Raw genomic sequence first — 46,336 nt, 5'->3', positions numbered from 1 at the left:
CCGGGGCCGCGCCCGGGGCCGCGCCCGCGAGGGCCACCAGCCGTCACCAGCCCGGCCCGGCGCCGACGCGCAACCCTGGCGCCACTGTCCACGAGCCCGGCCCGGCGCCGACGCGCAACCCCGGCGTCAGTCCACCAGCGCGGCCCCGGCGCCGACGCGCAACGCCGCCCACCAGCGCGGCCCGGCTCCCGGGCCCCGGGAGCCGGGCCCGGCGTACCTCAGCGCTCCGACAGCGGCGCCGGAGCCTCCTGGAGCGCCCAGCCGTTGCCGTCCGGGTCCTTGAAGAAGCAGAACGTGCTCCACGGGGCCTCGCCGCGCCCCTCCGTCCAGCCCTCCGGGCCCAGGTGCCGCACGGGCGTGATGTCCACGCCCCGGCCGGACAGCTCCGCGTGCGCCGCCTCGATGTCGGTCACGCAGAGCTGGAGCCCCTGCAGCGAGCCGGGCTCCGCCCGCTCCTGGCCCGGCGCGGGCGGCATGCCCGCCGTCATCGCCAGCGAACAGCGCGACCCGGGCGGCGTGATCTGGATGACCCGCACGCCGGGCGCGACCTCGCCGTCCAGGTCCGCCTTGAAGCCACACTTGTTCTCGTAGAAGTCCTTGGCCCGGTCCAGGTCCGACACGGGCAACAGCACGACCTCGAGCGTCCACTCCATGGCTTGCTCCTCCTCGCTGCGCGGGTCCGGGCCCGAGCGGCCCCGACCGCTCACATCGTACGGACGTCTGTTCGAAAGGGGAGGGGGTTCGCGCCGCGTGCACGGGACATCCTTCTTCCGGACGCGTGCCGTCCCATGCTCCCGCCCCGGCGCGGGCCCCGCACGCGGGACGGCGGAACTCCCCGGACCGCGTGTCGGCGCCGCTCGGTAGGCTCTGGCCAGGAACAAGCGAGCGAAGGGCGCGGGCATGACGTTGCCGCAAGGGCGCAGGAGCAGCACGTTCACCCGGCTGCTGCGGCACGGTTTCACGGACCCCTCGGCCGCCGAGCGGCTGCTCGCCGCGCCCGGTCTCGACGCCGTCCGCACCGACCCGGTCCTCCTCGACGCGCTCGGCGCCACCGCCGACCCCGACCTGGCCCTGCTCGGCCTCGTCCGCCTCGTGGAGGCGCAGGCCCCCGACGACCAGGGCACCGACCGCCGCGAGCTGCTCGACACCCTCGTCAGCTCCAAGCCGCTGCGCGACCGGCTGCTCGGCGTCCTCGGCGCCTCCGAGGCGCTCGCCGACCACCTCGCCCGGCACCCGCACGACTGGCGCGCCCTGGTCACCTACGAGGCCGCCGACCTGCACCCGGGCGTCGAGGAGTTCGAGCGCGGCCTCGCCGGGGCCGCCGACCCCGACGCGCTGCGCGTGGCCTACCGCCGCTGCCTGCTGTCCATCGCCGCCCGCGACGTGTGCGGCACCACCGACGTCGCCCAGACCGCCGCCGAGCTGGCCGACCTCGCCACCGCGACGCTGCGCGCCGCGCTCGCCCTGGCCCGCGCCGCCGCGCCCGAGGACGCCGACCGGTGCCGCCTCGCGGTCATCGCGATGGGCAAGTGCGGCGGCCACGAGCTGAACTACGTCTCCGACGTGGACGTCATCTTCGTCGCGGAGCCCTCCGAGAGCGCGGCGGGCACCGACGAGGACAAGGCGCTGCGGGCCGCGACCCGGCTCGCCTCGCACCTGATGCGGATCTGCTCCGACACCACCGTCGAGGGCACCATCTGGCCCGTCGACGCCAACCTCCGCCCCGAGGGCCGCAACGGCCCGCTCGTGCGCACCCTGTCCTCGCACGTCGCCTACTACCAGCGCTGGGCCAAGACCTGGGAGTTCCAGGCGCTGCTCAAGGCCAGGCCCGTGGCCGGCGACGCCGAGCTCGGCGAGGAGTACTGCGCCGCCGTCGCCCCGCTGGTGTGGCAGGCCGCCGAGCGGGAGAACTTCGTCGCCGACGTGCAGCAGATGCGCCGCCGCGTGGTGGCCAACATCCCGGTGGGCGAGGTCGACCGCGAGCTCAAGCTCGGCCCCGGCGGCCTGCGCGACGTCGAATTCGCCGTCCAGCTCCTGCAGTTGGTGCACGGCCGCTCGGACCCCTCGCTCCGCAGCGGTACGACGCTGGACGCCCTGGCCGCGCTCGCCGCCGGCGGCTACGTCGGCCGCGTCGACGCCGCCCAGCTCGAGGACGCGTACCGCTTCCTGCGCTCCCTGGAGCACCGCATCCAGCTCCACCGGCTGCGCCGCACCCACCTGGTGCCGGAGCACGACGCCGACCTGCGCCGCATCGGCCGCTCCCTCGGTCTGCGCACCGATCCCATCACCGAGCTCGGCCGCGCCTGGAAGCGGCACACCTCCGTCGTCCGCCGCCTGCACGAGAAGCTCTTCTACCGCCCGCTGCTCGACGCCGTCGCCCAGTTGAGCCCGGGCGAGACCCGGCTGAGCACCGAGGCGGCCCGCGAACGGCTCGTCGCCCTCGGGTACGCCGACCCGGCCGCCGCCCTGCGCCACCTGGAGGCCCTCGCCTCCGGCGTCTCCCGCAAGGCCGCCATCCAGCGCACGCTGCTGCCGGTGCTGCTCGGCTGGTTCGCGGACTCCGCCGACCCCGACGCGGGCCTGCTCGGCTTCCGCAAGGTGTCCGACGCGCTCGGCAAGACCCCCTGGTACCTGCGCCTGCTGCGGGACGAGGGCGCGGCGGCGGAGAACCTCGCCCGCGTCCTTTCGGCCGGGCGCCTCGCCCCCGACCTGCTGCTCCGCGCCCCCGAGGCGGTCGCCCTGCTCGGCGACGAGCGCGGCCTCGAACCCCGTGGCCGCGCCGCCCTCGAACAGGAGGTGCTGGCCGCCGTGGGCCGCGCCGACGGGCCCGAACAGGCGGTGGCCGCGGCCCGCGGGGTGCGCCGCCGCGAGCTGTTCCGCACCGTCGCCGCCGACCTCATCGCCTCGTACGGCACCGAAGGCGGCACCACGGTCGGCACCGGAGGCGGCACCGCGACCGAGGCCGCCGACAGGGCCACGGCCGGCGCCGGGGTCGGCGCCGCGGGCGGGACCGCCGCCGGCGCCTTGGTGGACCGCGTCGGCACGGCCGTCTCCGACCTCACGGCCGCCACCCTCGCGGGTGCCCTGCGCGCCGTCGTCCGCGACGGCTGGGGCGACGAGCTGCCCACCCGGTTCGCCGTCATCGGCATGGGCCGCTTCGGCGGCCGCGAGCTCGGCTACGGCTCCGACGCCGACGTCCTGTTCGTGCACCAGCCGCGCGAGGGCGTCGACGAGCAGGAGGCGGCGAAGGCGGCCAACACCGTCGTCGCCGAGATGCGCCGCCTCCTCCAGCTCCCCACCGCCGACCCGCCGCTGCTCATCGACGCCGACCTGCGCCCCGAGGGCAAGAGCGGCCCCCTGGTGCGCACCCTCAAGTCGTACGCGGCCTACTACCGCCGCTGGTCCCTCGGCTGGGAGTCCCAGGCGCTGCTGCGCGCCGAGCCCGTCGCGGGCGACGCGGACCTGGGGGCCGCCTTCATCGAGCTGGCCGACCCGCTGCGCTACCCCGCCGAGGGCATCGGCGACGAGGCCGTGCGCGAGATCCGCCGCCTCAAGGCGCGCATGGAGACCGAGCGGCTGCCGCGCGGAGCCGACCCCACCCTGCACGCCAAGCTCGGCCGCGGCGGCCTCTCCGACGTCGAGTGGACCGTGCAGCTCCTCCAGCTCCGGCACGGCTGGGCCGAGCCCGGCCTGCGCACCACCCGCACCCGCGAGGCCCTCGCCGCGGCCTGCGCCGCCCGCCTCCTCCCGGCGGACGAGGCGCAGATCCTCGACGAGGCCTGGGTGCTCGCCACCCGGGTGCGCAACGCCGTGATGCTGGTGCGCGGGCGGGCCGGGGACACCTTCCCGTCCGACGGCCGGGAACTGGCGGCCGTCGGCCGTTACTTGGGGTACGAGTCCGGTCACGTCGGGGACATGCTGGAGGACTACCGCCGCACCACCCGCCGGGCCCGCGCGGTGGTGGAGGACCGCTTCTACGGCGCCTGACGCCCCAGGGCGGCGCCGAAGGGCCTACGGGCCCGGGGCAGCCGCAAGGGCGGTACCGCCCCGGGCCAGCCGCCCGACCGGGGCCAGGGCCCCTCAGCGCCTGGAGCGCGTCACCGCCACGGGTTCCACGTGCTGCGGCAGCGCGTACGGGAGCCGCCCGTACCAGAGCCGTACCACCGCGTAACCGAAGGCCAGGCAGATCATGCCGCCCACCGCGTCCAGCCAGAAGTGGTTCGCGGTGGCGACGATGACGACGAGCGTCGCCACCGGGTACAGCAGCCCGAGGACCTTCGCCCAGGGCACGGACGCCAGCGCGAAGATGGTCAGGCCGCACCACAGCGACCAGCCGATGTGCATCGACGGCATGGCGGCGTACTGGTTCGACATGTTCTTCAGGTCCCCCGAGGCCATCGAGCCCCAGGTGTTGTGCACGATCACCGTGTCGATGAAGTCCCCGCCGGGCACCAGCCGCGGCGGCGCCAGCGGATACAGGTAGTAACCGAGCAGAGCCACCGCCGTGGTCGCGAAGAGCACCAGGCGCGTGGCCGCGTACCGGCCGGGATGACGGCGGTACAGCCACACGAGGACACCCAGCGTGACGACGAAGTGCAGCGTCGCGTAGTAGTAGTTCATGCCCACGATCAGCCATGTCACCGAGTCCACGGCGTGGTTGACCGAGCGCTCCACGGCGATGCCGAGGGTCTGCTCCAGGTCCCAGAGCCAGTCCGCGTTGCGCAGCGCCGCCGTCTTCTGCTCCGGCACCGCGTTGCGGATCAGTGAGTACGTCCAGTAACTCACCGCGATCAACAGGATCTCGAACCACAGGCGCGGCCGCCGGGGCGTCCGCAGTCGGCGCAGGAGATTCCGCCCATTGCGGTCATCGGACTCGCCCGCGATGGGTGATGTGGTGGGCCGTCGGCGGCCTTCCAGTGTCGTCACAGTCATCTCACCCATGGGCAGAGAGTCTGCCAGATACCCGCCGCCCCTCAGATCATCCCCCCGACGGGTTCCGGGCGCACGCCCTACACCTCAGGGACGAGACGCTCCGGGCCGGTCCCCCAGGGGCCGCCCCGCGCCCGGCCCGCCGGGCGGGCACATGGCCGTTGAACCCCGTACGACCAGTTCCGGCAGGAAGACGAACTCGCTGTGCGGCGCGGGCGTCCCCGCGATCTCCTCCAGGAGGGTGCGCACGGCGGCCTGGCCCATCGCCGGGACGGGCTTGCGGATCGTGGTCAGGGGCGGGTCCGTGAAGGCGATGAGCACCGAGTCGTCGAAACCTACGACGGAGACGTCGTCCGGCACCTGCAGGCCCCGGTCCCGCACGGCCCGCACCGCGCCCAGCGCCATCATGTCGCTGGCGCAGACGACCGCCGTGCAGCCGCGGTCCAGGAGCGCGGACGCCGCGGCCTGACCGCCTTCGAGCGTGTACAGGGAGTGCTCGACGAGGTCCGCCTCGACGGCGTCCGGCGCCAGCGCGAAGCGCTCCCGCATGGTGCGCGTGAACCCCTCCATCTTGCGCTGCACCGGTACGAAGCGCCGCGGCCCGAGCGCCAGGCCGATGCGGGTGTGGCCGAGCGAGGAGAGATGGGTCACCGCGAGGCGCATGGCCGCGCGGTCGTCGGGCGAGATGAACGGGGCCCGCACGGCCGGGGAGAAGCCGTCCACGAGGACGAACGGCACGCCCTGGGCCCGCAGCCGCTCGTAGCGCGACGTGTCCGCCGTGGTGTCCGCGTGCAGCCCCGACACGAAGATGATGCCCGCGACGCCCCGGTCCACCAGCATCTCGGTGAGCTCGTCCTCGGTGGAGCCGCCGGGCGTCTGGGTGGCGAGGACCGGCGTATACCCCTGCCGGGTCAGGGCCTGCCCGATGACCTGGGCGAGCGCGGGGAATATCGGGTTCTCCAGCTCGGGCGTGATCAGGCCGACGAGGCCCGCGCTGCGCCGGCGCAGCCGTACGGGCCTCTCGTAGCCGAGGACGTCGAGCGCGGCGAGCACGGACTGGCGGGCGGCCGCAGCGACGCCCGGCTTGCCGTTCAGGACCCGGCTCACGGTCGCCTCGCTGACCCCCGCCTGGGCTGCGATGTCGGCCAGTCGCGCGGTCACAGCACGGGACTGTACCGGTCGGCCCTCACGCTGCCCACCAGACCGTCACGTCGGGCGGCAGCACGGCCGCGGACTCGCAGCCGCCCAACGGCGCACCGGGCGGGTGCGCGTGGGTGCTGCACAGGAGCAGCTCCCCGGGGACGGGCAGCGCCACCGGCCGGTCCGTGAGGTTCACGGTGACCACGAGGCAGCGGTCCGCCGCGCGCCTGCGGAAGGCGAGGACGCCCGGCGGGGTGTCCAGCCACTCCACGGACTCGCCCGCCCCCAGCGCCGGGTGCTCGCGGCGCAGCGCGAGCGCCGCCCGGTAGAGCTGGAGCGTGGAGTCCGGGTCGCGCTCCTGCGCCTCGACGGTGAGGTCCTTCCAGGCAGGCGGCTGCGGCAGCCAGCTCGGCCCGCCCTCGCGCGGGCCGAAGCCGAACGGCGGCTTCGTCCCCGACCAGGGCAGCGGCACCCGGCAGCCGTCGCGCCGGCCCTCCTGTCCGGGCCCGTCCTGCCCCGAGCCGCGGAAGAACGCCGGGTCCTGGCGCACCTCGTCGGGCAGGTCCGTGACCTCCGGCAGACCCAGCTCCTCGCCCTGGTACAGGTACGCGGAGCCGGGCAGCGCCAGCATCAGGAGCGTCGCCGCGCGGGCCCGGCGCAGCCCGCGCGCCGGGTCGCCGTCGGCGAAGCGGGTGGCGTGCCGCACCACGTCGTGGTTGGACAGGACCCAGGTCGCCGGGGCGCCGACGGCGTTCATGGCCGCCAGCGAGCGGTCGATGACGGCCCGCAGCGCGACGGCGTCCCAGCCGGTCGTCAGATAGGTGAAGTTGAAGGCCTGGTGCAGCTCGTCCGGGCGCAGGTACAGCGCGCTGCGCTCCACCGTCGGCGTCCACGCCTCGGCGACGGCGATGCGCTCGCCGTCGTAGGCGTCCAGGACGGCGCGCCAGTCGCGGTAGACCTCGTGCACGCCGTCCTGGTCGAAGTACGGAGTGGGGCGGACGCCGAGCAGCTTGACCTGCTCGCCGACGCCGACGTCCGGCAGGCCCGGCGCCTTGACCAGGCCGTGCGCCACGTCGACGCGGAAGCCGTCGACGCCGAGGTCGAGCCAGAACCGCAGGACGGAGCGGAACTCCTCGTGCACGGCGGGGTGGTCCCAGTTGAAGTCGGGCTGCTCGGGCGCGAAGAGGTGGAGGTACCACTCCCCGTCGGCCGTGCGCGTCCACGCCGGGCCGCCGAACACCGACTCCCAGTCGTTGGGCGGCAGTTCGCCGCGCGGACCCTTGCCGGGGCGGAAGTGGAACCGTTCCCGCAGCGGCGAGCCCGGTCCCTCCGCGAGGGCCCGGCGGAACCACGCGTGCCGGTCCGAGCAGTGGTTCGGCACGATGTCGACGATCACGCGCAGGCCGAGCCCGTGCGCGGTGCGCACCAGGTCGTCGGCGTCGGCGAGGGTGCCGAACACCGGGTCCACCGCGCGGTAGTCCGCGACGTCGTACCCGGCGTCGGCCTGCGGCGAGGCGTAGAACGGCGAGAGCCACACGGCGTCGACGCCGAGGCGTCTCAGATGGGGCAGGCGGGCGATGACGCCGCGCAGGTCGCCCATGCCGTCGCCGTTCGCGTCGGCGAAGCTGCGCGGATACACCTGGTAGATGACGGCGTCGCGCCACCAGCCGGTGCGCGCGGCGGCGTCGTGGTGCTCGGTCTCGTCGGCCGTGACGTCGGTGAGGTGCTGGGTCATGGAGTCCCTTGCCGGTACGGGTCGGCTGCGGTGCTCCCGGCGTCGTGCCCAGGGAGCCGGACACCCTGGAGAACGCCCGGCGGGAGGCGGAGGTCACGAGCGGGCCGGTGCGGCGGCGCACGGGGCGGGCGGACACGGAGCGTCTGCGCGGCGGACGGTACGGGAGCGCCGGATCCGACCCGTAGTGCCGGAACGCACCGGGAGACACGGGAAGACACCGAAAGGCACGGGAAGACACGGGAAGACACCGGGGAGGGGCGTGCGAAGGGCGGATTCTACCGAGAACCCGACCCGCGGCGGGCAGGGTTGCGCGAACGCCACCGGTGGGGGCGTACGGTTGCCGTGCGCTCCCCTCGACGGTGCCGGAACGCTAGCGTGGAGAGACGATCCGAGGGTGGGCCGGGTGGCCTGCTGCCGTCTGCCGCTCCTGGGGGATGTCCGCGTGGGCGTCATTCACACCGTCGAGGACCACGAGGAGGCCTGGGTGCGCACCACCACGGTCCTGGTGGTCGACGACGCGCCGGCCAGCCGGTACGCGCTGAGCGCCGTTCTCCGCCGCGTCGGCCACCACGTCATCCTCGCCGGCAGCGCGAGCGAGGCCCTGATCGCCCTCGACGTGGGCCTGCGCGCGGGGGAACTGCCGGACGTGGCGCTCATCGACGTCGGCCTGCCCGACATGAACGGCTTCGACCTGTGCCGCCGGATGAAGGACTCCCCGTCGACCGCGGCCGTGCCCGTCGTCCACTTCTCCGCCGTCGCCCACGGCTCGGTGCACCGCTGCCGCGGCCTCGACGCGGGCGGCGAGGCGTACTTGAGCGTGCCCGCCGAGCCGGAGGAGATCCAGGCGGTGGTGCGCGCCGCCGCCCGCGTCGCCCGCCGCCGCACCGCCGACCGGACCCGCGCCGGCCGGCTCACGCTCCTGGCCGAGGCCGTCCTCGACGTCCAGTCCGCGGGCTGCCCGCGCGAGCTGGCCGACACCGCGGCGGCACAGGCCGCCCGGGTCAGCGGGGCGCCCGCCGCGGCCTTCGTCCTCGGCGACGAGGGCGAGATGCACCGCGGCCTCTCCCGCCGCCGGGCCACCGCCGCCCTGCCGGACCAGGGCGCGCACGACGCCGTGGCCCGGCTGATGCGCAGCCTGATGTCGGGCAGGACCGGCGCCCACAGCACGGTGATCCCCGCCCCGGTGTGGCCCGAGGGCTTCTTCGGCCCGGGCACCCCGGGGCCGGGCCGCGACATCCCGGAGCAGGACCGCCGCCTGCCCGGGCCGGGCCGCGACGGCCTCGGCCCGGGCAACGGCTCCCGTACCGACGGCCACGACGCCGCCGAGGGCGCCCGGCGGGTGTGGGCCGTGCCCGAGCAGTCCCTGCGCGCGCCGTCCGGCGAGACGCTGCTCACGGCCTCGGGCGACGCGCTGCTCACACCCCCGCGCGAGGCCCTGCGCACACCCCCGGACACGTTGTCCGCCGGGCTGCGGCTCGCGCTGCCCGACGGCGCGCTGCTCGCCCTCGCCCGCACCCGCGACGACCACGCCCCGGTCTGCCTGGCGACCCCGGCCTACGCGCGCGAGCACGCCGACGACCTGGTGCGCCTGGCCCACGCGACCGCGCGCGTGGCCGAGCAACTGCTGATGTACGAGAAGGAGCGCCACGTCGCCCTCACGCTCCAGCGCAGCTTCCTGCCGAGCCGGCTGCCGCACCTGCCCGGCACGGAGGTCGTCGTGCGCTACGAACCCGCCTCCCGGCAGGCGGAGATCGGCGGCGACTTCTACGCGGCGCTGCCCACGCCCGCGGGCGCCCTCGTCGGCATCGGCGACGTCGCCGGGCACTCGCTCGACGCGGCCACGGTGATGGTGGAGCTGCGCCACGCGCTGCGCGCCTACTGCCTGGAGGACCCGGACCCCGGCGTGCTCACCGAGCGCCTCGACAGCATGCTCCAGCGCTACCACCCGGAGACCACGGCCACGATGTGCCTGACGCTCATCGACGCGGACTCGGGCCGCGCCCGGGTCGCCAACGCCGGTCACATCCCGCCGCTGCTCGTCCGCGACGGCGGCACGGCCGCGTACGTGGAGGCCGGCGGCCCGCTGCTCGGCCTCGGCCTGAAGCGGCCGGCGCCGGTGGAGGTCCCGCTCACGCCCGCGGACCGGCTTTTGATGGTCACCGACGGCCTGATCGAGACGCGCGGCACCGACCTCGCCGTGTCGATGGAGCACCTGCGCCTCGCCGCCGCCGAGGCGCCGCCCGGGGTGACGGACCTGTGCGACACGCTCTTCGCCTGCTTCGGCCGGGAGCGCGAGGACGACATCGCCCTGGTCGCCCTGCGCCTCACCGGCACGGGCCCGGACAGGCTCTGAGGCGGGCCGTGCGGAAGCCGGGCCCCTACGACGGCAGCGTCGCGGCCGGCGCGAGCGCGGCGAGCCGCGTCAGCAGGTCCGCGAACGGGCCGTCGGCCGGTTCGTTCGCCAGCAGGCCGGCGAGCAGGTCGGCCATCTCCGGGTCGTAGGCGGCGCTGACCGCGGCCAACGCCGCGAAGTCGTGCACGAGTTGGAGTTCAAGCTCGGCGCGCGGGACGCGGCGGCCGTCCAGCCAGATCAGCGCCGTGGACTCGGCGAGCGAGATCCACGAGCGGACCACCAGCTCCAGGCGCGGGGACGGGGCGCTGATGCCCAGGTGCGCGATGATCTGCTCGTACGCCGCCTGCCGCACCGAGTCGATGAGGGCGTTGGTCGTCGAGGAGCCGACGGCGGGCCCGCCGCGCATCAGCGCGGAGAAGCCGGGCCCGTGCTCGTCGACGAAGCCGAAGAACCGGCCCGTCACCCGCAGCAGGCGCGCCCCGAGCGGCCCCTCGTGCGGCTCCACGAACCGCTCGGCCAGCTCGTCGGCGGCCCGCCGCAGCGCCGCCTCGTACAGGCTGAGCTTGCCGGGGAAGTAGTGGTACACGAGCGGGCGCGAAATGCCGGCGGCCGTGGCTATCTCGTCGATGGAGACGTCCTCCGGCGAGCGGTGGCTGAACAGTTCGAGCGCGACCCCGATCAACTGCTGCCGCCGCTCCTCGACACCCATCCTGCGCCGCGTCCCGGTAGTCATGCGAACACAATACCGATCCGTTCCGGCCGTGAACGGACGCCCCGAACCGCCCGTTCACGCCCGCCCCGGTCACCGTCACAGGTCGAGGACGATCCGCTCCCCGCGCGCCCGCGACACGCACATCAGCATCGTGCCGCCGCGCTCCGCGTCGGTGAGCAGGTCGTCCCGGTGCTCGATCTCCCCCTCCAGGACGCGCTGTTGGCACGTGCCGCAGAAACCCTGCTCGCAGGAGTACGCCGTGCCCGGCAGCGCCGCGCGGACGGCGGCGAGCACCGTGGTGTCCGGGCCGACGGCCACCGTGCGTCCGCTACGCCGCAGTTCGACCTCGAAGGCGTGCCCGCCACCGGACGCGGCCCGGGGCGCGAACCGCTCCAGGTGCAGGGTGCAGGCGCCGGGCAGCGCCTCCGCGACGGCGTCCATGAGGCCCTCGGGCCCGCACACGTACACGGCCGTGCTCTCGCCCGCGGCGCCGGAGAGGAACCCGGCGACGTCCGGCCGTCCGGCCTCGTCCCCGGCGACCACGGCGACCCGCTCCGCGCCGAGCTCCTCCAGCTCGTCCAGGAACGGCATGGAGGCCCGGTCGCGCCCGCAGTACAGCAGCCGCCACGTGCCGCCGCGGGCCTCGACGGCCCGGACCATGGGCAGGATCGGGGTGATGCCGATGCCGCCCGCGACGAACACGTACGCCGGGGCGCCTGCGGTCAGCGGGAAGCGGTTGCGCGGCCCGCGGACCTCGACCTCGTGGCCCGGGCGCAGCACGTCGTGCACCTCGCGCGACCCGCCCCTGCCGCCCGCGTCGGCGCCGATGCGGCGGATGGCGACGGTGTACGAGGACGTGTCCGCGGGGTCGCCGCACAGGGAGTACTGCCGGACGAGCCCCGACGGCAGCACGAGGTCCAGGTGGGCGCCCGGCTCCCAGGCGGGCAGGTCCGGGCCCTCCAGGCGCAGTCGCACGACGCCCTCGGCGATCCGCTCGTGCCGGGCGACGCGCAGCCGCAGCGTCCGGCTGCGCGGCCGCCCCGAGACGGGTTCGTCCAGGGTGGGCAGCGGCCACAGCGTGGACGCCGCGACCCGGCGGCGGAGGGCGCGCCGGCTGCGCCCGGCGAGCAGGGCGGCCCCGGTGACCAGCAGGGCGGCCCGGGCGGTGTCCGACGGGAGGGCGCGCGGCGGGGCCATGGTCACACGGCTCCGTTCGCGCGGGCCTCGGCGGCGGTGGCGGCGGGGGACGAGGCGAGGTACGCGACGGCCTGCGCGGTGCTGCCCTCCCGCGAGGGGTGGTACGAGGGGCTCAGGTACCGGGGGATGGAACGGAGCATGGCCCCGGTGGTGGGCAGCGTGCCGGCGCGCCCGCTGCGGCGGAAGTCCCCGAAGGTGGCCCTGCGGGCCGTGCCGGTGAGCGTCGGGTCGTGTTCCAGGAAGAAGCGGGTGCCGCGCTGCCACAGGAACACCAGGGCGGTGAAGGCGGTGGCCCAGGTGCGGACGCGGCGCGGATAGCCGCCGTCCAGGTGCAGGAACAGGTCGAAGGCGACCGAGCGGTGCTCGACCTCCTCCGCGCCGTGCCAGCGCAGCAGGTCCAGCATGGTCGGGTCGGCGCCCCGCCGGTCCAGCTCCTGGGCGTTGAGCACCCAGTCGCCGAGGAAGGCCGTGTAGTGCTCGATCGCGGCGATGAGGGCGACGCGCTCAAGCAGCCACCACCGGCGCGCCCGCCCCGGCGGCAGCGTCCGGTCGCCGAGCAGCTTCTCGAAGAGCCAGTCGACCTGGGCGGTGTACGGGGTGGGGTCGAGGCCCTGCTCCCGCAGGTGCGGCAGGACCGCGTCGTGGGCCTGGGAGTGCATGGCCTCCTGGCCGATGAACCCGATGACGTCCGCGCGCAGCCGCTCGTCGCGGACCAGGGGCAGGGCCTGCTTGTACACGTGCACGAACCACCGCTCACCGGCGGGCAGGAGCAGGTGCAGGACGTTGATCGTGTGCGTGGTGAAGGGGTCGCCCGGCAGCCAGTGGAGGGGCGTGTCCGCCCAGGAGAAGGAGACGTCGCGGGCCTTGAGCGGTATGTGCTCGGAGGCGACGGGCCGGGGGAACCGGGCCTGCTTATGAGACATGGCGTCAATGTACGGCCGGGTAACCGCCGGGTACACCCCTCGGAACCCGCTTTTCCGCGCCCGCCCGCCCCCGGGGAGGGGCGGCCGGACGCGGTCCCGTGCGCGGCGGCCGAGCCGCTCAGTGCAGGGAGGTGAGCTGCGTGCCGTCGGCGAGCCTGCCGGTGAGGTGGAGGCGTTCGCCGCGCTCCGCGGGGAGCACGGCGGCGCTGCCGGGGACGGGGTCGCGGCCCGAGACCCGTACCGACGTCACGTCCTCGCTGCCCGCGGCCAGCACGTACCAGGCGCCGGTCCTGGCCTTCCACAGCACGCCCGCGAGCACCCGGGGCTCCCGCTCGCCGCAGGCGGGCACCCCCTCCGCCTTCGCGGCGACCGCGCCGGCCGCCGCGCCGGGGGTGACCACCTGGGCGAGCACCCGGCTCCCGGCGCCGCGCCAGGTCTCCGCCCGCGTGCACACCCAGCGCGCCTGCCCGCTGCCGTCGGGCAGGGGCTGGGCGGCGTACGGCCAGGCGTGCACGGCCCGTACGCCGTGCGAGCGCGCGGCGGCGAGCGAGCACGCGGTGCGCGTCCAGTCGGCGGCGGTGGCCGCGCGGGGCGCGTGCGGCCGGCCCGCGGTCAGCCGCGCGGGGACCAGCTCGCCGAGGTCGGTGGCGAGCCGTGTGGTGCCGTCCCGGTCGCGGAGCTGGAGCGCGTTCCAGGTACGGCAGTCGCGGGCCAGGGCGGGGCTCGCGAACGGCGCGGTGACGCCGTCGGCGCCGCGCTCCAGGCCGGTGGCCGCGGCGGACGGCGCCAGCAGGTCGCGGACGGCCGCCGCCCGCACCCAGGGCGCCGTCAGGTAGCGGACGTTGCCGTCGGAGCGGCCGAGGACGACGGCCCCGGCGTCGGCCGCGGTGGCGCCGTCGGTCCGGGCGAGGTCGAGCGCGGCGCCGCCGGTGCCCTCCTTCGGCTCGGCGTACCGCACGGCGCGCAGGCCGTCGTGGAGCAGCACCACCCGGGCCGCGTCCACCTCTCCGGCGAACAGGAGCTGCGCGGGGCCGGGCGGCGCCCCCGCGGGCGTGCCGGGCGTCGCCGAGACCCGCACGGACGGTCCTGGCCGTGCCCACACCGCGAGCGCGCGCCGCAACAGGGCGGTGTCGCCGGTGAGTTCGCCGCGCGCGGGCCAGGCGGTGAAGTCGGTGCGCGGGGACCGCTTCCAGGCGGTGGGCGCGACCCTCGTCAGCCTGGCGGGGTCGAGGGCGGCCTCGGCCGCGGGGTTCTTCGCGTACGGGGGCGCGGCGGCACCGTCCGGGCCCCAGCCGTCGCCGGGCATGGCGAGCAGCGCGCCGCACACCAGGGTGGCGACGGCGGCGACGGCCGCGGCCCGCAGGTGCTGCCTGCGCCGCACCAGGTCGGTGGGCCTGGCCTGGAGGGAGCACGGGTCGAACTCGGGTGACTCCAGGAGCGCGTACCGGGCCCCGACGCCGTCGGCCTCGGTCAGCGCGGCGTCCGGGTCCGCGGCCCCGGCGGCCGCGAGGACGCGGCGCACCTCGTCGTCCGGGAGGTGTTCGAGGCCGCGCAGGACGTACGCGGCCCGGGCGGGCCCGGTCAGCGCGGCGAGCCGCTGGTCCAGGGCGAGTTCGTCGGCTCCGCCCGAGCGCGGGAACAGCCTGAGGCCCCACACCTGGGGCAGCGCCGGCGGGAGCTGGGCTCGCTTGGGCCAGGCCCGGCGGCGCAGCGGCAGCCCGGCCTCCAGCGCGGCGCGCAGCACCTGGCCGCGCAGGTACGTGTAGCCGGGGCTCCCGGGCCTGCCCTGGGCCGTGCCGCGCTGGTCCGGTACGACCGCCGCCCGGGCGCGGCCGCGGGGCAGGGCCCGCTGCGCGAGGGCGTGCGCGGTCAGGACCCGGCGGCTGCGGCCGAGGCCGGGCGGCAGGACCAGGTAGGCGAGGCGGACCAGGCGCGGGTAGTGCTCGACGAGGGCGGCCTCGGCCTGCTCGACGTCGACGACGGCCGCGGCGGGGCCGGCCGGGCGCCCGGTCCGGTCGGCGCCCGGGGCGTCGCGCGGGGTCGGTGCGGAGGGCGGGGGTGGCGAGGTGGACTGGGATGACGGCACGTTCGGCAAAACGAGCGAATGCGCCGACGGTCACCCGGCGGGGCCCGGTGCCCTCGCAGGGGTGCCCCTCTTCCGGGACCAGGGGCTGCCGCCCCTGGGCGCCGCTCCATCGGCGCTTCGCGCCTTGTCCACAAACGCCGGACGGGCTGGATCCGTCCGTCCTCGTCGTCATCCGTCCGCTCTGAGGCGGCGGGCGTAGGCGGCCATCGAGCGCTGGTAGCGGGGCAGGTGCCGGGCGAGGGCGCCGACGGCGAGGCCGACGCCCTCGCGGGCGCGGCCGACGTCCGCCAGGCACAGGGCGAGGGTCGCCCGGACGGCGTCGTCCAACTCGTCGCTCGGTGCGTCCAGTTCGGGGGTGAGCAGGGCGATGCCCTCGTCGACGTGGCCGGTGTTGCGCAGGGAGCTGGCGAGCTGGATGACGGTACGGCGGCGCCGGTAGCCGCTGATGCCGCGCTCCAGGGCCTCCCGGTAGAGGGGGACGGCCTTGTCGGAGTGGCCGGTGGAGTCGTAGGCGCAGGCGCGTTCGAAGGGGGCGAGGGGGCTGTCGGGCGGGAGTTCGTCGGTCAGCTCGGCTATGCGGGCCCTGAACTCCTCGGCGCGGGCCTCGCCGTAGGCGTCGAATTCGGCCCAGGCGGTGGCGATGCGGTGTTCCCAGTCTTCGTTCATGGGGGCACTGTGGCACGGGGGGCCGCGCGGGGGCGCCCCAGGCCCGCCCCTTTCCCGAAACCAGCGGGCTTCGCCTCCTGGACCCCCGTTTTCCGGCGCTCCGCGCCTCGTCCTCAAGCGCCGGACGGGCTGGATCGTCCCCGTCTCGCCGTGGTCGTCCGCCCGCCCCGTACAGGGCGGGCGGGTAAGGGGGGCGCCTCAGGTGATGCGCCAGGCGCTGAACTCCGCTGTGCCGCGGGCCTCCGTGCCGCCGTTGGTGGCCGTCATGAACATCCCTGCGTCCTGGGTCGCGGTCACACCGGGGACGGGCACGGTGGCGACCGTGCGCCAGGTCGTCCCGTCGTCCGTGGACAGCTCGCCCGTGAAGGACGTGCCCGCCCGGGTGAGCCGCAGCAGCACCGGTGCCTTCACCCCGGTGAGGCGCCGGTAGGTGTCCAGGGTGCCGTCGCCGGTGGTGTCGTAGGAGAGGACCACCCCGTTCGCGGGGGTCACGGCCAGGTTGAGGAAGCCGGGGGAGCCGGGCGTGGACAGGGAGTTGCGGACGATGAGGCCCGCGCGGGCCCAGGGTCCCGTGGCCGCCTGGGAGTCGACGCGCACCGTGACGGAGACGCCGTCGCGCAGGGCCCCGAGCCGGTAGAGGGTGCCGAACTCGGCCGTGGCCCGCCACAGGTCCGCGCCGCCGCCGTGGATCGCGTACCGCCCGTCCAGCTCACCGAAGACGGCGTCGTTGGTGGTGTACGTGCGCCAGCCGGGGCCGATCGGCCCCGCCACGAAGAGGGTGCCCTCGTGCACGGCCCGGACGCGCTTCTCGCCCAGGGGGCCGTACCGCGCGGTGAGGGTGTAGGGCAGCGGGCGCAGGGGCCGGTCGAGCGGGGTGTCGGGGGCGGTGACGCGCCAGGCGACCGTGCCGGTGCCGCCCGGGGCCACGCCGGGCAGGGACGTCGGTCCTTCGGGCACGGCGTCGACGCCGGTCAGCGCGAAGTCGACGCGGCCGGTGGCGCGCAGCCCGTTGACGTTGCGGAAGCGGGCTTCGACGCGGGCGCTGCCGCCGGGCGGGAACGCGGGCGGCTCGGCGGTGACGTCCAGGGAGCCCTGGTAGGGCGCGCGGGCGAGGACGTCGCGGACGCGGTCGGCGGTGCGGTACGCGTCCGTGACCGGCCGCAGCGGATAGTCCTTGCGCTCGCGCGTCCACGGCTCCTCGAACGTGCCGAACCAGTCCACCGCCCGGGGCGGGCGCCCGGCCGCGAGCGCGTCGGCGAGCTCGTCCAGCCAGCGCTGCCAGCGGGGGGTGTAGAAGTCGCGCAGCAGGCCGTTCCACTCGCGGTTGCCGTAGTCGTGCAGCTTGCCGCCCTCCGAGGTGGGGCGGTCGCCCCACACCGTGATGAGGACCTTCGCGGTGCGCTCGAACTCGGCGCGCTCGGTGTCGTTCGTCGCGAGCCGCCGCGCGTCCTCGATCCAGGGGCCGAGCAGGAACGCCTCGTGGGCGCCCGTGACGTCGTCGGCGAGCCGCATCAGCCGCAGCCACAGCGTCGACAGGGCCCGGAAGGTGTCCTGGTCCTTGCGCTCGTACGCCGACCTGAGCTGGGGCAGGAGCTGGCGGCTGCGGTGGGCGAGGGCCTGGCGGGCCACGTCCACGAGGTCGTACCGGTACGCGGCGCTGCGGCGCAGCCCGGGCGCCACGCCGAGCAGCCCGGCGAGCGCGGCGTCGAAGCGGGCGGGGTCGTAGGTGAGGGCGCGCGGCGCGTACTCGGCGGCGCGGTTCGCGGACAGGTCGGGCCGGGCGGCGAACAGCGAGTCGTGCGGGTCGCTGCGCTCCAGCGCCGTGTGCCGGTACGCCGTGTCGCGCAGGGCGCGCCACGCGGCGCGGGCGGCCCGGTCGCGCCCGCCGTAGCGGAGGTCGGCGTAGGCGGGGAACCACGCCGCCCGGTCCAGGTCGTCGCGCCAGGCCAGTTCGGAGAACAGCTCGAAGGCGGCGGGGTCGCGGTCGGTGGCCTCCGGCAGGTACGCGGTGCCGGCGAGCGCGCTGCCGGGCTTGTCGCGCCAGGCGAAGAACTTCTCCTGCCACAGGTGCGTACGGGCGCCGATGGTGGTGCGCCCGCCGAAGTTGGGGATCGTGCCGAAGCAGTACGGCGTGGAGCCCCAGTCCTTCTCGCGGTCGGTGACGCTCGTGTACCGGTCGGAGACGCCGTCGACGATCAGCATCTTCGTCTTGTCGACGGCGTCGAGCAGCTCGGGCAGCGGGTTCTCCTGCCAGCCGAGGATCACCCAGATCCCGTCGGGGTGCGCGGCGCGCAGGGCCCGCTCCACACCGCGCGCGGCGTCCGGCACCGGCACGTCGCCCGCGGTGCCGCCCTCGTGCAGCAGGTCCATCTTGAAGTGCCCGGCCGCGCCGAACACCTCCCGCTGGTGGCGGTAGAAGGACGCGGCGACCCGGGCGAAGGCGTCCGTGCGCGGGTCGAGCCAGTCGGGGCGCTCGAAGCCGTGCCAGGTGCCCTGGGGTATGACCCGCGCGTCCCCGCCGTTGCGCTCGACGAAGCCGTCCGGGACGTGCCCGTAGTAGCCGGGCAGCACCGGCGCCATGCCCAGCTCGCGCAGCCGGTCCACGATCCGCCGCCCCAGCGCGGCGCGCCGGGCGATGAGCTCGGGCGAGAGCGGGCCGCCGTAGCCGGACAGGTTCTGCAGCAGCCACCACGGCTGGTGCGAGGGCGCGGGCAGCCAGGAGCGGGACTCGGCGTCGGTGTAGCGGAAGTCCTTCAGGAGGCGGTGGTAGACGTCCTCCATGCCCGCGATGACGAACACCTCGTTGCAGCCGTGCAGCGCCAGGATGTCGATCATGCGCTCCCAGTACGGCCAGTCCGCGTACGGCGCGGTGTAGCCGTCGTTGGTGTCGTTGAGCGCGAACCGGTGGGGGAGCGCGGTGGAGCGCGTCAGCGGGCGCGCGGGCGCGGGCAGCCGCCGGGGCAGGTCGAGCTGGTCGCCGTTCCAGGTGATGAGCGCGTCGCAGACGTACTTCAGGTACCAGTGCACACCCGTGAGCAGTACGGCCGGAGTGGTCCCGGTCACCTCGACGCGCCCCGGGGAGCCCGACACGCGGAAGCGGTCCCGGCCCTGGGTGGCCGGGACGAGTCTGAGCCGGAACTGGTCCGCGTGGTGCGGAAGTCGCCGATTGAGCACGGCGCGCGCCGCGTCCGTATCGAAGGCGGGGCCCCGTACGGGGTCGTCGGCCGCGCGGGCCGGGAGGGCGGGGCCGTAGGCGGCGCCCAGGCCGGTGAGGCCGAGGGCGCCGGCGGTGCCGAGTACCGAGCGTCGCGTTGGTCCGTCCATGTGTACCCCCTGCGTCACGTCGATGGCTGCGGCGCACGGTATCCGCGCGGTCAGCGGGGGCGGAACGGTACGAACGGACACGGCGCGTTCACATCGCCTGGCGGGACGGGAGTGACGGATGAGGAGCATGGTGTGGGCGGCGGGGGCGGTTTCGGCCACCGCGATCGGCCTGGTGATCGCCGCGGGTCTCGCGGCCGACGGCGACGCCCCCGGTGAGCGGGTCCCGCCGACGGCGACCGGCACCCTGGAGGAGCTGGCGGCGAAGGCCGAGTGCGCGCCCGCCGTGCAGACGGACGCGGAGGAGCTGCGGCAGGCCGACTGCCGCACCGGCGACGGCCGCTTCGTCCTCGCCACCTTCGCCACCGACCGCGGCGAACGCGACTGGCTCAACCAGGCCAAGGACTACGGCGGCACGTACCTGGTGGGCCGCAAATGGGTGGCGGTGGGCACCCCCCAGGTCCTCACAGCCCTCCGCACCCACCTGGGCGGAACCCTGGAACGCACCGAGCATCACCAGGGCTGACGCGTGAGCGCCCCGAAGGGGCGCGGGGAACTGCGCGACCAGCCACACACGGCCCGCAGGAGAACCCGCGCCCCGGCGGAGCGCAACCGCGGAGCACAGCCGCGGGGCGCGGCCGCGAAGCTAACTGCACCGGCGGTTCTCATTGATGCACTGCGCCACCCGCCGCATCAACCGCTCGTCGAAGACGTTGATGAAGTCACCGTGGTCGGTGACCGGCTTGTGCAGTTGCTCCGGGAAGGAGTCGACGGCGAACCCGGGCCCCGGCGGCACGTCGTACACCACGCGCTGCACGAGCTGCGGAATGGCGCGGAAACCACGGGGGCAGCGCCCGCTGCGCGGGTCGGCGAAGGCCACGTGCGTACGGTGGTTGGCGCTGTCCGTGTTGCGCCCGTCCCAGCAGCTCTGGAAGGCGAACGTGCGCACCACCTCACTGCCCTCGGGACAGATCGGGTACTTGTCCTTGAGCTGCCGGTTCTCGAACCCGGTGCAGCTCCACGAGGCGTTGGCGTTCGCGTCGCCGTTGGTGAACGCCTTGGCGTCACCGGTGATGACGCGCAGGAACCGCGGCATCGCGGTCACCTTGCCGACCGGACTGCCGACGAACTCCAGCGTCACCTGCTCCGGCGTCTGGATCTCGCCCACGTTCTTGTCCCGGCCGCCGCCGTCCGCGTCGGCGTCGTCCTCGTCGGTGCCGTTCTGGAGCCGCAGCACCGGCCAGTAGTACGTCGACTTGTCGCCCTGGTTGCGGCAGCTCGTCCGGCCGCCGGCGAGTTCCCGGTCGCTGGAGAACGCGTCGGTCTCCTGGTTGCCGACGTAGTCGTGCATGTGGTGGGCGCCGTTGCTCACGCCGGGCGCGACGATGACGTTGTCGGGGTTGAACTTGCCGTTCCGGTTGGTGCCGCAGCGCGTGGTGAAGGTGCCGCGTGACGCGCCGCGCTGCTTGCGGGGCTTCTGGACGTTGGGCCGTACGGAGGTGATGTCGACGAAGTCCCCGGCCTCGGGCCCGTTCCCCGCCTGCCCCTGACCGGGGCCCTGGTCCTGGCCCTGCCCCTGGTCGGGTCCCTGGTCCTGATCCTGGTCCTGCTCCTGACCGGGTTCCTGGTCCTGCCCGCCGCCCGGCGGACCGTCGTCGTCGGCGCGCAGCGTGCACGGCGCCATGCCGTCGAGCCTGTCGAGCTTGTCGAGGCCCTCCCGTGCGGGCTCGGGGCCGCCGCGTTCGATCGCGGCCTGGATGGTGTCGATGGCCGGTCGCCGCCGCTCCTCCAGCGGCCCGAGGACGGCGGTGCGCTCCCCGGCGGTGTCGGCCTCGGCGAACCGCGCGTAGGCCTGGGTGATCTGCGTGTCCAGGGCGGCGAGTTCGCGGTCCACCTCGGCCCGGGCGTCCGCCGGGACGTCGGGCAGCTCGTTGCCCACGTCGGGGCAGCGGATCGTGGTGGCCTCCGCCCCGGCCGCCTGGGCCTGGCTCCGGCCCCGGACGTCCGACGGCGGGCTCTCCTCGGCGTTCGCGTAGACATTCACCGCGACGAGTCCGCCGCCGCCCAGGATGAGCGCCGCCGACGCGGTGATCGCCCGGCCGGCCAGCTTCGATCGTTTTCGTGACGTGCGTCGTGTGGTGCGTCCCATGGGACTACGTACGCGCCACGCACCCACGGCGTTCAAAGCGACGGGAAGTTCCCGGGGGGAAATCCCGTACGGACGACGGCGGTTGCTCAGCGCCCTTGGTCGAGGAAGGCGAGGACCGCGAGGACACGGCGGTTGTCGTCGTCCGAGACCGGCAGGCCGAGCTTCGCGAAGATGTTGGACGTGTGCTTGGCGATGGCCCGCTCGGTCACCACGAGCTGCGCGGCGATCGCGGCGTTGGAGCGGCCCTGCGCCATCAGCTCCAGGACCTCGCGCTCGCGCGGGGTCAGCGCGCCCAGCGGCTCGTTGCCGGAGCGCCGCGTGAGGAGCTGCTGGATGACCGTGGGGTCCATGGCGGTGCCGCCCGCGGCGACCCGGCGTACCGCGTCGACGAACTGCTCCGCGTCGAAGACCCGGTCCTTCAGGAGGTAGCCGACCCCGCCGTTGCCGTCGGCGAGGAGCTCGCGCGCGTACAACTGCTCGACGTGCTGGGACAGGACGAGCACCGGCAGCCCCGGCCGGGCCCGGCGCGCGGCGAGGGCGCACTGCAGGCCCTCGTCGGTGTGCGACGGCGGCAGCCGGACGTCGACGACGGCGACGTCCGGCTCCAGCTCCGCGAGGGCCTTGGACAGCTCGGGCCCGGACTCGACGGCAGCCGCGATCTCGAAGTCGAACGCCTCCAGCATCCGCACCAGGCCGTCGCGCAGCAGGAAGAGATCTTCGGCTAGGACAACTCGCAAGGGATCTCCATGGTCACCATGGTCGGGCCGCCAACGGGACTGCTGACGGCCAGTACGCCGTCGAATGTACCGAGCCGCCGTTCGACGCCGCTCAGCCCCGTGCCGGCGCCGATCACGGCACCGCCCTTGCCGTCGTCCGTGACCGCGATCCGCAGCATGCCGTCCGCGTGGTGCACGTCCACCCAGACCCGGTCGGCCTGCGCGTACTTCACCGCGTTCGTCAGGACCTCGCTCACCGCGAAGTACGCCGCCGACTCCACCGACGCGTCCGCCCGGCCCGGCAGCTCCACGTCCACGTCCGTCGCCACCGGCAGCCGCAGCGCGAGCGCCCGCACCGCGTCGCCGAGGCCGCGCTCGGCGAGGACCGGCGGGTGGATGCCGCGGACCAGGTCGCGCAGTTCGGTCAGGGCCTCGCCGGAGTTCTGCCGGGCCTTGGCGATCATCTCCTTGGCCTTGGCGGGGTCCTTCTCCACGATCGCCTCGATGGTGCCGAGGTCCATGCCCATGGCGACGAGGCGGGCCTGCGCGCCGTCGTGCAGATCGCGCTCGATGCGCCGCAGCTCGGCGGCGGAGCTGTCCACCGCGTCGTGCCGGGTCTCCTCCAGCCGGCCGACGCGCAGCGCCAGTTCCCGCTCCCGCATGGTGGCGGTGGGCGCGAGCAGCGTCCGCGACAGCAGGAAGTGGGCGCGCAGCAGCGGCCGGTTCACGTACAGGCTCACGCCGAACAGGGCCGTGCCGAGCGCGGCCGCGGCGAACGCGGTGCCCTGCGAGGTGACGTGGATGAACGCGTACCACTCGCCGCCGCCCGCCTGGTAGATCGGCTTCCACACGCCGCAGGCGAGCACCCAGCCGTAGAGCATGTACAGGACCAGGACGGGCGGGATCAGCGCGAGCACGGCGCCGAGGGTCATGTTCACCAGCAGCCACTGGAGGTCCCGCCAGGTCGCCGGGTCCTTCAGCATCCGCGTACAGCGCTCCACCTGCCCGGCCACGCCGGGCCGCGTGGGCTCCCGGCGGTAGGGCACCGCGATGCTCACGTCCGCCCACTCCCCGGCCTGCACCCGGTGCAGCGTCGCGAACCTGCGTACGGCCAGCAGGACCGCGGGCGTGGTGAACAGGCCGATCCCCAGCGGGATGAGCACCAGCGACACCACCGAGAACACGAACAGCGTGATGGACCCGACCAGCGAGGCGACCGCCAGATACAGGCCGCGCGCTCCCGCCAGCAGGCTCTCGCGCACCCTCGACGTCTTCATGCTGTCCCTCTCCTCGTCCGGCCGCCCCGGGCGTGCCCGGCGGCCGTGCCGCGTACGCGCTCCGGAGGTGTCCCCACGCGCCCTGCCGCGCCCGGTCCCGTGCCTCCCGCTCGTGCACGGACCGCCGGGCACGAGATCAGTTTCCCCGGTGGGGGCCGCTCCGGTCACTCGGCCCCGCCCCCGCACCGGAGGTGTACCTGACGCCACCTCCCGGCCTCGCCCTGTGCTTCCCCGGCAGGGGGCCTCGACGGCTGGGGACGCCCCGCGCCGGTTCCTAGCGTGAACCGCGTCGATCCGTACACGTCACGCAGAGCAATGGGGGCGAAGGCCATGGACGCCAAGAGGCGGAACCTCGCGGCACGACTAGGGGTGTGGAGCGCGCACCACCGCAGAAAAGCCATCCTGGGCTGGCTGTTGTTCGTGGTGCTCGCCACGGTCGTCGGTGGCGCGACGGGGGTCGTCACCGCCGACGAGAGCGAGATGGGCACCGGCGACTCGGCCCGGGCCGCGAAGATCCTCGACGACGCGGGCATCGACGACCCGGCGGGCGAACTCGTCCTGGTCAAGGCGCGTACGCCCGACGGCTGGCGCGCGGCGGCCGCCGACGTCGCCGCCGCCGTCGAGCGGACCGGCGAGACGACGAAGGTACGGGCGCCGCTGCGCTCCGCCGACGGCAGGGACGCGCTGCTCCGCTTCGAGATCAAGGGCCCGTCCGACAAGGCGGCCGACCGGGTCCAGCCGGTGCTCGACGCGGTCGACGACGTCCGCGACGGGCGGACGGGGCGGGGGGTGGCCATCCACCAGTTCGGCGACGCCAGCTCCGAGAAGCACCTGAACGACCTGCTCGCCGACGACCTGAAGAAGGCCGAGTTCACGGCCGTGCCGCTGGCCCTCGGCATCCTCCTCGTCGCCTTCGGCGCGGTCGTCGCCGCGCTGCTCCCCGTCGGGCTCGCGGTCACCGCGTGCGTCGCCGCCTTCGGGCTCCTCGGCCTGGTCAGCCACGCGGTGCACCTGTTCGAGACGACGTACTCGGTGATGTTCCTGATGGGGCTCGCCGTCGGCGTCGACTACTGCCTGTTCTACCTGCGGCGCGAGCGCGACGAGCGGGCCGCGGGCCACGACGCCGACACCGCCCTGCGGATCGCCGCCGCCACCAGCGGGCGCGCGGTCCTCGTCTCCGGCCTCACCGTGATGGTGGCCATGGCCGGACTGTTCCTGTCCGGGCTGCTCCTCTTCAAGGGCTTCGCCGTCGCCACCATCCTCGTGGTGTGCGTGGCCATGCTCGGCTCCGTGACCGTCCTGCCGGCGCTGCTCGCCTGGCTCGGCGACCGCGTCGACGCCGGACGCGTCCCCTTCCTCCACCGGCGCTCCCGCAAGGGCGCCCACGCGGGCGGCGCGTTCGCCGGGGCCCTCGTACGGCCGGTGCTGGCCAGGCCGCGGCTCTTCGCCGCCGCCTCGGCGGGGCTGCTGCTCCTGCTCGCCGCGCCCGCGCTCGGCATGAAGACCGAACAGCTCGGCCTGGAGAAGCAGTTCGGGTCCGACGCGCCGCTGTCCGTCGCGTATCGGGAGATCACCGACACGTTCCCGGGCGGCCCCGCCCCCGCCCGCGTCGTCGTCCGCGCCGACACCGCCGGCGGCCTCGACGCCGCCCCGGTCAGGGACGGGCTGCGCGCGCTCACCGCGAAGGCGGGCAAGGGCGCCGAGCTGACCTTCCACCGCGCCGAACGCGTCGCCGTCCTGGAGGTGCCGCTGCCGGGCACGGGCACGGACGCGGCGGCGAAGAAGGCGCTTGACGACCTCCGGTCGCAGGTACGGGAGTTCCGGAGCGAGGTGCGCGAGTCAGGAGCCGAGGCCGGCAGCGGCGGTGCTGACGCTGGTGCTGACGGTGTCGGTGCCCAGGGTGGCGCCGGGGTCGAGGCGTACGCCGGCGGGGACCTGGCCGAGTCGCGGGACTTCACCGACCAGCTCGGCGACGGCATCCTCCCGGTCTTCCTCTTCATCGCCGCCGTCACCTTCCTGCTGATGCTGGTCAGCTTCCGCTCGGTGGTGATCGCGGTGACGTCGATCGCCCTCAACCTGCTCTCCGTGGGCGCCGCGTACGGGGTCATGACCGCGGTCTTCCAGCACGGCTGGGGCGCCTCCCTGATCGGCTCGGAGAAGGTCGGCGCCATCGAGAACTGGATGCCGCTGTTCGTCCTCGTCGTCCTGTTCGGCCTGTCGATGGACTACCACGTGTTCGTGGTCTCGCGCATCCGCGAGGCCCGCGACCGGGGCCTCGACAACCTGTCCGCCATCCGCGAGGGCATCACCCGCACCGCCGGGGCGGTGACCGGGGCCGCGGTCATCATGGTCGCGGTGTTCGCGGTGTTCGGCATGCTGTCCATGCAGGACATGCAGCAGATGGGGGTGGGGCTCGGGGTGGCCGTCCTCCTCGACGCCACGGTGGTACGCATGGTGCTGCTGCCGTCGCTGATGGCGCTGCTGGGCGAGCGGAACTGGCGCTCACCGCGGTGGCTGCCCCGGGGGCCCCGGGGCCGGTCGTCCGTGAGCTCGGGGCGGGTGGGGGCGGGGGTGTAGGGAGGCTTTCCCCGGTGGGGGCTTGCCTGGGCGGGGGCTTTCCCCGGTGGGGGCTTCCCCACCCGCCCGTGCTGCTCCGGCTTTCGGGTGTTGAGCGGGGCGGGAGGCCCCACCCCAGGTGCCGCCCGGCCCCGCCCGGCCCCGCCCGGCCCCGCCCGGCCCGGCCCGGGCAACCCGGACGCCACCCCGCCAAGGCTCCGGAGCCAGTGGAAAGCTCCGGTGCCCGCCAAGGCTCACGCCCCTCCCAACGCCACCGCCTCCTTCTCCGGCGCCAGCCCCACCCCCGGCCGGTCCGGCCGCTGCGGTGCCACCCCGCCGAGGCTCCGGAGCCAGTCCCACGTGTCGGCCACGGTCGCCGTCAGGGGCCGGCACCGCAGGCCCGACCGCGCCGCGCTCGTGTCGTGCAGGGTGTCGTACAGCTCTCCCGGCGGCAGCCACACCGGCAGCTCCCGCCACGGCTCGATCCCCGCCCCCGTGACGGCCTCGGGCGCCGTCCACCGCAGCTCCGCGTCGGGCGCCCCCGCCACCTCCACGCACGCCTCCAGCAGGTCCCCCATCGTGGCGTGGCCCCGGGGGCAGACGAGGTTGTAGGGCCCGTGCCACCCCGCCGCCACCGCGTCCAGCGTCCACTCCGCGAGGTCCCGGACGTCCACGTACTGGATCCACGCGTCGCGCGGCCCGGGCGCGAGCACCGGCCCGCCCCGCGCGACGCGGTTCAGCCACCACGGCAGCCGCCCGACGTTCTCGTACGGACCGAGGACGAGCCCGGCCCGCACCAGGAGCGCCCGCTCCGCGCCGAAGGCCCGCTCCGCCGCCAGCTCGCCGCCCCGCTTGTCCTCCGCGTACGCCACCGCGTCCGCGTCCGGGTCGCCGTCGACGACGGGGAACGACTCGTCCGAGCCCGCCCGCCCCGGGTAGCGGTACACCGACTGGCTGGACACGTACGCGTACCGCCCCGCCCGCCCGGCGAGCAGCCGCGCCGCGTCCCGGACGGCCCGCGGCGCCCCGGACCAGGTGTCGACGACGGCGTCCCAGGGCCCGTCCGCGGCGGCCAGTGCCGCGAGGCCCTCGGCGGTCGTGCGGTCGCCGTGCACGGCCCGCGCCCCCGCGGGCGCCGGGTGCCGCCCCCGGTGGAAGACCGTCACGTCCCAGCCGCGCGCCAGGGCCGCCTCCGTGACGGCCCGCCCCACGAACTCCGTACCGCCGAGCATCAGAAGTCTCATGATCCGACTCTGCCCGACCGGCGCCCGCGCGGGAACCGCCTTCTGCCCCGGGGAGAACCGGGAACGGCCCGCTACGCCCCGGCCGGCGGCGCGTACTTGTAGCCCACGCGCCGCACCGTCTGGATCGTCGCGCGGTGCTCCGCCCCGAGCTTGCGCCGCAGCCGGGCGATGTGGACGTCCACGGTCCGGCCGTCGCCGACGTGGCCGTACCCCCACACCGTCGTCACGAGCTGGTCGCGCGTGTGCACCCGGTGCGGATGCGCCACGAGGTGCGCGAGCAGCTCGAACTCCAGGTAGGTCAGGTTCAGTTGGCGTCCTTCGACGTGCGCCGAGCGCCGCGCGGTGTCGATCCGTACGGGCCCGTCCCCGGCGTCCGCGCCGTCCTGCGCGCCGTCGGTCGCCACCGGCACGAGGTGCTCCTGGCCCGCGGGCACGAGCACCAGGTAGCCGATCATCGGCGGCTGGCCGGGCAGCGTGGGCAGGGTGTGCTGCGGCGCGGGCAGCAGCGTGGCGCCCGGCGGCAGATAGCCCGAGAGGTCGGTGAGGGCGGTGAGGTCGGCCGGTTCGCCGAGCCCGGAGGCCCGGGCCACCTCGTCGGGCGCCACGGCCCGCAGCCGCCCGCGCGCGGCGGGCGCGGCGGCCCGCCCCCGGGCGGGCGCGGAGGCGGCACCGGCGGCGCGGGCACCGTTCACGGCACGGGCACCACCGGCGGTGGTGACACCGGGGACGGCGGAGACGGAGGGTACGGCGTTGACGGCCTGGAAGGTACGGGAGTTCGCCATGAGTCAGCTCTTTCGCGCGAGGGAGTCGTCGAGGACGTACGTCGTGCGCGACAGGCCGGAGGCCGGGTGGAACGGCTCAGAGGGCCCGCGCGCTCAGCGCGCGGCAACACACCCGGTCGAAGTCGTGATGCTGCCGGGACGGCCAGAAGGGCTCGAGGTCATGATGGCCCGTCGCGGAGTTCCGGAAGCTGCCCATGCCCCCCATTGAAGCAGATGGGAGCGGGTCCGGCGGTCCCGTCTCGCACGTCGGTACGAGTCCCTGGCGCCGCGGCGGCGTGAACGGGCTATCCGCACGCGGGCGTTGGCGGCGCGCGAAGGGCGCCCCTCGCCGGAATCCGGCGGACCGTACGGAACGGGTCAGACCTGCCCGGACGGAACGGGTCAGACCTGCCCGGCCTTCTCCAGCGCCGCGCAGCAGGTGTCGACGAGCAGCCGCGTCACCACGTACGGGTCGACGTTCGCGTTCGGGCGGCGGTCCTCGATGTAGCCCTTGCCGTCCCGCTCGACCTGCCAGGGGATGCGGACGGAGGCGCCGCGGTCGGAGACGCCGTACGAGTACTCGTTCCACGGGGCGGTCTCGTGCAGGCCGGTGAGGCGGTCGTCGATGCCCGCACCGTAGTTCTTGACGTGGTCCATCGGCTTCGAGCCCTCGCCGAGCGACTCGCACGCCGTGACGATCGCGGCATAGCCCTCGGGGCCTTCGCGCATGGCCCTGGTGGAGAAGTTCGTGTGCGCGCCGGCGCCGTTCCAGTCGCCCTTGACCGGCTTGGGGTCGAGGGTCGCGGAGACGCCGAAGTCCTCGGCCGTGCGGTAGAGCAGCCAGCGGGCCACCCAGAGCTGGTCGGAGACCTCCAGCGGGGCGAGCGGGCCGACCTGGAACTCCCACTGGCCGGGCATGACCTCGGCGTTGATGCCGGAGATGCCGAGCCCCGCCGTGAGGCAGTGGTCCAGGTGCGCCTCGACGACGTCACGGCCGTGGATCTCGTCCGCGCCGACGCCGCAGTAGTAGCCGCCCTGCGGGGCCGGGAAGCCGCCCGCCGGGAAGCCGAGCGGGCGGTCGCCCTCGAAGAAGGTGTACTCCTGCTCGATGCCGAAGACCGGCTCCTGCGCGGCGAACCGCTCCGCGACCTCCACGAGCGCGGTCCGCGTGTTGGAGGGGTGCGGCGTCATGTCGGTGTGCAGGACCTCGCACAGGACCAGGACGTCCTCGCCGCCGCGGATCGGGTCCGGGCAGCGGAAGACCGGCTTCAGGACGAGGTCGGAGGCGTGGCCCTCGGCCTGGTTCGTGGAGGAGCCGTCGAAGCCCCACAGGGGCAGGTCCGCCACCCGCGCCGCCTGCTCCGGACCGGCCAGGATCTTCGTCTTCGAGCGCAGCTTGGCGGTCGGCTCGGTGCCGTCGATCCAGATGTACTCAGCCTTGATGGTCACGGGCCTCATCCTTCGGAACACTGGGTACGGCGCAGACGTATGGGTGCTGCGGTCCGTGGCGATGTCCGGCAGCCTGTCAACGCGCGATTTCCCGTCCGTTGCCCGTGTGTGAACCCCGTGTTACCCGGGACCGCTGTGGCCGGAGTCACGACGGGCGCCCCGAGGGGCCTGGCCCGCGGTGACGTGATGACGACGCCGACCCGCGGTGAGGTGATGACGACGCTGCCCCGCGGTGACGTGATGACGACGCCGGTCCGCGGTGACGTGATGACGACGCTGCCCCGCGGTCACTTGATGATCGCGTTCGCCACGGCGATGAGCACGCCGATGGCCATGTCCGCGGCCCCGATGAGCACGGCCGCGTGCCTGCGGTAACCGGCGCGCAGCGCGGCGAACGTCCCCCAGCCGAGGAGCAGCGCCGCGTTCAGCGACAGCCCCGCGTACGTCACGGGCGCCTCCGGCCAGCCCGCGCACCCGGCGGCCACCAGCAGCGCCACGGTCGGCCAGCAGGCGATCACCACCGGCCACTCGTCGGCGAGGGTCCGGGCCAGGTGGAGCCAGCGGTGGGCGGCACGGCCCGGCCGGTGCGTGGCCATGTGGTGGGCGTAGCCGTGCGCGAGCGCGGCCGTGCCCGCCGTGACCAGCACCCAGGCGGCGTCGTAGAACGGTGTGTACGGCGCGCCCTCGGAGTGCAGGGCGGCGAGCAGCGCGCTCGCGAGGACGGTGCCGTACACGCCTTCGGACAGCCAGCTCCGCACGGCGCGCTCCTCTCCCTCGCCCCGGGCGGCCGGCCGCCGACCCGGGAGGAGCGCTCCACCCTACGAAGGCGATATGCGCGGGAAGGTTACGGTTGGCCCGCTTTTGTCGCGCGGTCCTGCGAGGCTCGGGAAACGTCCCGAGGCACCCCCGGGGGGCATGGGCTACCGCGCCTGACGGGACAGCGCGTCCCGCACCGCCTCCTCCGTGCGGCCCACCACCGCCGTGCCGTCGTCCGCCGTGATGAGGGGCCGCTGGATGAGCCGGGGGTGCGCGGCGAGCGCCTCGATCCACGCCTCGCGCCCGGAGGCGTCGCGGGGCCAGCGGGTGCGGTCCTTGAGGTCCAGCTCCTTGGCCTCGGCCTCCTGGGTGCGGGTGATGTCCCAGGGTTCGAGGCCGAGCCGGTCGAGCACGTCGCGGATCTCGTCGGCGCCGGGCACGTCCTCCAGGTAGCGGCGCACCGTGTAGTCGGCTCCCTCCGCGTCGAGCAGCGTCAGGGCGCTGCGGCACTTCGAACAGGCGGGGTTGATCCAGATCTCCATGCTCCACACGCTACCTCCGAACCACCCGCCCCGTGCCCCTCAAACCCCTTCTGGCCAGCGGAGATTGCCGTTCCGGAGACCGGCCGTTGTCAGTGCCGGCCCGTAGAATGGAAGCAATGTTCGAAGGGGCCCGCGAGGGTTCCCGAACCGCGACAGGAGGATGTCTGTGCCCGCTGCCGCAGTCCCGTCCGTGCCCACTACGACCGCCGCCCGCCCCCGCACGTCCTCGTCCCGTGCCCCGCGCGCGTCCCGCGCCCGGCACGCCGTGCAGCCGCCGCTGCTCGACGTCCCGTACGTGCCGCACGCGAAGCACCCCCTGCCGCCCGGCCGCCCCCGCGAGTGGTACATCACGCACAACCGCCGCCTCAAGGCCATGCGGCTGGCCATCGCCCTCCTGGACGCGGGCGTGTACGTCCCGACCCAGGCGAACAACGTACGGATCCGCGCCATGGCCGAGACGGTGGGCATCCACCCCCCGTCGGACACGACGTGCCACATGGTGCGGGCCCTGATGCGCTACAGCCGCTGACCTGCTGACCCGGCAGGCCTCAGTGCCCTGCTGACCCGCTGACTCGGCAGGCTCACTGACCCGTTGGCCCACTGAGCCCCTCCGATCCACTGACGCGCCGACCCACTCACGGACTGACCCACTCACCCACTGACTCACTGACCCACTAGCGCACTGATCTGCTGAAACACTGGCCTGCTGACGCGCCGACCCGCTGACCGCTGACTCCCGACCGCCGTGCGCCGGGTGGGGCCTCCGCGCCCCGTCCAGCGCACGGCACCGGGGCCGGTGCGGCCCCGCCGCCCTGTACCCCCGGCCACCCCCAGGCCCCCAGCCCCCGGTCGCCCGCCGCCCCGTGGCGACGCGGCGCCGCCCGGTACGGGACCACCTACGGGACCACAATGGAACCCATGGACACCACCGGCCAGGAGTTCGTCCACGCCGCGCCCGCGCCGGGGCGCCGCAGCCTGGTGGTGTCCGCCGTGGGCTACCGCGTCGCGGGCCAGACCCCGGCCCTGCACCGCGGGCTGCCGTCCCCATACCTGACGCTGATCTTCTCCCTCGACGGCCCGGTCGTCACCGGCCGCACCCCCGGCGAGGCCATCGGCCCGGGCGCCACCCGCGCCGACATCGTCGTCGGCGGCCTGCACCAGAGCCCGGCGTACGTCGTCCGGCCCGAGCACGAGGCGGGCATCCAGCTCGCCCTGCACCCGCTCGCGGCCCGCGCGCTCCTCGGCGTGCCCGCCGCCGAGCTGACCGGGCAGCTCGTCACCGACGGCACGGACGTCCTGGGCCGCCTCGCCGCGGACGTACGGGAGCGGCTGTGCGCGGCGGACACCTGGGACGCGCGGTTCGCCTGCCTCGACGCCTACCTGGCGCGGCGCGTGGCCGCCGCCGACCGGCGCGGCGCCGCCCGCCCGGAGGTCGCCGAGGCCTGGGCCTGGCTCGCCCGGCACCGGGGCGCGGGCACCCTGCGGGGCCTGGCCGCGCACGTCGCGCTCAGCGAGCGCCAGTTGTCCGCGCTGTTCCGCGCCGAGACCGGCGTCACCCCCAAGCAGGCCGCCCGCCTCATGCGCTTCCAGCACGCGAAGGCCCGCGTCGTCCGCGCCGTCGTCGCGGGCGCGCCCCCGGACCTCGCCCGCGTGGCCGCCGACTGCGGCTACTACGACCACTCGCACCTGGTCCGGGACTTCCAGCAGTACACGGGCGTGAGCCCGACGGCCTGGCTGGCCGAGGAGTGCCGGAATATCCAAGCCGGAGGGCACATGAACGGCGAAGACTGAGACCCATGAACGCCAACGAAGCACCGCAGAACGCACAAGTCACGCAGAGCGGCCAGAACACCGACACCACGCACGCCCCCTCACACCGGCACACCCCACACACCCCCTCGCACCGGCGCGCCCCCGACGTCTGGCCCACCTTCCAGGCCCACGACGCCCCCGCCCTGATCGACTTCCTCGTCGGCACGCTCGGCTTCCTGCGGACCGCCGTGTACGAGGACGGCGGCCGCGTCGCCCACGCCCAGCTCGACTGGCCCGAGGGCGGCGGCGTCATGCTCGGCAGCCACGACCCCGGGGCGGCCGAGTGGTGCCTGGAGCCGGGCACGTTCGGCGCGTACGTCGTCACGGACCACGTCGACGCCCTCTACCGGCGCCTCACCGAGGCAGGCGTCAAGGTGCTGCGGGAGATCGCCGACCAGCCGTACGGCAGCCGCGAGTTCGCCGTCGCGGACCCGGAGGGCAACAAGTGGTCCTTCGGGACGTACCGTGGCGAACCCCGCCCCGACCAGCGGTGACGAGAGCCCGGGGTGATAGCTTGCGCACGCCAGTCGCGCCCGCACCCGGGCCAGGGAATCCGGTGGGAATCCGGAACTGACGCGCAGCGGTGAGGGGGACGGGCGGGGCCAGCGGCCACTGGGCGCCCACGGGCGCCCGGGAAGGCGGCCCCGTCCGGACGAACCCGAGTCCGAAGACCTGCTGGCACCGCCGTCCGGGCGCCGGGCGGCGGGGTTTCGCAGACCAGGCTCCGCGCATGAGCCATGAGACCCGGGAAGACCTGTGCTCTCTCTCGCCCTTCGGATACGCCCGGGGATACGTACCGGGATACGTACTGGTACACGCCCTCGGACCAGCCTGCGGACGCGCCCACGTGTGCGCCGCACCACATCACTGTTCGCCGCGGGCGGCCTGCTCCTGCTCACGGCGTGCGGCGGCGGCTCGTCCGCCGGCCGGGACGACCGGGCCGGAGCCGACGGCTACCCGGTGACGGTCACCTCCTGCGGCAAGAAGGCCACGGTGACCGCCCCGCCCCGGCGGGCCGTCTCCCTGGACCAGGGCTCCACCGAGATCCTCCTCTCCCTCGGCCTCGCCGACCGCATGGCGGGCACCGGCACCTGGACCGACCCGGTCCGGCCGAACCTCGCGAAGGACAACGCGAAGGTCGAGCGCCTCGCGGACCGCTACCCGTCCCTGGAGAAGGTCCTCTCCAAGGAGCCGGACTTCGTCAGCGCCTCGTTCCTCTACACCGTGGGCAAGGGCGGCGTCGCCGACCGTGCCAAGTTCACCGAACTCGGCGTCCCCGTCTACGTCTCGCCCACCGACTGCGCGGGCAAGGACAACAGCGGCGACGGCGACGGCACCCGCACCAGGACGCTCACCATGGACACCGTCTACACGGAGATCCGCGACCTGGCCCGCGTCTTCCACGTGGAGCGGCGCGGCGAGCGCCTGATCGCGGACCTCACGTCCCGCACCGCGAAGGCGGCCCGTACGGTCAAGGCGTCCAAGGCGTCCGTCCTGTACTGGTTCTCGGACTCCAAGGCCCCGTACATCGCGGGCTGCTGCGGCGCGCCCGGCGTCATCACACGCACCCTCGGCGTCCGCAACGCCTTCGCCGACACGCGCGCCGAGTGGCCGCAGGTCAACTGGGAGACCGTGGCCGACCGCGACCCCGACGTCCTGGTGATCGGCGACCTCACGCGCAAGGCCCAGTCGGCGGAGAGCGCCCGCCAGAAGATCGAGTTCCTGGAGTCGCACCCCGTCACCAAGAACCTCACGGCCGTGAAGAAGAAGCGCTACGTGCTGCTCAGCGGGCAGGCCCTGAACCCGACGATCCGGACGGTCGACGGCATCGAACAAGTGGCGGCGGGCCTGCGGAAGTTCGGCCTGGCACGGTGAGCGCGACGGCGCGGGACGGTGCGAGCGCGGCCACGGGAGGCGGCACGGACCCCGGCACGGGCGGCGGGACGACGCGCCGCCAGGCGAAGGGAGCGGGGAACGACCCGGACCCCGGCACGGGGGACGACGCGGGCAACAGCCCGCCGAGCGGCACGGTCAGCGGGGTGACGCGGCGCCTGGCGAAGGGCAGTACGCGGAGCGCCTGGTGGCGCACGGCCCTGCTGTGCGCGACGGGCCTGGCCGCCCTGCTCCTCTCCGTGGCCGTGGCCGTCACCATCGGCCCCGCCGACATCTCCGTACCCGACGTGTGGGCGGCGGTGGCGGGCCACCTCGGCGGCGGCGACGCGCACCTCACGCCGCTGCGCGACGGCATCGTCTGGAACCTGCGCATGCCGCGCACCCTGCTCGCGGGCGTGTGCGGCGCGGGCCTCGCGGTGTGCGGGGCGGTCCTGCAGTCCCTGCTGCGGAACCCGCTGGCCGACCCCTTCGTCCTCGGCGTCTCCTCCGGCGCGTCCACGGGAGCGGTGGCCGTGGTGGTCCTGGGGATCGGCGGGGGAGTGGTGACGGTCTCCGGCGGGGCGTTCCTCGGCGCGCTGTGCGCCTTCGCGCTGGTGCTGCTGCTCAGCCAGGCGCTGGGCGCCACCACGGACCGCGTGGTGCTGTCCGGAGTCGCCGCGATGCAACTCTTCTCCGCCCTGACCTCCTTCGTGATCCTCACGGCGGCGGACGCGGAGACGACGCGCGGCATCCTCTTCTGGCTCCTCGGCTCGCTCAGCGGCGCGAGCTGGACGGACGTCGGGGTGTGCGCGGCGGTCCTCGTCGTGGCCCTGGCGGTCTGCCTGGGGCACGCCCGCACCCTCGACGCGTTCGCGTTCGGCCAGGACGCGGCGGCGTCGCTGGGCGTGCGCGTCGGCCGGGTCCGCCTCGTCCTGCTCTGTACGACGGCCCTGCTCACGGCGGTCCTGGTGAGCGCCGCGGGGGCGATCGGGTTCGTCGGCCTGACCCTGCCGCACGCGGCACGCCTGCTGGTCGGCGCCCGGCACACGCGGCTGCTGCCCGTGACGGCCCTGACCGGCGCGATCCTGCTTATCTGGGTGGACACCCTGGCGCGCACGGTCCTGGACCCGCAGGAGGTCCCGGTGGGCGTGGTCACGTCCCTGATCGGCGTACCGGCGTTCGTCGCGGTCCTGTACCGCACGAGGAGTACGGGGAGGACGAGATGAGCCCGGGCCGCCAGGACGGCACGCGTACGGCCCTTCGCAGTGGGCCCACCGGGCTGCGTGCCGAGCGGGTCTCCCGGGCGGCGGGCGGCCGCCTCCTCGTAGACGGCATCACGCTCGCGCCCCGCCCGGGCACGGTGGTGGGCCTCCTCGGCCCCAACGGCTCCGGCAAGTCCACCCTCCTGCGCCTCCTGGCGGGCGTCCTGGCCCCCACGGCCGGGGTGGTCACGCTGGACGGCCGGCCCCTTCGGGACCTGGGCCGCCGGGAGGTGGCGCGCCGCACGGCGGTCGTGGAGCAGCAGGCGGACACGCAGGTCGACCTGACGGTACGGGACGTCGTACGCCTCGGCAGGGTCCCGCACCGCCGGGCCTGGGCGCCGGCCACGGCCGAGGACGAGCGCGCGGTGGACGAGGCCCTGGCCCGCACGTCCCTGACCGGCCGCGCCGACCAGCCCTGGCACACCCTCTCCGGCGGCGAACGCCAGCGCACCCACATCGCCCGCGCCCTGGCCCAGTCCCCCCGCGAACTCCTCCTGGACGAGCCCACCAACCACCTGGACATCCACCACCAACTGGACCTCCTCCACCTGGTGGCGTCCCTCCCCCTGACCACGGTGGTGGCCCTCCACGACCTCAACCTCGCGGCGATGTTCTGCGACGAGGTCCTCATCCTCAACAACGGCAGGGCCCACGCGTACGGCCCCCCGGCAGAGGTCATCACGGAAAACCTGATCACGGAGGTCTACGGGGTCAGGGCCCGAGTAACCCCACCCCCGAACCCCACCACCCCGATGACGATCACGTATCTGCGCCCCGAGAAGGCAACCGGGGGTACCTTCTGAGTATCGAAGTCAGAAGGGTTTCAGGATGCCCTACGCCAATGACAACGAGGGCCAGCGCATCGGGCTCCGCATCGCGGAGGCGCGCAAGGCGCGTGGCCTGACGCAACTGCAACTGGCCCAGCGCATCCCGTGCTCGAAGTCGCTCATCGCCCAGGTCGAACGAGGGCACAAGCCGGCCACGCCCTCGCTCACCGCAGGTGCGGCCCGCGCCCTGGGCGTCCGGCTGGAACAGCTCACAGGGCAGCCGTACGAGGACCCACAGCGCGGCCATGTGCACGCGACCATCCCGGACATCCGGACGTCCATGCTGAGCTGGGACCTGCCCGACGACGACCTGCCTGTCCGTTCCTTCGACGACCTGGCCGCCGACGTGGCGTCGGCCTCCGCGCTGGGACGCAAGGCGCGGTACGCGAAGCTCGGCTGCATGCTGCCGCCTCTACTCGATGAGTTGTCGGCCGCCTGCCACGCGGCCGACGGGACGGAGCGGGAGCGCCTGTTCGGCCTGCTCGGCGAGGCGTATTCCGGCGTGACCGCCATCGCCTACGCCGTCGGGCTGTTCGACTTGCGCTCCCAGGCGATGGACCGGGTGAACTGGGCGGCGCGGGAGTCCGCCGACCCCCTGCGCCTGGGCCGTACGCAGTGGCAGCGCTCGACCCTGTTCCTCCAAGCCGCTGACTACAACCGGGGGATACGCCTCTTGGACCGCGTCCGGCAGGGCCTGGGCGAGGACATCGCCGTCATGGACGCGCCCACGCTCAGCGTGCACGGCGCCGTGCACCTGCGCTCCGCCATGTTCGCCGCGCGGGCGGGGAACGCCCCGACCGCGCACGCGCACCTGGACGCCGCGGCGGAGGCCGCCCGGCACCTCGGCCGCGACGCCAATCACTACGGCCTGGAGTTCGGGCCGACCAACGTCGCGATGCACCGGCTCGCGGTGGCCGTGGAGATGTACGACGGCCCGGAGGTCGTCCGCAGGACACGCCGGACACGGCTGCCCGCCACGGTGGCGCCGGTGCGGGCGGGCCGCTGGTACATCGACGCGGCGAAGGGGTGGCTGGACTACGGGAACCGGGAGAAGGCGTTCGCCGCGCTCCAAGCAGCTCGGCGCGCGTCACCGGAGCAGGCGCGGAACCATCCCCAAGTGCGCGAGATCATCCAGACCTTGATCCACTTGGAGCGGTACAGCAAGACCTCGCTGTCGGGGTTCGCCTCATGGCTCGGCATGACCTGAGCCGTTTCACAGATCGTGAAACTCACTGTCGATGTGCCGCAGCAGCATGAAGTGATCAGACCCCGGCGAGGCGGTTGAGACCTCCCGGGGCGCGGCCAACCTGAGAGAGCAGGTCGACATGAGCGAGCGTACGACCCCGGGTGACATCGCTGAGGCGGGCGCAGGCAGCGGCATGACGCTACGGGTCTATGTGGTCAGCCCACGGGGCACGATCACCTCCGACTCGGGAACGCGCCGCGTGGACTCCATGGGTCTGGCCCTGCCGACGCGGGACACCTATCCGCCGTGCGGTTGCCCGCACTGCGTGGCGAGGCGGGCCCGGCGGTGACGGGGCCCACGTGACCCTCGGGGACACGGCGAAGCCCCCCACCTGAATCGCGGTGAGGGGCTTCGCCCAGGAACCCGGAGCCGGGGCGCCCGGCCCACGGCGCTCTAGAGGTCGAAGTACAGCTCGAACTCGTGCGGGTGCGGGCGGAGCTGGATCGGGGCGATTTCGTTGGTGCGCTTGTAGTCGATCCAGGTCTCGATGAGGTCGGACGTGAAGACGCCGCCCGCCTGGAGGTACTCGTTGTCCGCCTCCAGGGCGTCGAGAACCGCGGGGAGGGAGGTCGGGACCTGGGCGACGCCCGCGTGCTCCTCGGGGGCGAGCTCGTAGAGGTCCTTGTCGATCGGCTCGGCCGGCTCGATCTTGTTCTTGACGCCGTCGAGGCCCGCCAGGAGCAGGGCGGAGAACGCCAGGTACGGGTTGGAGGACGGGTCAGGGGCGCGGAACTCGACGCGCTTGGCCTTCGGGTTGGAGCCCGTGATCGGGATGCGCATCGCGGCGGAGCGGTTGCGCTGCGAGTAGACCAGGTTGACCGGGGCCTCGAAGCCGGGGACCAGGCGGTGGTAGGAGTTCACCGTGGGGTTGGTGAAGGCCAGCAGCGACGGGGCGTGCTTGAGGATGCCGCCGATGTAGTAGCGGGCGGTGTCCGACAGGCCCGCGTAGCCCTGCTCGTCGTAGAAGAGCGGCTCGCCGCCGGACCAGAGGGACTGGTGGACGTGCATGCCCGAGCCGTTGTCGCCGAAGATCGGCTTCGGCATGAAGGTCGCGGTCTTGCCGTTGCGCCACGCGACGTTCTTCACGATGTACTTGAAGAGCATCAGGTCGTCGGCCGCGGCGAGCAGCGTGTTGAACTTGTAGTTGATCTCCGCCTGGCCCGCCGTGCCCACCTCGTGGTGCTGGCGCTCCACCTTCAGGCCCTGCTTGTCCAGCTCCAGGGAGATCTCCGCGCGCAGGTCGGCGAAGTGGTCGACCGGCGGGGCCGGGAAGTAGCCGCCCTTGTAGCGGACCTTGTAGCCGCGGTTGTTCTCGACCGCGCCGGTGTTCCAGGCGCCGGCCTCGGAGTCGATCTCGTAGATCGAGCGGTTGGCGGAGGTCTCGAAGCGCACCGAGTCGAAGACGTAGAACTCGGCCTCGGGGCCGAAGTACGCGGTGTCCGCGATGCCGGTGGAGGCCAGGTACGCCTCGGCCTTCTTGGCCACGTTGCGCGGGTCGCGGGAGTACTGCTCGCCCGTGATCGGGTCGTGGATGAAGAAGTTGACGTTCAGCGTCTTGTCGCGCCGGAAGGGGTCCACGCGGGCCGTCGACAGGTCGGCGCGCAGCGCCATGTCGGACTCGTGGATGGCCTGGAAGCCGCGGATGGACGAGCCGTCGAAGGCCAGCTCCTCCGCCGGGTCGAACGCCTCGGCCGGCACCGTGAAGTGCTGCATCACGCCCGGCAGGTCGCAGAAGCGGACGTCTACGAACTTCACGTCCTCATCCGCGAGGAACTTCTTGGCTTCGTCGGCGTTCTGGAACATCCAGCTCCTCCTACTCCCGCCCAGGAGGAGCGGGGTTGCAGCTCGGTCGTGCGGCCGGTGCGGTGGCACACGCTGGGACCCGACCATAGGGACGGGGGATTTCTCCGGCGTGACCCGATTGTTTCGCCGAAGTTAACCGGGCACGGGGTGCCACGCCCGCGAACGGCCCCTTCCGGCCGGTCGCACCCCGCCGCGGGCCCCCGGCGACCAGGACCCGGCCGTCCTCGGACCGCCACGGGCGCAGTACCGTGGACGGGTGGACAACAGGCAAGCAATCGGATCGTGGCTCTCCGGCCCGCGCGCGGCCGCGGAGGACGCGGGCGTCGACTTCGGGTACCGGGGCGAGCAGCTCGGGCTGCCCGAGGAGGGCCCCGGCTCCATCGCGCGCCCCGGCCGCCGCATCGGGGCGATCGCCGTCGACTGGGCCCTGTGCATGGTGATCGCGTACGGCCTGTTCGCCCGCGACAACCCCCAGGCCATGGGCAACTGGGCGCTCGGCCTGCTCCTCGTGATGAGCGTCCTGACGGTCGGCACGGTCGGCTGCACGCCGGGCAAGCGCCTCCTCGGCCTGCGCGTCGTCGCCGAGGACGGGGGCCGCCTCGGCTTCGGTCGCGTGGTGGTGCGCAGCCTGCTGCTCTGCCTCGGCATCCCGGCCATCATCTGGGACCGCGATGGGCGCGGCCTCCACGACCGCCTCGCCCGCGCGGTGCAGGTACGCATCTAGCTGCCCTGCCTTCCGGTCCCGTCCCCCTCCCCGCGCAAGCGCGTATGTGTACGCGCGCCGGGCCCCGCCCCGCGTACACATGGGAGCGCCGCGTGCACAGGAGAAACGGGGCGGGCCGGAACCCGAAGGTCCCGGCCCGCCCCGTCTCCGTATGCGCGGACGCGCTAGCGCATCTTCGGCCCGCGCGGCATCCGTACGTTCTTCGGCATGGGCCCCTTGGGCAGCGGCATGTTGCTCATCAGGTCGCCCATGGCCTTCAGGCGGTCGTTGGTCGCCGTCACCTGCGGGCCCTGGAGGACGCGCGGCAGCTTCAGGAGCGTCGTGCGCAGCTTCTTCAGCTCGACCTGGCCCTCGCCGGTGCCGACGGTCACCACGTGCACGGGGACGTCGGCCACGATGCGGGCCATCTTCTTCTTCTCGGCGGCCAGCAGGGGCTTCACGCGGTTCGGGTTGCCCTCGGCGACCAGGACGATGCCGGCCTTGCCGACGGTCCGGTGCACCACGTCCTGGCTGCGGTTCATCGCGACCGCGGGGGTCGTCGTCCAGCCGCGGCCGATCTTGTCGAGCACCGCGGCCGCCGCGCCGGGCTGGCCCTCCATCTGGCCGAAGGCCGCCCGCTCGGCGCGGCGTCCGAAGACGATCGCCATCGCGAGGAAGGCGAGCACGAAGCCCAGGATGCCGAGATAGATCGGGTGGTCGATCCAGAAGCCGATCGCGAGGAAGACACCGAAGGTGACGATTCCCACAGCCGCGATGATGAGACCGATCTTGGAGTCGGTCCGCCGGGTCATCTTGTACGTCAGAGCGATCTGCTTGAGTCGCCCCGGGTTCGCCGCGGCGTCCGCCGCGGTGGTTTCCTTCCTCGCCATGCCCTGAGTCTACGTGTCCGCGCGGGCGACTACGACGTGCGGGTTCCTCCCGCCTCCTCCAGCACGCGCTGGGCCTCGACCCGGTCCTTCGCCCGGCGCCGGTCCTCGAGGACGGACGTCCAGGCGTTGCGGCGTGCGGTGCGCTGGCCGCCGCTCATGAGCAGCGACTCGACGGCGCGGAGCGCGTCGGTGACGGACGGAATGGCGGTGGCGCGAACGGGCGCGGCCTGCATGGTGATGCCCTCCGAGATCCGAGAAGCGATGGTTGAACGGGGGAACGCTACGAGTGGCTCTCGCTGGCACAGCGTCGTGCGGTGGGGGCCAGTGCTGGGACCGCCGCCAGGGCTCTGGGTAAGGCTCTACGTGCGGTAGTTCCAGCGTCACTGATTGGTGTTACCAGGACGTGACTGAGCGGTCAAACGCCGATGAAACCTTGACGCGAGGGCCCCGAACGCTGACGCGGCCCGTACGGTCCCCCTCACCTGCGGGGACCGTACGGGCCGCGTTTTCTCGGCCATTACTGGGCGGTAGTCGCTTGTGCGCGGATTCACACGGTGGCGGCCCGGGCTCGGGGCCGCGCCCCGCCGGAACCGGAGCCGAGCCGGAACCGGGCCGGAACCGGAACCGGGCCAAAGCCGGGCCGCGGGGCCGAGCCGGAGCCGTGGCCGACCGGGGCCCGACCGAGGAGCCGGAGCCGTGGCCGACCGGAGCCGGACGGCGCGGCCGGACCGGGGAGCCGGTGTCAGACCGCCTGCGAGGCCACGTACGCGCCGCGCCGCTCGATCGCCATCTGGTACAGCCGCCCCGCGCGGTACGAGGAGCGGACCAGCGGGCCCGACATGACGCCGGAGAAGCCGATCTCCTCGGCCTCCTCCTTGAGCTCCACGAACTCCTGCGGCTTGACCCAGCGCTCCACCGGGTGGTGGCGCACCGACGGGCGCAGGTACTGGGTGATCGTGATGAGCTCGCAGCCCGCGTCGTGGAGCTGCTGGAGCGCCTCGCTGATCTCCGCGCGCTCCTCGCCCATGCCGAGGATCAGGTTGGACTTGGTCACCAGGCCGGCCGCGCGGGCCTCGGTGATGACCTTCAGGGAGCGCTCGTAGCGGAAGCCGGGGCGGATGCGCTTGAAGATGCGCGGCACCGTCTCGACGTTGTGCGCGAGGACCTCGGGGCGGGACGAGAAGACCTCGGCGAGCTGGTCGGGCTCGGCGTTGAAGTCCGGGATGAGGAGCTCGACCTTGGTGTGGCCGGCCTCGCGCTCCGCGGTCATGGCGTGGATCTGGCGCACGGTCTCCGCGTACAGCCAGGCGCCGCCGTCCTCCAGGTCGTCGCGGGCGACGCCGGTGATCGTGGCGTAGTTCAGGTCCATGGTGACGACGGACTCGCCGACGCGGCGGGGCTCGTCCCGGTCCAGGGCCTGCGGCTTGCCGGTGTCGATCTGGCAGAAGTCGCAGCGCCGCGTGCACTGGTCGCCGCCGATGAGGAACGTCGCCTCCCGGTCCTCCCAGCACTCGTAGATGTTGGGACAGCCCGCCTCCTGGCAGACCGTGTGCAGGCCCTCGCTCTTGACGAGTTTCTGCAGGGCGTTGTACTCGGGACCCATCTTCGCCCGGGTCTTGATCCACTCGGGCTTGCGCTCGATGGGGGTCTGGGCGTTCCGGACCTCCAGGCGCAGCATCTTGCGTCCGTCGGGTGCGACTGCGGACACGACCGACTCCCTCATCTTCGATTCCTCGGCGCACACCAGCGTACGCCCGTACTCATTCCGGCCTTGCCCCCGGGCAACCTTCGGGTACGCGGGTGCATTCCCCGCCCAGGGGCCGCGGGGGCCGTCCGCCGGGCGCCGGGCCGCGCACGCCGCCCGGCGGCACTCTCCGGTCGCGCCGTCCGGCCGCCCGTGCTACGCCGTGACCGGCTCGACCTCGCGCGGCTTCAGCTCCGCGTTCTCCAGGACGTCGCGCAGGTGCTTCTCCACCACCGGGAGCACCTCGGCGATCGTGACGTCACGGCCCAGCTCGTTGGCGATCGACGTCACGCCCGCGTCGCGGATCCCGCACGGCACGATCCTGTCGAACCAGGTGTTGTCCGGGTTCACGTTCAGCGAGAAGCCGTGCATCGTCACGCCCTTCGCGACGCGGATGCCGATCGCCGCGACCTTGCGGTCCTCGCGGCGCTGGCCCGCGTTGGAGGGCGCGTACTCCGGGCCGTTGAGGCGGGCGTCGAACTCGTCGTCCGTCAGGCGCGGGTCGAAGTCCAGGCTGAGGCCGCCGAGCGCCGGGCGCCGCTCCACCGGGTCGCCGAGGACCCAGACGCCGCTGCGGCCCTCGACGCGCGTGGTGGCGAGGCCGAAGTCGGCACACGTTCGGATAAGTGCCTCTTCCAGGCGCCGTACATGTGCTACGACGTCCACCGGACGGGGCAGTTTCTGGATCGGGTAGCCGACGAGCTGGCCCGGTCCGTGCCAGGTGATCTTGCCGCCGCGGTCCACGTCCACGACGGGCGTGCCGTCCAGCGGACGCTCGCTGTCCGCGGTGCGCCGGCCCGCCGTGTACACCGGCGCGTGCTCCAGGAGCAGGCAGGTGTCCGGCACCTCGTCCGCGAACCGGGCCGCGTGCACGCGGCGCTGCTCGTCCCAGGCCTCCTGGTACTCGACGTACTCCGGGCCGAAGCCCACCCGGATGAATCGCAACTCGCCCACGGCGCGTGCCTCCCTGATCTCACCGTGCACCGGAACCTCGCCGCGCACGGAAACCTTCACCGTGCACGGATCGCGCCCCCGCCACTGTACGACTGGCGTCGGCCCGTCAGCCGTCCGGCCAATCCTCACACGATCGGATGAATGGGGCTTGAAGGCCCTGATGAGGGCCGTGGAGGCCGTTACATTCACGCCGTTCACGAGGCCATATGGGCTGCTCAAGGCAGGCCCAAAGGGCAGGAGACCGCACAGCTGATGACGGAACGACCCCCGCAGCGCACCCCCAACCGCCAGCTCGCCGCACTCATCGCGGAGGCCGGATTCTCCAATGCGGGCCTGGCCCGACGTGTCGATCAGCTAGGGCTCGAACACGGGCTCGATCTCAGGTACGACAAAACATCGGTCACACGGTGGCTGCGCGGCCAGCAGCCGCGCGGCACGACACCCGCGCTCATCGCCGAGGTCTTCACCCGCCGCCTCGGCCGCCGCCTGTCGGCGCAGGACCTCGGGCTCGACGCGTGCGCGCCCGTCTACGCAGGCCTGGAGTTCGCGGCGACGCCCGAGGAGGCCATCGACATCGTCGGCGGCCTGTGGCGCAAGGACTCCGGCAGCCACGCCGAGCTGCGCAAGATCGCCTTCACCCCGGCCGGGCTCGTGGTGCCCAGCCGGGACTGGCTCATCGGCCGGGCCGACGAGCGCGTCGCCCGGGGCGGGGAGCCGCCGCAGACCCCGCGGGTGCCCCCGCAGGGCCGCCCCGGCGTGCCCCGCCAGCGCCGCGACACCGACCGCGGCCCCGGCCACCGCGTGTCGGGCGGCGACATCGCCGCCCTGCGCTCGGTCGGTGAGCTGTTCCGCGCCCTCGACCACGCCTACGGCGGCGGCCACGCCCGCCAGGCCCTCGTGCGCTACCTGGAGCACGAGGCCGAGCCGATGCTGCGCGGCACGTACAACGAACAGGCCGGACGCCGTCTGTTCGCGGCCGCCGCCGACCTCACCCGGCTCGCGGGCTGGACGTCGTACGACATCGCGGCGCACGGCCTCGCCCAGCGGTACTTCGTGCAGGCCCTGCGCCTGTCGCAGGCCGCGGGCGACCGGGCGTACGGCTCCTACGTGCTGGTCACCATGAGCCGGCAGGCCGTCTACCTCGGCCACGGCCGCGAGGCCGTGCAGCTCGCCCGCGTCGCCCAGCAGGGCGTCGGCTCCTCGGCCCCGCCCGTCGTGCAGGCCCTGCTGCACGCCGTCGAGGCACGCGGGCACGGTGTGCTCGGCGAGGTGCGCGCCTGTACGGCGTCCATGGTGCGGGCCGAGCGCGCCCTGGAGGCGGCCCGGCCCGGCGACGAGGTGCCGTACTGGGCGCGGTTCTTCGACGAGGCCCAGCTCGCCGACGAGTTCGCGCACTGCAACCGCGACCTCCAGCAGTACCGCGCCGCCGCCCAGCACGCCGAGCGCTCCCTCCAGCTCAGGGCCCCCGGCTACGCCCGCTCCCGGCTCTTCTGCCGCGTCGTCCTGGCCACCTCGCGCCTGGGCCTCGGCGAGCTGGAACAGGCCTGCCAGCTCGGCGCCGAGGCGGCGCAGGCAGCCGGGGAGATGCGTTCGGTGCGGGCCGTGGAGTACGTACGGGACTTCGAGCGGCGCCTTGAGCCGTACCGGGACGCGGCGCCCGTGCGGGCCTACCGCGACAAGGTCGCGGCGCTCGGGTGAGGTGGGGCGCCCCTGGTGGGCGCCCCCCGCCCCCCACTTCCCTCTCTTTGATCGCTGCGGGTGCGTGGGGGCTGGGCGCGCCGTTCCCCGCGCCCCTTACGGGGGCGTCCGTTCAGGCTGCCGTGGGGAGGGGGGCCTCGCTCGGGACCGGTTCGACGCCCAGGTCGGCCAGGGCCGCGTGGGCGGCGCGGCGGCCCGAGTGGAGGGCGCCCTGCACCGTGCTGGTGTCGCGGTGGTCGCCGCACACGTACAGGCCCGACAGGAGCCGCACCGGACGGCGCAGGTCGTGCGGCGGCGGCATCGCGGGCACCGCCTCGCGGGTGTGGTGGGCCGCCAGCAGCTCCCAGCGGTCGGTCGGCGTGCCGTACAGCTCGGCGAGGTGGGCGAGGACGGTGCGGTCGAGGTCGTCCGGCGGCGGGCCCAGCACCGTCGACGACACCAGGACGCGGCCCGCGGGCGCGCGCGTGGGGTCGACGTGGCTGACGACCGCGGTGTGCGCGACGGGGCCGCGCCGGTCGGCGTCCAGGAGCAGCGCGGGCTCGGCGAGCGGCGGCTCCGGCACCGCGTGGTGCACCACCGTCACCGGGTGGAACGACGGCACGCGCAGCCCCGGCAGCAGCTCCGCGGCGGCGCGCGCGTCGGTGGCCAGGAGCACGCCGCGGCAGGTCAGCTCGCCGTGCTCGGCGGTCGTGACGCGGTCGGCGGCCACCGCGGTGACGCGGACGCCGGTGCGCACCGTCCCCGACGGCAGCGCGGCCGCGAGCAGCTCGGGCAGGGCGTCGGCGCCGCCCTCGGGCAGACAGAGGCGGCCGCGCGCGAACGCGTGCAGGGCCAGGTCGGCGCAGCGGCTGGACGTCGTCAGGTCCGGGTCGCACAGCAGGGCCGACAGGAGCGGGCGCAGGAAGCCCTCCACGGTGCGCTGCGGCAGGCCGCGCGCGGCCGGGGCCCGCCCGGCCGGGAGTTCGGGGCGCGCGAGCAGCCGCCGGACCGGGGTCGCGGCGAGCCGGGCGAGC

37 protein-coding genes and 1 riboswitch are annotated in these 46,336 nt (G+C 74.3%); of the genes, 13 read left to right on the top strand and 24 right to left on the bottom strand.

Features of this window, described 5'->3' with window-relative positions; all coding sequences use genetic code 11:
• Positions 1-218 precede the first annotated feature (218 nt).
• A complete protein-coding gene (locus tag IE330_RS19210; protein ID WP_190137285.1) occupies positions 219-653 on the bottom strand; it encodes a VOC family protein in 435 nt (144 codons plus the stop codon).
• Between the two features lie 247 nt (positions 654-900).
• Here IE330_RS19210 and IE330_RS19205 point away from each other — a divergent pair, with 247 nt between their 5' ends.
• Positions 901-3,987: a bifunctional [glutamine synthetase] adenylyltransferase/[glutamine synthetase]-adenylyl-L-tyrosine phosphorylase gene (locus IE330_RS19205; protein ID WP_190137284.1), complete on the top strand. Its 3,087-nt coding sequence runs from the start codon at positions 901-903 to the stop codon at positions 3,985-3,987.
• 93 nt (positions 3,988-4,080) lie between these two features.
• Here IE330_RS19205 and IE330_RS19200 read toward each other — a convergent pair whose 3' ends face one another.
• The 3 genes from IE330_RS19200 to IE330_RS19190 all read right to left on the bottom strand — a co-directional run bounded on the left by IE330_RS19200 (position 4,081) and on the right by IE330_RS19190 (position 7,804).
• Positions 4,081-4,941, bottom strand: a complete 861-nt coding sequence (locus IE330_RS19200) for a phosphatase PAP2 family protein (RefSeq protein ID WP_190137283.1) — start codon at positions 4,939-4,941, stop codon at positions 4,081-4,083.
• A 75-nt stretch (positions 4,942-5,016) separates the two neighbouring features.
• Positions 5,017-6,090 carry a LacI family DNA-binding transcriptional regulator gene (locus IE330_RS19195; protein WP_190137282.1) on the bottom strand — a complete coding sequence of 358 codons (1,074 nt, stop codon included), beginning with the start codon at positions 6,088-6,090 and terminating at the stop codon, positions 5,017-5,019.
• Between the two features lie 25 nt (positions 6,091-6,115).
• Positions 6,116-7,804 (bottom strand): glycoside hydrolase family 13 protein, encoded by a 1,689-nt coding sequence (locus tag IE330_RS19190; protein WP_190137281.1) that lies wholly within the window; start codon positions 7,802-7,804, stop codon positions 6,116-6,118.
• 442 nt (positions 7,805-8,246) lie between these two features.
• On the opposite strand from IE330_RS19190, the gene IE330_RS39045 reads away from it, so the two are divergent.
• Complete coding sequence (locus IE330_RS39045) at positions 8,247-10,157, top strand: fused response regulator/phosphatase (protein ID WP_229925769.1); 1,911 nt, start codon at positions 8,247-8,249, stop codon at positions 10,155-10,157.
• 25 nt (positions 10,158-10,182) lie between these two features.
• On the opposite strand, the gene IE330_RS19175 is transcribed toward IE330_RS39045, so the two are convergent.
• The 6 genes from IE330_RS19175 to IE330_RS19150 all read right to left on the bottom strand — a co-directional run bounded on the left by IE330_RS19175 (position 10,183) and on the right by IE330_RS19150 (position 19,065).
• A complete protein-coding gene (locus tag IE330_RS19175) occupies positions 10,183-10,890 on the bottom strand; it encodes a TetR/AcrR family transcriptional regulator (RefSeq protein WP_190137280.1) in 708 nt (235 codons plus the stop codon).
• Positions 10,891-10,965: 75 nt separating this feature from the next.
• Positions 10,966-12,066, bottom strand: coding sequence for a PDR/VanB family oxidoreductase (locus IE330_RS19170; RefSeq protein ID WP_190137279.1), 1,101 nt, complete (start codon positions 12,064-12,066; stop codon positions 10,966-10,968).
• A 2-nt stretch (positions 12,067-12,068) separates the two neighbouring features.
• Entirely contained in the window at positions 12,069-12,989 is a 921-nt protein-coding gene (locus IE330_RS19165; RefSeq protein ID WP_190137278.1) for a metal-dependent hydrolase, read from the bottom strand.
• 118 nt (positions 12,990-13,107) lie between these two features.
• Complete coding sequence (locus IE330_RS19160) at positions 13,108-15,075, bottom strand: amino acid adenylation domain-containing protein (protein ID WP_229925768.1); 1,968 nt, start codon at positions 15,073-15,075, stop codon at positions 13,108-13,110.
• A gap of 168 nt (positions 15,076-15,243) precedes the next feature.
• Positions 15,244-15,741 (bottom strand): tetratricopeptide repeat protein, encoded by a 498-nt coding sequence (locus tag IE330_RS19155; protein WP_190137277.1) that lies wholly within the window; start codon positions 15,739-15,741, stop codon positions 15,244-15,246.
• A gap of 198 nt (positions 15,742-15,939) precedes the next feature.
• Positions 15,940-19,065, bottom strand: a complete 3,126-nt coding sequence (locus tag IE330_RS19150; RefSeq protein WP_190137276.1) for an alpha-N-acetylglucosaminidase — start codon at positions 19,063-19,065, stop codon at positions 15,940-15,942.
• Between the two features lie 118 nt (positions 19,066-19,183).
• Here IE330_RS19150 and IE330_RS19145 point away from each other — a divergent pair, with 118 nt between their 5' ends.
• Positions 19,184-19,588, top strand: a complete 405-nt coding sequence (locus tag IE330_RS19145; RefSeq protein ID WP_190137275.1) for a hypothetical protein — start codon at positions 19,184-19,186, stop codon at positions 19,586-19,588.
• Between the two features lie 120 nt (positions 19,589-19,708).
• Here IE330_RS19145 and IE330_RS19140 read toward each other — a convergent pair whose 3' ends face one another.
• The 3 genes from IE330_RS19140 to IE330_RS19130 form a co-directional block, all read right to left on the bottom strand.
• Complete coding sequence (locus IE330_RS19140; RefSeq protein WP_190137274.1) at positions 19,709-21,211, bottom strand: DUF1996 domain-containing protein; 1,503 nt, start codon at positions 21,209-21,211, stop codon at positions 19,709-19,711.
• Between the two features lie 86 nt (positions 21,212-21,297).
• Entirely contained in the window at positions 21,298-21,948 is a 651-nt protein-coding gene (locus IE330_RS19135; protein ID WP_190137273.1) for a LuxR C-terminal-related transcriptional regulator, read from the bottom strand.
• A complete protein-coding gene (locus IE330_RS19130; protein ID WP_190137272.1) occupies positions 21,933-23,204 on the bottom strand; it encodes a sensor histidine kinase in 1,272 nt (423 codons plus the stop codon). The genes IE330_RS19135 and IE330_RS19130 overlap by 16 nt, the downstream gene beginning before the upstream one ends.
• Positions 23,205-23,534: 330 nt before the next feature.
• On the opposite strand from IE330_RS19130, the gene IE330_RS19125 reads away from it, so the two are divergent.
• Positions 23,535-25,781, top strand: coding sequence for an MMPL family transporter (locus IE330_RS19125; protein ID WP_190137271.1), 2,247 nt, complete (start codon positions 23,535-23,537; stop codon positions 25,779-25,781).
• Positions 25,782-26,014: 233 nt separating this feature from the next.
• Here IE330_RS19125 and IE330_RS19120 read toward each other — a convergent pair whose 3' ends face one another.
• From IE330_RS19120 to IE330_RS19100, 5 genes are all read right to left on the bottom strand, one after another.
• Complete coding sequence (locus tag IE330_RS19120) at positions 26,015-27,004, bottom strand: NAD-dependent epimerase/dehydratase family protein (protein ID WP_190137270.1); 990 nt, start codon at positions 27,002-27,004, stop codon at positions 26,015-26,017.
• Positions 27,005-27,075: 71 nt separating this feature from the next.
• Positions 27,076-27,786, bottom strand: a complete 711-nt coding sequence (locus IE330_RS19115) for a winged helix-turn-helix domain-containing protein (RefSeq protein WP_190137269.1) — start codon at positions 27,784-27,786, stop codon at positions 27,076-27,078.
• A gap of 381 nt (positions 27,787-28,167) precedes the next feature.
• Positions 28,168-29,214 (bottom strand): glutamine synthetase, encoded by a 1,047-nt coding sequence (gene glnII, locus IE330_RS19110; protein WP_190137268.1) that lies wholly within the window; start codon positions 29,212-29,214, stop codon positions 28,168-28,170.
• A gap of 287 nt (positions 29,215-29,501) precedes the next feature.
• Positions 29,502-29,972, bottom strand: coding sequence for a hypothetical protein (locus IE330_RS19105; RefSeq protein WP_190137267.1), 471 nt, complete (start codon positions 29,970-29,972; stop codon positions 29,502-29,504).
• Between the two features lie 162 nt (positions 29,973-30,134).
• Complete coding sequence (locus IE330_RS19100) at positions 30,135-30,512, bottom strand: arsenate reductase family protein (RefSeq protein ID WP_190137266.1); 378 nt, start codon at positions 30,510-30,512, stop codon at positions 30,135-30,137.
• 160 nt (positions 30,513-30,672) lie between these two features.
• On the opposite strand from IE330_RS19100, the gene IE330_RS19095 reads away from it, so the two are divergent.
• From IE330_RS19095 to IE330_RS19065, 7 genes are all read left to right on the top strand, one after another.
• Positions 30,673-31,041, top strand: coding sequence for a hypothetical protein (locus tag IE330_RS19095; protein WP_190137265.1), 369 nt, complete (start codon positions 30,673-30,675; stop codon positions 31,039-31,041).
• A gap of 389 nt (positions 31,042-31,430) precedes the next feature.
• Positions 31,431-32,303: an AraC family transcriptional regulator gene (locus IE330_RS19090; RefSeq protein ID WP_190137264.1), complete on the top strand. Its 873-nt coding sequence runs from the start codon at positions 31,431-31,433 to the stop codon at positions 32,301-32,303.
• Between the two features lie 5 nt (positions 32,304-32,308).
• Complete coding sequence (locus tag IE330_RS19085; RefSeq protein ID WP_190137263.1) at positions 32,309-32,818, top strand: VOC family protein; 510 nt, start codon at positions 32,309-32,311, stop codon at positions 32,816-32,818.
• 13 nt (positions 32,819-32,831) lie between these two features.
• A riboswitch (cobalamin riboswitch) is annotated at positions 32,832-33,018 on the top strand.
• Between the two features lie 155 nt (positions 33,019-33,173).
• Positions 33,174-34,199: an ABC transporter substrate-binding protein gene (locus tag IE330_RS19080; RefSeq protein WP_229925767.1), complete on the top strand. Its 1,026-nt coding sequence runs from the start codon at positions 33,174-33,176 to the stop codon at positions 34,197-34,199.
• Positions 34,200-34,375: 176 nt separating this feature from the next.
• Positions 34,376-35,422, top strand: coding sequence for a FecCD family ABC transporter permease (locus IE330_RS19075; RefSeq protein WP_373314688.1), 1,047 nt, complete (start codon positions 34,376-34,378; stop codon positions 35,420-35,422).
• Complete coding sequence (locus IE330_RS19070; protein ID WP_190137262.1) at positions 35,419-36,261, top strand: ABC transporter ATP-binding protein; 843 nt, start codon at positions 35,419-35,421, stop codon at positions 36,259-36,261. The genes IE330_RS19075 and IE330_RS19070 overlap by 4 nt, the downstream gene beginning before the upstream one ends.
• 25 nt (positions 36,262-36,286) lie before the next feature.
• Complete coding sequence (locus tag IE330_RS19065) at positions 36,287-37,492, top strand: helix-turn-helix domain-containing protein (RefSeq protein ID WP_190137261.1); 1,206 nt, start codon at positions 36,287-36,289, stop codon at positions 37,490-37,492.
• Positions 37,493-37,924: 432 nt separating this feature from the next.
• On the opposite strand, the gene glnA is transcribed toward IE330_RS19065, so the two are convergent.
• On the bottom strand, positions 37,925-39,334 hold the full coding sequence (glnA, locus tag IE330_RS19060) for a type I glutamate--ammonia ligase (protein ID WP_190137260.1): 1,410 nt from the start codon (positions 39,332-39,334) through the stop codon (positions 37,925-37,927).
• A 256-nt stretch (positions 39,335-39,590) separates the two neighbouring features.
• Here glnA and IE330_RS19055 point away from each other — a divergent pair, with 256 nt between their 5' ends.
• A complete protein-coding gene (locus IE330_RS19055) occupies positions 39,591-40,058 on the top strand; it encodes an RDD family protein (RefSeq protein WP_190137259.1) in 468 nt (155 codons plus the stop codon).
• A 164-nt stretch (positions 40,059-40,222) separates the two neighbouring features.
• Here the strand turns inward: IE330_RS19055 and IE330_RS19050 are convergent, their stop codons facing one another.
• The 4 genes from IE330_RS19050 to lipB form a co-directional block, all read right to left on the bottom strand.
• A complete protein-coding gene (locus tag IE330_RS19050; protein WP_190137258.1) occupies positions 40,223-40,927 on the bottom strand; it encodes a DUF4191 domain-containing protein in 705 nt (234 codons plus the stop codon).
• Between the two features lie 29 nt (positions 40,928-40,956).
• On the bottom strand, positions 40,957-41,160 hold the full coding sequence (locus tag IE330_RS19045; RefSeq protein WP_190137257.1) for an SCO2195 family GlnR-regulated protein: 204 nt from the start codon (positions 41,158-41,160) through the stop codon (positions 40,957-40,959).
• Positions 41,161-41,669: 509 nt separating this feature from the next.
• Entirely contained in the window at positions 41,670-42,635 is a 966-nt protein-coding gene (gene lipA / locus IE330_RS19040; protein ID WP_190137256.1) for a lipoyl synthase, read from the bottom strand.
• Positions 42,636-42,827: 192 nt separating this feature from the next.
• Positions 42,828-43,625, bottom strand: a complete 798-nt coding sequence (lipB, locus tag IE330_RS19035; protein WP_190137255.1) for a lipoyl(octanoyl) transferase LipB — start codon at positions 43,623-43,625, stop codon at positions 42,828-42,830.
• Positions 43,626-43,877: 252 nt separating this feature from the next.
• On the opposite strand from lipB, the gene IE330_RS19030 reads away from it, so the two are divergent.
• Positions 43,878-45,323: an NsdA family TPR-like regulatory protein gene (locus tag IE330_RS19030; protein ID WP_190137254.1), complete on the top strand. Its 1,446-nt coding sequence runs from the start codon at positions 43,878-43,880 to the stop codon at positions 45,321-45,323.
• A 112-nt stretch (positions 45,324-45,435) separates the two neighbouring features.
• On the opposite strand, the gene IE330_RS19025 is transcribed toward IE330_RS19030, so the two are convergent.
• On the bottom strand, positions 45,436-46,336 hold a 901-nt coding region (locus IE330_RS19025), incomplete at its 5' end, for an FAD-dependent oxidoreductase (RefSeq protein ID WP_190137253.1).

The sequence above is a fragment of the Streptomyces longispororuber genome, from assembly GCF_014656095.1.
Taxonomy (GTDB): domain Bacteria; phylum Actinomycetota; class Actinomycetes; order Streptomycetales; family Streptomycetaceae; genus Streptomyces; species Streptomyces longispororuber.
Note: the sequence above shows the minus strand (reverse complement) of the source record. Positions and strands in the feature narration are given on the sequence as shown.

Bases quoted from the DNA above. Each gene is read 5' to 3' on its own strand.
- IE330_RS19100 (WP_190137266.1), bottom strand. From the start codon at position 30,512: ATGGAGATCTGGATCAACCCCGCCTGTTCGAAGTGCCGCAGCGCCCTG.
- IE330_RS19120 (WP_190137270.1), bottom strand. From the start codon at position 27,004: ATGAGACTTCTGATGCTCGGCGGTACGGAGTTCGTGGGGCGGGCCGTC.
- IE330_RS19050 (WP_190137258.1), bottom strand. From the start codon at position 40,927: ATGGCGAGGAAGGAAACCACCGCGGCGGACGCCGCGGCGAACCCGGGG.
- glnA (WP_190137260.1), bottom strand. From the start codon at position 39,334: ATGTTCCAGAACGCCGACGAAGCCAAGAAGTTCCTCGCGGATGAGGAC.
- IE330_RS19175 (WP_190137280.1), bottom strand. From the start codon at position 10,890: ATGACTACCGGGACGCGGCGCAGGATGGGTGTCGAGGAGCGGCGGCAG.
- IE330_RS19095 (WP_190137265.1), top strand. From the start codon at position 30,673: ATGTCTGTGCCCGCTGCCGCAGTCCCGTCCGTGCCCACTACGACCGCC.
- IE330_RS19170 (WP_190137279.1), bottom strand. From the start codon at position 12,066: ATGGCCCCGCCGCGCGCCCTCCCGTCGGACACCGCCCGGGCCGCCCTG.
- IE330_RS19125 (WP_190137271.1), top strand. From the start codon at position 23,535: ATGGACGCCAAGAGGCGGAACCTCGCGGCACGACTAGGGGTGTGGAGC.
- IE330_RS19190 (WP_190137281.1), bottom strand. From the start codon at position 7,804: ATGACCCAGCACCTCACCGACGTCACGGCCGACGAGACCGAGCACCAC.
- IE330_RS19140 (WP_190137274.1), bottom strand. From the start codon at position 21,211: ATGGGACGCACCACACGACGCACGTCACGAAAACGATCGAAGCTGGCC.
- IE330_RS19065 (WP_190137261.1), top strand. From the start codon at position 36,287: ATGCCCTACGCCAATGACAACGAGGGCCAGCGCATCGGGCTCCGCATC.
- IE330_RS19085 (WP_190137263.1), top strand. From the start codon at position 32,309: ATGAACGCCAACGAAGCACCGCAGAACGCACAAGTCACGCAGAGCGGC.
- IE330_RS19070 (WP_190137262.1), top strand. From the start codon at position 35,419: ATGAGCCCGGGCCGCCAGGACGGCACGCGTACGGCCCTTCGCAGTGGG.
- IE330_RS19155 (WP_190137277.1), bottom strand. From the start codon at position 15,741: ATGAACGAAGACTGGGAACACCGCATCGCCACCGCCTGGGCCGAATTC.
- IE330_RS19145 (WP_190137275.1), top strand. From the start codon at position 19,184: ATGAGGAGCATGGTGTGGGCGGCGGGGGCGGTTTCGGCCACCGCGATC.
- IE330_RS19210 (WP_190137285.1), bottom strand. From the start codon at position 653: ATGGAGTGGACGCTCGAGGTCGTGCTGTTGCCCGTGTCGGACCTGGAC.
- IE330_RS19115 (WP_190137269.1), bottom strand. From the start codon at position 27,786: ATGGCGAACTCCCGTACCTTCCAGGCCGTCAACGCCGTACCCTCCGTC.
- IE330_RS19130 (WP_190137272.1), bottom strand. From the start codon at position 23,204: ATGAAGACGTCGAGGGTGCGCGAGAGCCTGCTGGCGGGAGCGCGCGGC.
- IE330_RS19200 (WP_190137283.1), bottom strand. From the start codon at position 4,941: ATGGGTGAGATGACTGTGACGACACTGGAAGGCCGCCGACGGCCCACC.
- IE330_RS19165 (WP_190137278.1), bottom strand. From the start codon at position 12,989: ATGTCTCATAAGCAGGCCCGGTTCCCCCGGCCCGTCGCCTCCGAGCAC.
- IE330_RS19205 (WP_190137284.1), top strand. From the start codon at position 901: ATGACGTTGCCGCAAGGGCGCAGGAGCAGCACGTTCACCCGGCTGCTG.
- IE330_RS19045 (WP_190137257.1), bottom strand. From the start codon at position 41,160: ATGCAGGCCGCGCCCGTTCGCGCCACCGCCATTCCGTCCGTCACCGAC.
- IE330_RS19030 (WP_190137254.1), top strand. From the start codon at position 43,878: ATGACGGAACGACCCCCGCAGCGCACCCCCAACCGCCAGCTCGCCGCA.
- IE330_RS19150 (WP_190137276.1), bottom strand. From the start codon at position 19,065: ATGGACGGACCAACGCGACGCTCGGTACTCGGCACCGCCGGCGCCCTC.
- IE330_RS19090 (WP_190137264.1), top strand. From the start codon at position 31,431: ATGGACACCACCGGCCAGGAGTTCGTCCACGCCGCGCCCGCGCCGGGG.